Annotated in this window: 53 protein-coding genes, 1 tRNA gene and 3 pseudogenes (2 of these 57 running past the window's edge); 19 read left to right on the plus strand and 38 right to left on the minus strand. The window is 65.2% G+C overall.

The window, feature by feature from the left end; translation table 11 throughout:
* The 5 genes in view from cheB to AZOLI_RS26565 are tightly spaced (at most 40 nt apart) and all read right to left on the minus strand, a layout consistent with a single transcriptional unit that may run on beyond the window.
* Positions 1-788 carry the 5' portion of a chemotaxis-specific protein-glutamate methyltransferase CheB gene (gene cheB, locus AZOLI_RS26545; protein ID WP_162488471.1) on the minus strand. 322 nt of this gene lie to the left of the window's left edge, so the window shows 788 of its 1,110 coding nt (coding positions 1-788); the start codon lies at positions 786-788; its stop codon lies off the left edge, out of view.
* 19 nt (positions 789-807) lie between these two features.
* Complete coding sequence (locus AZOLI_RS26550; RefSeq protein WP_244442655.1) at positions 808-2,439, minus strand: chemotaxis protein CheW; 1,632 nt, start codon at positions 2,437-2,439, stop codon at positions 808-810.
* A gap of 5 nt (positions 2,440-2,444) precedes the next feature.
* Entirely contained in the window at positions 2,445-4,451 is a 2,007-nt protein-coding gene (locus AZOLI_RS26555) for a methyl-accepting chemotaxis protein (RefSeq protein WP_014189744.1), read from the minus strand.
* Positions 4,452-4,491: 40 nt separating this feature from the next.
* On the minus strand, positions 4,492-5,181 hold the full coding sequence (locus AZOLI_RS26560; protein ID WP_014189745.1) for a chemotaxis protein CheC: 690 nt from the start codon (positions 5,179-5,181) through the stop codon (positions 4,492-4,494).
* Positions 5,178-5,624 carry a response regulator transcription factor gene (locus tag AZOLI_RS26565; protein ID WP_343206332.1) on the minus strand — a complete coding sequence of 149 codons (447 nt, stop codon included), beginning with the start codon at positions 5,622-5,624 and terminating at the stop codon, positions 5,178-5,180. The genes AZOLI_RS26560 and AZOLI_RS26565 overlap by 4 nt, the downstream gene beginning before the upstream one ends.
* A 135-nt stretch (positions 5,625-5,759) precedes the next feature.
* Between AZOLI_RS26565 and AZOLI_RS26570 the strand changes: the two genes are divergently transcribed.
* Entirely contained in the window at positions 5,760-9,596 is a 3,837-nt protein-coding gene (locus AZOLI_RS26570; protein WP_014189747.1) for a tetratricopeptide repeat protein, read from the plus strand.
* On the opposite strand, the gene AZOLI_RS26575 is transcribed toward AZOLI_RS26570, so the two are convergent.
* The 4 genes from AZOLI_RS26575 to AZOLI_RS26590 form a co-directional block, all read right to left on the minus strand.
* Positions 9,568-10,359 (minus strand): MetQ/NlpA family ABC transporter substrate-binding protein, encoded by a 792-nt coding sequence (locus AZOLI_RS26575; protein ID WP_014189748.1) that lies wholly within the window; start codon positions 10,357-10,359, stop codon positions 9,568-9,570. The two genes, AZOLI_RS26570 and AZOLI_RS26575, sit on opposite strands and share 29 nt — an antisense overlap.
* Before the next feature lie 41 nt (positions 10,360-10,400).
* On the minus strand, positions 10,401-11,069 hold the full coding sequence (locus AZOLI_RS26580; RefSeq protein ID WP_014189749.1) for a methionine ABC transporter permease: 669 nt from the start codon (positions 11,067-11,069) through the stop codon (positions 10,401-10,403).
* Complete coding sequence (locus AZOLI_RS26585) at positions 11,047-12,099, minus strand: methionine ABC transporter ATP-binding protein (protein WP_044553233.1); 1,053 nt, start codon at positions 12,097-12,099, stop codon at positions 11,047-11,049. Before AZOLI_RS26585 ends, AZOLI_RS26580 begins: the two co-directional genes overlap by 23 nt.
* 196 nt (positions 12,100-12,295) lie before the next feature.
* A complete protein-coding gene (locus AZOLI_RS26590) occupies positions 12,296-12,493 on the minus strand; it encodes a hypothetical protein (RefSeq protein WP_014189751.1) in 198 nt (65 codons plus the stop codon).
* Positions 12,494-12,970: 477 nt separating this feature from the next.
* On the opposite strand from AZOLI_RS26590, the gene AZOLI_RS26595 reads away from it, so the two are divergent.
* The 5 genes from AZOLI_RS26595 (at position 12,971) to AZOLI_RS26615 (ending at position 16,842) form a co-directional block, all read left to right on the plus strand.
* A complete protein-coding gene (locus AZOLI_RS26595) occupies positions 12,971-13,666 on the plus strand; it encodes a glycoside hydrolase family 25 protein (RefSeq protein WP_244442656.1) in 696 nt (231 codons plus the stop codon).
* Between the two features lie 106 nt (positions 13,667-13,772).
* The gene (gene hisG, locus AZOLI_RS26600; protein ID WP_014189753.1) at positions 13,773-14,543 is read left to right on the plus strand and encodes an ATP phosphoribosyltransferase; all 771 of its coding nucleotides are present in this window, start codon (positions 13,773-13,775) and stop codon (positions 14,541-14,543) included.
* Positions 14,527-15,831: a histidinol dehydrogenase gene (hisD, locus tag AZOLI_RS26605; RefSeq protein ID WP_014189754.1), complete on the plus strand. Its 1,305-nt coding sequence runs from the start codon at positions 14,527-14,529 to the stop codon at positions 15,829-15,831. The genes hisG and hisD overlap by 17 nt, the downstream gene beginning before the upstream one ends.
* Before the next feature lie 35 nt (positions 15,832-15,866).
* Entirely contained in the window at positions 15,867-16,352 is a 486-nt protein-coding gene (locus AZOLI_RS26610; RefSeq protein WP_014189755.1) for a UPF0262 family protein, read from the plus strand.
* 16 nt (positions 16,353-16,368) lie between these two features.
* Positions 16,369-16,842 (plus strand): low molecular weight phosphatase family protein, encoded by a 474-nt coding sequence (locus AZOLI_RS26615; protein WP_014189756.1) that lies wholly within the window; start codon positions 16,369-16,371, stop codon positions 16,840-16,842.
* A gap of 121 nt (positions 16,843-16,963) precedes the next feature.
* On the opposite strand, the gene AZOLI_RS26620 is transcribed toward AZOLI_RS26615, so the two are convergent.
* Positions 16,964-18,097: a PepSY-associated TM helix domain-containing protein gene (locus tag AZOLI_RS26620; RefSeq protein ID WP_014189757.1), complete on the minus strand. Its 1,134-nt coding sequence runs from the start codon at positions 18,095-18,097 to the stop codon at positions 16,964-16,966.
* A 358-nt stretch (positions 18,098-18,455) separates the two neighbouring features.
* On the opposite strand from AZOLI_RS26620, the gene AZOLI_RS30555 reads away from it, so the two are divergent.
* The 7 genes from AZOLI_RS30555 (at position 18,456) to AZOLI_RS26655 (ending at position 24,896) form a co-directional block, all read left to right on the plus strand.
* Positions 18,456-20,852, plus strand: a complete 2,397-nt coding sequence (locus tag AZOLI_RS30555; RefSeq protein ID WP_014189759.1) for a hybrid sensor histidine kinase/response regulator — start codon at positions 18,456-18,458, stop codon at positions 20,850-20,852.
* Between the two features lie 112 nt (positions 20,853-20,964).
* Positions 20,965-22,119 (plus strand): lytic transglycosylase domain-containing protein, encoded by a 1,155-nt coding sequence (locus AZOLI_RS26630; protein ID WP_014189760.1) that lies wholly within the window; start codon positions 20,965-20,967, stop codon positions 22,117-22,119.
* A 169-nt stretch (positions 22,120-22,288) separates the two neighbouring features.
* Positions 22,289-22,507 carry a translation initiation factor IF-1 gene (gene infA, locus AZOLI_RS26635; protein WP_012977999.1) on the plus strand — a complete coding sequence of 73 codons (219 nt, stop codon included), beginning with the start codon at positions 22,289-22,291 and terminating at the stop codon, positions 22,505-22,507.
* A gap of 25 nt (positions 22,508-22,532) precedes the next feature.
* On the plus strand, positions 22,533-23,156 hold the full coding sequence (locus tag AZOLI_RS26640; RefSeq protein WP_014189761.1) for a Maf family protein: 624 nt from the start codon (positions 22,533-22,535) through the stop codon (positions 23,154-23,156).
* Positions 23,153-24,391, plus strand: a complete 1,239-nt coding sequence (locus tag AZOLI_RS26645; protein ID WP_014189762.1) for a ribonuclease E/G — start codon at positions 23,153-23,155, stop codon at positions 24,389-24,391. The genes AZOLI_RS26640 and AZOLI_RS26645 overlap by 4 nt, the downstream gene beginning before the upstream one ends.
* Before the next feature lie 59 nt (positions 24,392-24,450).
* Positions 24,451-24,702: a DNA gyrase inhibitor YacG gene (locus AZOLI_RS33860; RefSeq protein WP_014189763.1), complete on the plus strand. Its 252-nt coding sequence runs from the start codon at positions 24,451-24,453 to the stop codon at positions 24,700-24,702.
* Between the two features lie 118 nt (positions 24,703-24,820).
* Positions 24,821-24,896 (plus strand) — tRNA-Phe (locus AZOLI_RS26655).
* A 259-nt stretch (positions 24,897-25,155) separates the two neighbouring features.
* Here the strand turns inward: AZOLI_RS26655 and AZOLI_RS31835 are convergent.
* Entirely contained in the window at positions 25,156-25,932 is a 777-nt protein-coding gene (locus AZOLI_RS31835) for an NYN domain-containing protein (RefSeq protein WP_162488442.1), read from the minus strand.
* 435 nt (positions 25,933-26,367) lie between these two features.
* Here AZOLI_RS31835 and AZOLI_RS31840 point away from each other — a divergent pair.
* The 5 genes and pseudogenes from AZOLI_RS31840 (at position 26,368) to AZOLI_RS26685 (ending at position 29,844) form a co-directional block, all read left to right on the plus strand.
* A protein-coding gene (locus AZOLI_RS31840; protein WP_076611714.1) for an IS630-like element ISAli2 family transposase occupies positions 26,368-27,431 on the plus strand; the annotation gives its coding sequence in 2 pieces (ribosomal slippage) (positions 26,368-26,851 and positions 26,851-27,431; 1,065 coding nt in all).
* 13 nt (positions 27,432-27,444) lie between these two features.
* Positions 27,445-27,549: pseudogene (locus AZOLI_RS33865) on the plus strand (AAA family ATPase); the annotation flags it as partial.
* Between the two features lie 132 nt (positions 27,550-27,681).
* Positions 27,682-29,292 carry an ISL3 family transposase gene (locus AZOLI_RS26675; protein WP_162487961.1) on the plus strand — a complete coding sequence of 537 codons (1,611 nt, stop codon included), beginning with the start codon at positions 27,682-27,684 and terminating at the stop codon, positions 29,290-29,292.
* A 69-nt stretch (positions 29,293-29,361) separates the two neighbouring features.
* Positions 29,362-29,625: pseudogene (locus tag AZOLI_RS26680) on the plus strand (transposase domain-containing protein); the annotation flags it as partial.
* 6 nt (positions 29,626-29,631) lie between these two features.
* Positions 29,632-29,844: a hypothetical protein gene (locus AZOLI_RS26685; protein ID WP_014189768.1), complete on the plus strand. Its 213-nt coding sequence runs from the start codon at positions 29,632-29,634 to the stop codon at positions 29,842-29,844.
* A 397-nt stretch (positions 29,845-30,241) separates the two neighbouring features.
* Here the strand turns inward: AZOLI_RS26685 and AZOLI_RS26690 are convergent, their stop codons facing one another.
* The 14 genes from AZOLI_RS26690 to AZOLI_RS26745 form a co-directional block, all read right to left on the minus strand.
* Entirely contained in the window at positions 30,242-31,375 is a 1,134-nt protein-coding gene (locus tag AZOLI_RS26690; RefSeq protein ID WP_014189769.1) for a hypothetical protein, read from the minus strand.
* Between the two features lie 59 nt (positions 31,376-31,434).
* Entirely contained in the window at positions 31,435-32,886 is a 1,452-nt protein-coding gene (locus AZOLI_RS31845; protein ID WP_014189770.1) for a serine/threonine protein kinase, read from the minus strand.
* A 79-nt stretch (positions 32,887-32,965) separates the two neighbouring features.
* Positions 32,966-34,642 carry a protein kinase domain-containing protein gene (locus AZOLI_RS30560; RefSeq protein WP_048816576.1) on the minus strand — a complete coding sequence of 559 codons (1,677 nt, stop codon included), beginning with the start codon at positions 34,640-34,642 and terminating at the stop codon, positions 32,966-32,968.
* A 33-nt stretch (positions 34,643-34,675) separates the two neighbouring features.
* Entirely contained in the window at positions 34,676-35,986 is a 1,311-nt protein-coding gene (locus AZOLI_RS31850; protein WP_014189772.1) for a trypsin-like peptidase domain-containing protein, read from the minus strand.
* Positions 35,986-37,065, minus strand: coding sequence for a PP2C family protein-serine/threonine phosphatase (locus AZOLI_RS30565; protein ID WP_014189773.1), 1,080 nt, complete (start codon positions 37,063-37,065; stop codon positions 35,986-35,988). Before AZOLI_RS30565 ends, AZOLI_RS31850 begins: the two co-directional genes overlap by 1 nt.
* On the minus strand, positions 37,062-38,093 hold the full coding sequence (locus AZOLI_RS26710) for a PP2C family protein-serine/threonine phosphatase (protein ID WP_014189774.1): 1,032 nt from the start codon (positions 38,091-38,093) through the stop codon (positions 37,062-37,064). Before AZOLI_RS26710 ends, AZOLI_RS30565 begins: the two co-directional genes overlap by 4 nt.
* Complete coding sequence (locus AZOLI_RS33440; RefSeq protein ID WP_244442657.1) at positions 38,090-38,548, minus strand: FHA domain-containing protein; 459 nt, start codon at positions 38,546-38,548, stop codon at positions 38,090-38,092. Before AZOLI_RS33440 ends, AZOLI_RS26710 begins: the two co-directional genes overlap by 4 nt.
* A 150-nt stretch (positions 38,549-38,698) precedes the next feature.
* Positions 38,699-40,174 (minus strand): FHA domain-containing protein, encoded by a 1,476-nt coding sequence (locus tag AZOLI_RS30570; RefSeq protein WP_162488444.1) that lies wholly within the window; start codon positions 40,172-40,174, stop codon positions 38,699-38,701.
* Between the two features lie 528 nt (positions 40,175-40,702).
* On the minus strand, positions 40,703-41,461 hold the full coding sequence (locus AZOLI_RS30575) for an OmpA family protein (protein ID WP_014189778.1): 759 nt from the start codon (positions 41,459-41,461) through the stop codon (positions 40,703-40,705).
* 21 nt (positions 41,462-41,482) lie between these two features.
* Entirely contained in the window at positions 41,483-43,054 is a 1,572-nt protein-coding gene (locus AZOLI_RS26730; protein ID WP_162488445.1) for a DUF4384 domain-containing protein, read from the minus strand.
* A 2-nt stretch (positions 43,055-43,056) separates the two neighbouring features.
* Positions 43,057-43,440 (minus strand): hypothetical protein, encoded by a 384-nt coding sequence (locus AZOLI_RS31865; RefSeq protein ID WP_162488446.1) that lies wholly within the window; start codon positions 43,438-43,440, stop codon positions 43,057-43,059.
* Between the two features lie 15 nt (positions 43,441-43,455).
* Positions 43,456-44,298: a hypothetical protein gene (locus tag AZOLI_RS30580; protein ID WP_014189781.1), complete on the minus strand. Its 843-nt coding sequence runs from the start codon at positions 44,296-44,298 to the stop codon at positions 43,456-43,458.
* 9 nt (positions 44,299-44,307) lie between these two features.
* Positions 44,308-44,688, minus strand: a complete 381-nt coding sequence (locus tag AZOLI_RS32780) for a hypothetical protein (protein ID WP_162488447.1) — start codon at positions 44,686-44,688, stop codon at positions 44,308-44,310.
* Between the two features lie 71 nt (positions 44,689-44,759).
* Positions 44,760-45,053 (minus strand): hypothetical protein, encoded by a 294-nt coding sequence (locus tag AZOLI_RS26745; RefSeq protein WP_044553250.1) that lies wholly within the window; start codon positions 45,051-45,053, stop codon positions 44,760-44,762.
* A gap of 382 nt (positions 45,054-45,435) precedes the next feature.
* Here AZOLI_RS26745 and AZOLI_RS33870 point away from each other — a divergent pair, with 382 nt between their 5' ends.
* Positions 45,436-45,675: a transposase gene (locus AZOLI_RS33870; protein ID WP_162488448.1), complete on the plus strand. Its 240-nt coding sequence runs from the start codon at positions 45,436-45,438 to the stop codon at positions 45,673-45,675.
* A gap of 151 nt (positions 45,676-45,826) precedes the next feature.
* Here AZOLI_RS33870 and AZOLI_RS26755 read toward each other — a convergent pair whose 3' ends face one another.
* From AZOLI_RS26755 to AZOLI_RS26805, 13 genes and pseudogenes are all read right to left on the minus strand, one after another.
* On the minus strand, positions 45,827-46,951 hold the full coding sequence (locus AZOLI_RS26755; protein WP_162488449.1) for a tyrosine-type recombinase/integrase: 1,125 nt from the start codon (positions 46,949-46,951) through the stop codon (positions 45,827-45,829).
* 20 nt (positions 46,952-46,971) lie between these two features.
* Positions 46,972-47,136 (minus strand): Arm DNA-binding domain-containing protein, encoded by a 165-nt coding sequence (locus tag AZOLI_RS32785; RefSeq protein WP_162488450.1) that lies wholly within the window; start codon positions 47,134-47,136, stop codon positions 46,972-46,974.
* A 387-nt stretch (positions 47,137-47,523) separates the two neighbouring features.
* Positions 47,524-47,878 (minus strand): annotated as a pseudogene (locus AZOLI_RS32200) (transposase); the annotation flags it as partial.
* Positions 47,879-48,010: 132 nt separating this feature from the next.
* A complete protein-coding gene (hypA, locus tag AZOLI_RS26760) occupies positions 48,011-48,352 on the minus strand; it encodes a hydrogenase maturation nickel metallochaperone HypA (RefSeq protein ID WP_014189785.1) in 342 nt (113 codons plus the stop codon).
* Positions 48,353-48,378: 26 nt separating this feature from the next.
* Positions 48,379-49,458 carry a hydrogenase large subunit gene (locus tag AZOLI_RS26765; protein WP_014189786.1) on the minus strand — a complete coding sequence of 360 codons (1,080 nt, stop codon included), beginning with the start codon at positions 49,456-49,458 and terminating at the stop codon, positions 48,379-48,381.
* An 11-nt stretch (positions 49,459-49,469) separates the two neighbouring features.
* Entirely contained in the window at positions 49,470-49,961 is a 492-nt protein-coding gene (locus tag AZOLI_RS26770) for an NADH-quinone oxidoreductase subunit C (protein WP_014189787.1), read from the minus strand.
* Positions 49,951-50,424, minus strand: coding sequence for a 4Fe-4S dicluster domain-containing protein (locus AZOLI_RS26775; RefSeq protein ID WP_244442658.1), 474 nt, complete (start codon positions 50,422-50,424; stop codon positions 49,951-49,953). Before AZOLI_RS26775 ends, AZOLI_RS26770 begins: the two co-directional genes overlap by 11 nt.
* A gap of 78 nt (positions 50,425-50,502) precedes the next feature.
* Positions 50,503-51,411 (minus strand): respiratory chain complex I subunit 1 family protein, encoded by a 909-nt coding sequence (locus tag AZOLI_RS26780; RefSeq protein WP_014189789.1) that lies wholly within the window; start codon positions 51,409-51,411, stop codon positions 50,503-50,505.
* Positions 51,408-51,875 (minus strand): NADH-quinone oxidoreductase subunit B family protein, encoded by a 468-nt coding sequence (locus AZOLI_RS26785; RefSeq protein ID WP_014189790.1) that lies wholly within the window; start codon positions 51,873-51,875, stop codon positions 51,408-51,410. Before AZOLI_RS26785 ends, AZOLI_RS26780 begins: the two co-directional genes overlap by 4 nt.
* Complete coding sequence (locus tag AZOLI_RS26790; RefSeq protein WP_014189791.1) at positions 51,872-53,071, minus strand: proton-conducting transporter transmembrane domain-containing protein; 1,200 nt, start codon at positions 53,069-53,071, stop codon at positions 51,872-51,874. The genes AZOLI_RS26785 and AZOLI_RS26790 overlap by 4 nt, the downstream gene beginning before the upstream one ends.
* A 30-nt stretch (positions 53,072-53,101) precedes the next feature.
* A complete protein-coding gene (locus AZOLI_RS26795; protein ID WP_014189792.1) occupies positions 53,102-54,952 on the minus strand; it encodes an NADH-quinone oxidoreductase subunit 5 family protein in 1,851 nt (616 codons plus the stop codon).
* Between the two features lie 14 nt (positions 54,953-54,966).
* The gene (locus tag AZOLI_RS26800; protein ID WP_014189793.1) at positions 54,967-55,239 is read right to left on the minus strand and encodes a MoaD/ThiS family protein; all 273 of its coding nucleotides are present in this window, start codon (positions 55,237-55,239) and stop codon (positions 54,967-54,969) included.
* An 87-nt stretch (positions 55,240-55,326) separates the two neighbouring features.
* Positions 55,327-56,670: the 3' portion of an aldehyde ferredoxin oxidoreductase family protein gene (locus AZOLI_RS26805; protein ID WP_044553255.1), read on the minus strand. 462 nt of this gene lie beyond the right edge of the window; the window shows 1,344 of its 1,806 coding nt (coding positions 463-1,806); its start codon lies off the right edge, out of view; it ends in the stop codon at positions 55,327-55,329.

Here is a 56,670-nt window from a genome sequence, read left to right on the forward strand (position 1 = left end):
ACCGCCTGCAGCCGCCCGCCGCGCCGCGCCAGCTCCACATCCGCGCCGCCGCGGGCGATGCAGACCATCCCCGGCGCCAGCACCGTCGCCCGCTCCACCTCCAGCACGCGCAGGGCGCACAGCTCGTTCAGCCGCCGCGCCAGCGTCGCGGTGAAGGCGGCCGGCATATGCTGGGCCACCACCACCGGCCAGGGGAAGTCGGCCGGCAGCAGCGGCAGGATGTCCTCAAGCGTGCTGGGTCCGCCGGTGGACACGCCGACCAGAACCACCCCGTCCCCCTCCGCGCCCGCAGCGACCCTTGCCGCGGGCGGAGCCGGCAGCGGCGCCTCGGGCACGACGAAATCCTCCCCGGCGATGCGGGCGCGGGCCAGCCGCAGCCGCTCGCGCAGGCCATGCACCCGGCGCGGGCGCGACGACGCGGCGGCGCGCACCGTCTCCACCAGCCCTTCGCCGATGCGGCCGATGGCCCCGGCGGCCGGCTTCTGCACCGCGTCTACCGCTCCCAGCCGCAGCGCCTCCAGCGTCTCCTCCGCGCCGGCGCCGGTGAGGGCGGAGACCATGACCACCGGCTTGGGATGCTCCACCATGATGCGGGCGAGGCAGGTCAGCCCGTCCATGCCGGGCATGGTCACGTCGAGCGTCACCACGTCCGGATCGACGACCGGCAGGCGTGCCAGGGCCTCCTCCCCCGTCGCAGCGGTCTCCACCCGGAAACCGGCCTCGCCCAGCAGATCCGCGATGCGCCGGCGCATCAACGCGGAGTCGTCCACCACCAGAACCGTCAGCACGCCGTTCCCCATCGAGTCATCACCGATGGGTAACGAGCAGGCCGGCCAGCCGGTCCATGTCGAGCAGGCTTTCCGCATCCATCAGCAGAATCAGGCGCGCGGCGCCAGCCGTCTCCAGGGTGGCGACCCGGCGGATCAGCCGGCGCTGCGCCGCCGACACCGCCGGAGCCGGACCGATCCGCTCCGCCGGGATCGTCACCAGCCCGGACAGCCCGTCGACCAGCAGCCCGACCCGCGCGGCATCCGCCCCGTCATGGCCGACCACCACCACCCGGCCACGCGCGAGTCCGGGAGCGGCCCCGCCGCCCGCCGCCGGCAGATGCAGCAGCCGGCGCTGGTCGATCAGCGGCAGCACCTCGCCGCGCAGCGTCAGCACGCCGCTGACGAAGTCGGGGGCATTGGGCAGGGGCGTGATGCTGTCGGGCCGGCGCAGCACCTCGCGCACGGCGGCGACCGGCAGGCCGTATTCCGCCCCGGCGAGGCTGAAGACGACGAAACGCTCCGCCCTGCCCGCCATGCCGCCCGCATCCGCAGGCCGTGCCGGTTCCATGCCGTCGCTCCCCCCATCGACACCCGTCCCGGCACCGATCGCCGCGCCATGGCGGAACAGCCGCCCGGCCGACAGCACGGAGACCAGCCGCCGCCCGCCATCCGCCCGTGCGATGCCGTCCAAATCCTCGAATTCCGCTTCGCGGGCGAGAAAGGGCGGCACCGGGTCGATCTGCGCGGCGTCGAGCCGCAGGATCTCCCGCACCTCGTCCACCAGGACGCCGACCGGGGCCTGCCCCTGGCCGGGCCGCACCACCACAACCCGCCGTCCGAGCGCTTGTCCCCCGGCCGCCTGCTCCCCGGCCCCCTGCTCTCCAGCGCCGTCCAGCCCGAACAGCGCGCGCAGGCCCACCAGCGGCAGCAGCCGGTCGCGCACCGACATCACCCCCAGCAGATGCGCCCTGGACCGCGCCATGCGGGCGACCTCGCGCGGGGCCGGCAGCACTTCGCGCACGCGCTCCACCGGCAAGGCGAATTCCTGCCCGGCGACCTCGAAGACCAGCAGCGCCAGCCGGTCGATCACGCCCGCGGCCTTGGCGCCGGCACTCAGGTCATTGCCTGGGCCTGCGACTTGCCCGAGGCTGCCGACCGACCCGCCCGCGCCCGCCGTCCGGTCGCTCTCGCCCGGATCGCCGAACTGCCGGTCGATCAGCACGTCCGGCTTCAGGATGGTGGCCGGGCCGTCGCGCAGCAGGCCGTCCAGCATGGCGGGGTCGAGCCCGCCATCCTCGGCGGTCACCGGGTCGATGCGGTCGGGGTCGCTGCGCAGGATGCCGGCCATGGCGTCCACCCGCAGGCCGACCGGCTGGCCGCGATGCTCGACCAGCACCACGCGGGTCTCGCGCGTGGCGGGCGCCCCGCCCTCCCGGCCGAGCGCCGTTGCGAGGTCCAGCACCGGCACCGCATCGCCATGCCAATGCGCCAGCCCTTCCAGACCCGGCGGGCCCAGCGGGATGCGCACCAGCTCCGGCGGACGGATCACCGCCTGCACGGACGACATCGGCAGGGCGAGGCGCAGGTCGCCGACCGTCATGGTCACGAAGGCGAGGCTGCCCACCCCGCCGCCGTCGGTTGCCCCTCCGGACGCCCCCTTGCTCGCCACGGCGGTCAAACCGCGCCGAGCAGGCTGTCGGCCATCGCCGCGATCTCTTCGATTGCCGACGCCAGCTCCTCCGCCCCCTTGGCCTGTTCGCGGGCCGCCTTGGCCGCCTCGGTCGCGGAAAGATTGGCGGCGGCGGCGGCGGTTGCCACCTGTTCCACGCCGGTGCGGGTCTCGCGCAGCGCGATGGTGGTCTCCGCGGCGGCGTCCAGGATTTCGCGGCTGCCGGCGGTGACCACCCGCAACTCCTGCGCGCCGGCGGTCAGGGTGACGCCGAAAGCACGGTGGCGCGCGGTTTCCGCCAGCGCGGTGGCCGAGACGTCGTCGATGTCGCGGCGCACCCGCAGCATCTGGTCCTGGATGTCGCGGACGATGTCCTTGACCCGCTCCGCGCTCTCGGCGCTGTCGCCGGCCAGCTTGCGGATGTCGCCGCTGACCACGGTGAAGCCGCGGCCGAACTCGCCCGCCCGCGCCGCCTCGATGGAACCGCTGACCGCCAGCATGCCGGTCTGGATGGCGACGGTGGCGATGGCGTCCACCACCTTGTCGATGCGCCGGCCGATCCGCTCCAGCGCGTCCAGCCGCTCGCCGGCCCGGCGGGACGAGTCGATGGCCTCCAGCATGCCGTCGGCCAGCCGGCCGATGGTGTCGCGGGTCTCGCCCAGCAGGGCTTCCATCGAGGCGCAGCGCTCGACCGAATCCTGCGCCCGGTTGGCGGCGAGCGTCGCCGCCGCGTCGATCTCCGCGATGGCGGAGGCAAGCTGGTGGGTGGCGGCGCTCTGCGACTGGGCGCCGCCGGAGATCTGGCCGATCGCCGTCATGATCTGGGCGGCGGCGCGGTTGATCTCCTCGATGGCGGCGGACAGCTCCTCCGCGGCCGAGGCAAGCTCGTCGGCGGTGGCGGCGAGATCGGCGGTGCCCTCCAGATCCTCGGCCAGTTCCGACAGCTGGCCGGCGGCGCGCTGGCTCTGGTTCAGGGCGACGGCCTGCTCGCCTGCGGTCTTCAGCGCCTCCTCGGCGGCGGCGGACTGCTCCTCGGCGCTGGCGGCGATGGTTTCCGCCCCGCGCCGGGCTTCGCGCGCCGCCTGGTCGGCTTCCACCGCGGCGCGGATCGTCTCCTGCGCGCCCTGCACCAGCGCGGTCATGTCCGACCGCACGCCTTCCAGCTGCTGCACGATGGTACGCCCGCGCTCCACCTCCGCCTTCGCGGCGTCGGAGGAGGCGACGATGCCGGCGGCGATGGCGGCCACCGCCTCCTGGATTTCGCCGACCATCGCCTGGATGTCGTTGGCGCTGCGTTCGGACCGTTCGGCCAGCGCCTGCACCTCGTCGGCGACGACGGCGAAGCCCTTTCCGGCCTCCCCCGCCCGCGCCGCCTCGATGGCGGCGTTCAGCGCCAGCAGGTTGGTCTGGTCGGCGATGGCGGCGACGCTCTGCACGATGGCGCCGATCTCGCGCGCCTGGGCTTCCAGGTCGCGCACCAGCCGGACCGAAGCCTCCTGCCGCTCGGCGGCGCGGACGATGCCGTCGATGGAGGACAGGATCTGGCCGCTGACGTCCTTCAGCGTTCCCTGCAGCGCCTCGACCCGCAGCACCGCCTGCTCGGCGGTGGCGCGCGAGCGGGCCAGCAGGTCCGACGCGCGGCCGATCATGCGCTGCGACTGCTGGGTGGCGCCGGCCGATTCCTCGGCCCCGGCGGCGATCTGTTCCATCGCCCGGCGCAGCTCCTCGGCGGCGGAGGCCGCCTCGGTGACGCCGCTCGCCAGCTCGGTGGAGGCGGCGGCGATCCCGCTGGCGGCCTGCCGGCGGCGCGAGTCGGCACGCGCCCGGCGGCGTTGCGGCGTGTTCGGCACGGCACCGTCCGGCGACGGAGCGGTTTTCATGGTCGGGACGGCAGGCGCGGACGCTTCGGCGGCGGCTCCGGCCGCACCGCCATCCGGACCGGCATCGGTACCGCCGTCCTTGGTCCGGGCCGTGCGCGCCGTGTCCATCCTGGTCTTCTTGATGAGTGCCATGGTCCTTCCCCGCCTTTCCAGCCGATTCTTCTTGATGCTCTCAAGTCACCAGCCGCCCGATGTAGCGGCCGAGCGTGGCCTGCAGCTTGCCCGCCGAGCCCGAATCGAGCAGCAGAACCACCCGGCCCGCGACCCCGACACCGGCCGCGGCCCCGCCCCCGCCCACGCCCCCATGGCCGCCCGGCAGGCTGGTGTGCAGATCGATGTGGAAGAGCACCGCAGCCCCCCCGGACGCGGTTCCTCCGGCATCCGCCACCACGGCGCAGCCGCGCAGGACCTCCGCCCCGCTGCCGCGGACCACCACGGGCAGGCCGGTGTCCACCGGCTCGCCCAGCAGGTTGGCGACCAGCGCCAGCGCGCTGTTCAGCACGACATTGCCCAGCTCCGCCAGGACCTCGTCCTCAAGCGCGGGAACGTCGTCCGCCGGAACGTCCGGGGGCAGGGCCGCGCGCACCAGCGGCAGGCTGCCGGCCTGGGGAAACACCAGCAGGGCGTAGCCGGCGAACAGGCCGCCCAGCCTTTCCGACACGCCCACCAGCGGCGGCGCCAGCGCCCGGTCCAGCAGCCCGGCCACCTCGTCCGGCGGCACCATTTCCACCGACGGCACCGACAGAGTCACCAGACCGCCCAGCATGCGGCCGAGCGCGGTCGATGCCTTGCCGATCCCGATGTTGCCCAGTTCGGCCAGCGCGTCGCGCTCCAGCTCGCTCAACATCGGGGTGGCGGTCACTCCGGCGCGGCCTGGGCGGCGCGGCGCGGCGGCAGGGCGGCGGAATTCAGGAAGCGGGCGACCTGCTCCTCCTCCAGCGGCTTGGGCATGAAGGCGGCGCCGACCGCCCGGATGCCGGACACCACCGCGTCCTGCGCATTTGCGGTGATGATGGCGATATGGACGTCCGGGTGGCTCTGGCGCAGCTTGGCCGCGGTATCCACGCCATTGTCGCCGGGCATGTTGTAATCGATGATCGCAACATCCACAGGCGTATCCTGAAGCCTCTTGAAGAGTTCATCTCCGTTCGCCGCCTCGACGACCGACCAGTCCGGCTTGTTGCGCAAGACCATTGCCCGCACATGCATGCGCGAGAGCTTGCTGTCATCGACTATGATTGCAGTCTTACTCAAGATATAAGCCTTTTGGATAGAGCTCGACCGGCAGAGCCGAATTGTGCGCAAGTATACAGAATGGTTGTCGTCACGCCAGTCCCCTTGATCGCGGTGGGGAAATGGCGTCGGGATTTTGCGGGCGCGGCGGCTGGCCGACTCATGCTATCGAGACGGACCGCCTCCTTTCGATCCGGCCCCCCTTCCATGCCGCCATCCTCCGCCGCCGCCAAACTGGCCGCCCTCCTACGCGAGGCGCTGGCCCACCACCGCGCCGGCGACCTGGATGGGGCCGAGCGTGCCTACCGCGCGATGCTGGCGGCCGACCGGGGCAATCCCGATGCGCTGCACCTGCTGGGCGTGCTGCACCACCAGCGCAGGGAAGATGCCGAAGCGGTCGAACTGATCGGCCGGGCCATCGCGCGGCGGCCCCGGATGGCGGAGCAGCACGCCAATCTCGGCCTCGCCCTCCATGCGCAGGGCCGGCTGGGCGAGGCGGAGGCGGAGTACCGCCGGGCGCTCGCCCTGCGCGAGGCCTATCCGCAGGCGCACAACAGCCTGGGCAGCGCGCTGCAGGAGCAGGACCGGCTGGCAGAGGCCGCCGCCCATTACCGCCGCGCGCTCGACCTCGACGCCGGCTATGCCGAGGCCTGGGCCAATCTCGGCACGCTGCTGCGGGCGCGCGACGAGTATGGCGAGGCGGAAACGGCGCTGCGCCACGCCCTGCGGCTCGATCCCGGCCATGCCACCGCCCTGACCAATCTCGGCGTCGTGCTGAAGGAGACCGGCCGAACCGGAGAGGCCGAGGCCGCGCATCTGGAGGCGCTGCGCCTCACCCCCGGCGATGCCGAGATCATGGTGAATCTCGCCCTGCTGCGCGAGGCCCAGGGCCGCGGCGGAGAGGCGGAGGCGCTGTACGGCCAAGCGCTCGCCCTGTCTCCCGGCTTCGCGCTGGCGCGCTGGAACCTCGCCCTGCGGATGCTTGGGCAAGGACGGCTGGCGGAGGGGTGGGACGAGTATGAGGCGCGCTTCGCCTCCCGCCGCGTCTCGGCCGGGCGCAGCTTCACGCTGCCGCCCTGGAACGGTGCCATGGACGGTGGCGCGGGCGGGCGGCTGCTGGTCTGGCGCGAACAGGGGCTGGGCGACGAGCTGATGTTCGGCACCGCCCTGCCCGACCTCGCCGCCGGGATCGGGCCGGAAAACCTGGTGGTGGAGGTCGATGCCCGGCTGACCGGGCTGGTCGGCCGCGCCCTGCCCGGTGTGACCGTGCGGGCGCAGACCGCCGATCCCACCGATGCCGACGCCCATCTGGCGATGGGGTCGCTGCCGCGGCTGCTGCGGCCGACGCTGTCCGCCTTTCCCGACCGGCTGTCCTGGCTGGCGCCCGACCCGGCCCGACTGGCGGACTGGCGGGACCGGTTGGCGGCGCTGGGGCCGGGCCTGCGCGTCGGCATCTGCTGGGGCAGCCAGAACATGTTGGGGGAGCGCAAGGGGTCCTACACGACGCTCGCCGACTGGGCGCCGCTGCTGACCCTGCCCGGCCTGATCCCGGTCACCCTGCAATATGACGGGCGCGAGGCGGAGATCGCCTCGACCGAAGCGCGTCTGGGCCTGCGCATCCACCGCTGGCCGGACACCGACCTGAAGAACGACCTGGAGGGGGTGGCGGCGCTGATCGCCGGGCTCGACCTCGTGGTGACGGTGGCGAGCTCGGTGGGCGAGATGGCGGGCGCCCTCGGCGTGCCGGTCTGGCGTTTCGGCCCGGCCGGCGACTGGACGGCGCTGGGCAGCGCGGTGCGGCCCTGGTTCCCCTCGATGCGGCTGTGGCGCCCGCGGCCCGGCGAAAGGCTGGCGGATGTGCTGGCGCATATGGCGGCGGAGTTGCGCCGACTGCTGCCCGCCCTGCCCATCGCCGACTGGCTGGCACAGGCGCAAGACCTGCACGAGTCCGGCCGCTGGCCGGAGGCGGAGAAGGCCTATCGGCGTATCCTCGACCAGGGCGGCGAGGTGCCGGCGGCGCTGGAAGGCTATGGCCTGCTCGGCCATCAGGCCGGCCGACCCGACATCGCCGTCACCCTGCTGACCCGCGCCATCGCAGTGGAGCCGACCGCCGGCCGCCACAAGCGCCGCGCCCTCGCCCACCAGGAGATGGGGGCGATGGCCGAGGCCGAGGCCGACTGGCAGGCCGCCGCCGCGCTCGCCCCCGACGATGTGGAGGCGCTCGGCAATCTCGGCGCCCTGCGCCTGACCCGCGGCGCCGGCAGGGACGCGGCGGAGGCGACCGACGCGGCGCGGCGCCTCGCCCCCTTCCATGCCGGGCTGTGGGCCAATGCCGGGCTGGCCCGGCAGGCGATGGACGGCGACGGCGTGCCATTCTTCCGGCGGGCGCTCGCCCTCGATCCCGCATTGGCGGAGGCCTGGACCGCCCTGTCGGCCGACGCCCTGCGCGACGCCGCGCAAGCCGTCGAGGCGGAGCGTGCGGCGGGGCGGGCCTTGCGCCTGCGGCCCGGCGACCCGTCGGCGACCGGCAATCTCGGGCTGGCGGCGCTGGCGCTCGACCGCCCGGCCGAGGCGGTGGCGCATCTGCGTCTGGCGCTCCAGGGCCGTCCGGGCGATCCCGGCACGCTCGGCAACCTCGCTTTGGCGCTGGAACGGGCGGGCGACGGCGGCGCGGCGGGGCTGGCGTGGTGGCGGGCGATCCTGCTGGCGCCCGGCACCGGGGCCGGCTGGGCCGGGCTGGCCGACCTGCGCCAGCGCCAGAGCCGGTTGGATGCCGCGCTGAAGGGCTGGGGCCGGGCGCTGGCGCTGGAGCCGCGACGGGCGGAGTGGCGCTACAATCTGGGCAACGCCCTGCACGCCGCCGGACATCCCGCGGATGCCGACGCGGCCTATCGGCAGGCGGTGGAGGACGACCCGAGCCTGACGCTCGCCGCCTTCAACCGCGGCTATGCGGCGCTGGCGCGGGGGGAACTCGATGCCGGCTGGACCGGGCTGGAGGCCCGCTTCGCTGCCGGACAGGCCTTGCCCGACCGCCGCTTCCGCATTCCCGCCTGGGACGGCAGCAATCCGGCGGGAAAGACGGTGCTGGTCTGGCGCGAGCAGGGGGTGGGCGACGAGCTGATGTTCAGCGCCTGCTACGCCGACCTGATCGCGCGCGCCGGCAAGGTGATCGTGGAATGCGAGCCGCGGCTGGTGGATCTCTTCGCGCGCTCCTTCCCGCAGGCGCTGGTGCGCGCGGCGACGGCGGATCCCGTGGACGCGGATTTCCACGTCCCGGCGGGGTCGCTGCCCTTGCGGCTGGGCTGGGGGTTGGGCGGCTTTCCGGCGCGGGACGGTTGGCTGCGCGCGGACGAGGCGGCGGTGGGGCGGTGGCGGGGGTGGTTGGGGGAGTTTGGCGGTGGCGACGGCCCTCTCCCTAACCCTCCCCCGCCTTCGGCGGGAGAGGGGACTGCCGCCGCTTCGCGATCAGGTCCCGCAGAAAATACCCCGGAAAGCATCCTGCCCCCTCTCCCGCGAAGCGGGGGAGGGATGGGGAGGGGGCAACCGCTACAAGGGTTTAACCCAGCCCTCACCGTCGGCCTCTGCTGGCGCAGCGGCCTGCGCAACGCCTTGCGCGATGCCAACTACGCGCCGCTGATCGACTGGGCGCCGATCCTCACCCTGCCCGGCCTGCGCCTGATCAACCTTCAATATGACGACTGCGATGCCGAACTCGCCGACGCCGAAAATCGCTTCGGCATCGCCATCCACCGCCCGCCGCTCGACCTGAAAAACGACCTGGACGGGGCGGCCGCCCTGACCGCGGCTCTGGACCTCGTGATCTCCGCCGGAACGTCGGTGGCGGAGATGGCGGGCGCGCTGGGAGTGCCGGTCTGGCGGATCGGGCCGGCGGGGGACTGGACGGCGCTGGGCACCGCTTGCCGGCCCTGGTATCCGTCCATGCGTCTGTTCGGGCCGCGACCGGGCGAGACGCTCGGCGACGCGCTGGGCGCCGCCGGGCGTGCCCTCAGCAGTCTCAGAACGCGGGAACCACGGCGTTCTTGAACTTGGTGAGGATGAACTCCTTCACCTCGGGGCTGTTGTAGGACTTCACCAGCTTGGCGACCCAGGGCTTGTCCTTGTCGGCCTTGCGGACGGCGATGACGTTGGCATAGGGGCTGTCGGCCGACTCGCGGGCAATGGCGTCCTTGACCGGGTCGATGCCGGCCTCCAGCGCGAAGTTGGTGTTGATCGCGGCGGCGGTCACGTCGTCGAGCGAGCGCGGCAGCTGGGCGGCGTCCAGTTCGACGATCTCCAGCTTCTTCGGGTTCTCGACGATGTCGATGGGCGAGGCCTTGAGGTTGCCGCCGTCCTTCAGCTTGATCAGCCCCTTGGCCTGCAGCAGCAGAAGGACGCGGCCGCCGTTGGTCGGGTCGTTGGGGATGGCGAACTTGGCACCGGTCGGCAGTTCCTCCAGGCTCTTCACCTTCTTGGAATAGATGCCGATGGGATAGACCACCGTCTTGCCGACGCTGACCAGATCGAAGCCGCGGTCCTTCACCTGATTGTCCAGATAGGGCTGGTGCTGGAAGCTGTTGGCGTCCAGATCGCCGCCGGCCAGCGCCTGGTTCGGGATGACGTAGTCGGTGAATTCCAGGATCTGGATGTCCAGCCCGTCCTTGGCGGCGATGGGCTTCACCGCTTCCAGGATCTGGGCATGCGGACCGGCGGTGACGCCGACCTTGATGGTCTCGGCAGAAGCACCGAAGGCGATGGCCATGGTGGCGGCGCCGGCCAACAGGGAAGCCAGCGAACGGAAGCGCAGCATCTCGAACACTCCTCGGGGTTTTAGAGTCGGGATTTCTTGGGTCAGGATTTCAGATTGCGTTTGTTGACGCGGCGGGCAATCAGGTCGCCCGTCGACTGGACGATCTGCACCAGCACGATCAGCACGATGACCACCGCCAGCATCACCTCCGGCAGGAAGCGCTGATAGCCGTAGCGGATGCCGAGGTCGCCCAGGCCACCGCCGCCGACCGCACCGACCATGGCGGAATAGCCGATCAGGCTGACCGCCGACAGGGTCAGGCCGGCGACGATGCCCGGCAGGGCTTCCGGCAGCAGGACCTTGGTTATGATCTGGAAGGGCGTGGCGCCCATCGCCTGCGCCGCCTCGACCAGTCCGCGGTCGACCTCGCGCACCGCATTCTCCACCACGCGGGCGATGAAGGGGGCGGCGGCGACGGTCAGCGGCACGATGGCGGCGTTGGTGCCGATGGAGGTGCCGGCGATCAGCCGGGTGAAGGGGATGATCGCCACCACCAGGATGATGAAGGGGGTGGAGCGGGTCATGTTGACCACCGCCCCCATCACCTTGTTGAAGGCGAAATTCTGCAGCAGCTCGCCCCGCCCGGTGACGGCCAGCATCACGCCGATGGGAAGCCCGATCAGCGTCCCGATGGCGCCCGACACCGCCACCATGTGCAGCGTGTCGATCAGCCCCTTGATCAGCAGGTCAATGATTTGCGGGGAGAGCATGGCCCAACACCTCGACGCCCAGATTGTTCTCTTTCACCAGTGCGATGGCGGCATCGACCTTGGCCGCGTCGCCCAGCGCCTCCACCACCAGCGTGCCGAAGGGCGCGCCCTGGATCTCGTCGATCTGGCCGTGCCAGATGTTCAGGTCCAGGTTCAGCCGGCGGCTGATGGCGCTGATGACCGGGGTGGTCGCCTTCTCGCCGGTGAAGGTGATGCGCAGCACCGGATTGCTCCCCAAGCCGGGCTGGGGCGCCAGCCGGTCGCGCAGGCTGTCGGGAATCCCGCGGTTGATGACGGGATCGACGAAGCTGCGGGTGGTGGGGTGCTTCGGATGGGCGAAGATGTCGAACACCGGCCCCTGTTCGATCACCCGGCCGCCCTCCATCACCGCCACCTTGTGGCAGATCTCCTTGATGACGGCGATCTCGTGGGTGATCAGCACGATGGTCAGGCCGAGCCGCCGGTTGATGTCGCCCAGCAGATGCAGGATCTGCGTCGTCGTCTCCGGGTCGAGCGCGGAGGTCGCCTCGTCCGACAAAAGCACCTTCGGCTTGCTGGCCAGCGCGCGGGCGATGCCGACGCGCTGCTTCTGCCCGCCCGACAGTTCCGCCGGATAGCGGTCGCGCTTGTCGGCCAGCCCGACGAGGTCGAGCAGCGGCTCCACCGTCCGGCCGATCTCCGCCCTGGCCATGCCGGCCAGCTCCAGCGGCAGCGCCACATTGTCGAAGACGGTGCGCGAGGACAGCAGGTTGAAGTGCTGGAAGATCATGCCGATGGAATGACGGGCCCGGCGCAGCTCCGCCGCCGACAGGGTGGTCATCTCCACCCCGTCCACCGTGACGCTGCCCGACGTCGGGCTTTCCAGCAGGTTGACGGTGCGCAGCAGGGTCGATTTGCCGGCACCCGACCGGCCGATGATGCCGAAGATCTCGCCGCGGTCGACCGTGATGTCGACATCGGCGAGCGCCTGCACCGAAGCGCCGCCGCCGCGGGCCGGGTAGGTCTTGTGAATGTTTGTTAGCGTTATCATCGTTCTTCGAAGTCTGGCTGGCGGAGTTGCCCGGCCCCGCCCCGCTCAGTGGAAGAGCAGGAACAGGACCGGGTCCGGCGCATCGTGGTCATGGTCGAAATCGCGGAGCCTCAAAGTGCCGCAGTTCGGTCTCGCAATACAGCGGTATGGTTCCGCCGCACCGGTCTGGCTTCCATGCGGTCCGCGCAGGCTGAACTCAGCGCCTGCGGTCAGGCAGCCGGTTCAGATGCTGGTGAGCGGCGCGCTGCGCCTGTCCGACATTGCGGAAGACACGGCGGTCGAGATCGCGGAAGGCCCAATCGGACACAAAGAAGGTGAAGCCGCCGCGCTCGGCGACGACGATGCCGGCGGACCGGCCCTGTACTTCGATGGCATAGGCGTTGGCGTGGGACATGGCGACGGACTCCCCCTGGCGCGGCGTGCCCTCGACGGCTGCGGGGCGGCGCGGCGCAATTGCGTTCAGGACTGGCGGATGTGCGGAATGGGCGCTGTGTCCAGGGGCCGCGGGATCAGCGGCAACACAGGCCCGGGCGCATCATGCAGGCCGGGAAGGCGGTCCGACGCAGGGATGGGGGAGCGGAAACTCGCGAGGTCATTCCGGTCTCTCCTTCTTGAAGAGGTCCACGACCGGTATCGTGGCGCTTTAGCGTTTGGTGACGCGGCGCAAGCTGCAGAAGTCAAATTGCCGCGGGATGCCCCGGCGGGGCGTCCGATGCCGATATCTCTATCCTATCGGTCTGATTTAAACAAGGCCTATATCGCGACTTGTGTGGTTTTTTATATATAACGTGACGATTTTGTTGTTTTGGGTGGACCGCGCGCGGACGCGCATAGCTTCCTAATGCGCGATTGACTCGATATGATTACAACCTTGATCGTTTTCTCCATCGCCCATCACCGGCGATTGATTTCATTGGAGGCGATAATGACGGTTCAGGGTTTCAACGGCGTCGTCGATGTCTCCCATCACAACAGCGTAAGCAGCTTCTCCACCGTCAAGAGCGACGGTATCGTCGCCGTCATTCACAAGGCGACGGAAGGGTCCACCTACCAGGATCCGCAATATCCCAGCCGTCGGACCGCCGCGAAATCGGCTGGTCTGTTATGGGGATCCTATCACTTCGCCACGGCGTCGGATGTGCAGTCCCAGCTTGACAATTACCTTGGCTATGCCGATCCATCCGCCAATGACCTGATCTGCATCGATTACGAATCAAGCAGCTCCGGCACCATGTCGCTCGCCCAGCTCGAAGACTTCGTCACCCGGATTCACCAGAAGCTCGGACGATATCCTGTCGTTTACGGCGGCAGTCTTCTGCGTGAAAATCTGCAGGGCGTAACATCGACGGTTCTTTCGTCCTGCCCGTTGTGGTTCGCGCGCTACTCCAGCCAGCCGAGCGCCCTTCCCTCCGCCTGGTCGAACTGGACCCTGTGGCAATACACCGACGGCCAGAGCGGACCGGAGCCCCACACGGTGAACGGCATCGGAAACTGCGACCGCGACACCTTCAACGGCACCGCCGCCGAACTGCAGGCGCAGTGGCCCCTCACCTCCCCGACATCGTAACCGGATCGCTCAAGCCGTCGCCGCCCGTCCCCCGGACCACCACGACGCCATGGCTGGATGCCATGGACAGGTGACGGGCGCGCGGAATGTGCTATCTATCGCCTCGATGGTTCATCCGGGGCCCCCATTCCGCCCCGGCGAGCGAAGCGAGGAGAGTGTTTTGTCCGCCGATCCCAGTCTCCAAGGGGTGACGGCCGCCACGGTGGCCGCACCGGTCGACGACCAGCTGGTGCTGGCCCTGCCCAAGGGCCGCATCCTGAAGGAGCTGCGCCCGCTGCTGTCCCATGCCGGCATCCATCCGGAGCCGGCCTTCGACGACGACAAGAGCCGGCTTCTGCGCTTCGCCACCAATGTGCCGAATCTCAGCATCATCCGTGTCCGCTCCTTCGATGTGGCGACCTTCGTCGCCTTCGGCGCCGCCCATCTGGGCGTGGCGGGCAACGACGTGCTGATGGAATTCGACTATCCGGAGATCTACGCGCCGCTCGACCTCGGCATCGGCGCCTGCCGCCTGTCGGTCGCCGAGCCGGTGGAGATGATGGAGGGCGACGATCCGTCGCGCTGGAGCCATGTCCGCGTCGCCACCAAATACCCGGAGGTGACGAAGCGCCACTTCGCCGCCCGCGGCGTCCAGGCCGAATGCGTCAAGCTGAACGGCGCGATGGAGCTGGCGCCGACGCTGGGCCTGTGCCGCCGCATCGTCGATCTGGTCTCCACCGGCTCGACGCTGAAGGCCAACGGGCTGGTGGAGGTGGAGCATATCGCCGACGTCACCTCGCGCCTGATCGTCAACCGCGCCGCCTTCAAGACGCGGACGGCCGAGATTTCTCAGTGGATCGACAAGTTCCGGGAGGCGGTGAATGCCCGTCAGGCTTGATATTCGCAACGCGGACTTCGCCGCCGGGTTCGAGGCGCTGCTGCATGCCAAGCGCGAGGCCAGCGAGGATGTCCAGACGCTGGTCGCCGGCGTGATCGAGCAGGTGCGCACGCGCGGCGACGCGGCGCTCATCGACTACACCGCCCGCTGGGACCGTCAGACCCTGACCGCCGACACCCTGCGCATCGGCCAGGACGAGATCGACGCCGCCACGGCCAAATGCTCGGCCGAAACGCTGGAGGCGCTGGACCTCGCCGCCGCGCGGATCGAGGAGTTCCACCGCCGCCAGATTCCGGAGGTCACCGACTACCGCGACGCCGCCGGAGTGCGGCTGGGTGCGCGCTGGACACCGGTCGGCGCCGTCGGCCTTTATGTGCCGGGCGGCACCGCGTCCTATCCGTCCTCGGTGCTGATGAACGCCCTGCCCGCCAAGGTGGCCGGCGTTGAGCGTGTCGTCATGGTGGTGCCGACACCGGACGGGGCGATCAACCCGCTGGTTCTGGCCGCCGCCAAGCGCTGCGGCATCGACGAGATCTATCGCATCGGTGGGGCGCAGGCGGTTGCGGCTCTGGCCCACGGCACGGCGACGATCCGGCCGGTCGACAAGATCGTCGGTCCCGGCAATGCCTTCGTCGCCGCGGCCAAGCGGCAAGTCTACGGGCTGGTCGGCATCGACAGCATCGCCGGCCCGTCGGAAATCCTGGTGGTGGCCGATGGCCGGAACGATCCGGCCTGGATCGCCATGGACCTGCTGTCGCAGGCCGAACACGACACCTCGGCCCAGTCGATCCTGATCACCGACGACGCCGCCTTCGCCGATGCGGTGGCGGCGGCGGTCGACAAGCATCTGGAGACGCTGCCGCGCACGGCGATCGCCGGCGAAAGCTGGCGCGAGCATGGCGCCATCGTGCTGGTCGGCGACCTGACGGCCGACGCGCCGGCCCTGGTAGACCGGCTGGCGCCGGAGCATCTGGAACTGGCGGTGGAGGATCCGGACGCGCTGGCGGCGAGGATCCGCAATGCCGGCGCCATCTTCCTCGGCCGCTACACGCCGGAGGCCATCGGCGACTATGTGGCCGGGCCGAACCATGTGCTGCCAACGGCGCGCAGCGCCCGCTTCTCCTCCGGCCTCAACGTGCTGGACTTCATGAAGCGGACGACCTTCGTCGCCTGCGACGCCGACAGCCTCAGGGCCATCGGCCCGGCGGCGGTGACGCTGGCGATGGCCGAGGGGCTGGAGGCGCATGCGCGCTCGGTCGCCCAGCGGCTGCCGGGTTACAAAGACTAAAGGCGATAAATCCGGGATTGCGGGGGAGGCGGGGCGTGACGACGGCGAAAAGCAAGCGGCGCATCACCCATGTGACGCTCGACGAGCGGAGTGTCGTCCGCCACAAGCCAGAGGTGGAGCATGAGCGCGCCGTCGCCATCTTCGACCTGCTGGAGGACAACGAGTTCTGTCCCTGCGAGTTCGCGGAGGATGGGCCGTACCACCTGCACCTGTCCATCGAGGACAACCGCCTGGTCTTCGACATCCGGCGCGAGGACAACAGCGAACTCGACCGGCTGATGCTTCCGATCACCGGCTTCCGGTCGATCGTCCGCGATTACTTCCTGATCTGCGAGAGCTATTACGCCGCCATCAAGCGGTCGACGCCCTCGCAGATCGAAGCCATCGACATGGGCCGCCGCGGCCTGCACAATGAGGGGTCCGAGATGCTGCGCGAACGGCTGTCCGGCAAGGTGGAGATGGACCTGCAGACCGCGCGCCGGCTGTTCACGCTGATCTGCGTCCTGCACATTCGCGGCTGACGGGCACGGGCGGCGCATGGCCATGGCGGCGATTCCGGTCCTCACCCCCCTGCCGGTGACGAGCGTCCTGTTCGCCTGCACCTACAACATGATCCGTTCGCCGATGGCGGCGGCGATGATGCGCCATTACCACGGCACGCGCGTCTATGTGGATTCGGTCGGCGTCCGCGAGGGCGACGAGGTCGATCCCTTCGCCGTCGCGGTGATGGAGGAGATCGGCATCGACATCTCCAAGCACCGCTGCCGCACCTTCGAGGATCTGGAGGACACCAATTTCGACCTGATCGTCTCGCTGTCGCCGGAGGCCCAGCACCGCGCCATCGAGATGACGCGCACCATGGCCTGCGACGTGGAGTTCTGGAACACCTTCGACCCCACCCTGGTCGACGGCACCCGCGACGCCATGCTGGAAGCCTACCGGCAGGTCCGCGACGGCCTGCTGGCCAAGGTGAAGCAGCGCTTCACGCTGACCCGCGGGCCGACGGTGTAAATTTCCAGCGGTCATTGACGATGACCCCTGGTATCCGTGCCGACCGGCACGGCGGCGGCCCATGCCGCCGAAGCCTTTGATCCTGACAGGTCAGGATCAAAAGCCGCCGGTATAACGGTCGTCAGCCGGCTCGCACCGGCCGCGTCCGCTTCTTTTGCCGCCAGCGCACCACCCCGGTAGCCAGAAGCAGCGCGGGTAGCAGGCCTCCCGCCGCCACCAGGATGCGGCAGCACAGGCCGAAGCATTCGCCGTTGTGCAGCGGATGCTGCCAGCCGAAGAAGGCATCGCCGAAGGTCCAGCGGGTGGGGTCGCGCAGCTCCAGGATCGTGCCGTCGCCGCCATTCACCCAGACGCTGGTCTTCGGAAAGCGCCAGCCCGGCTCGCCGGCCTGGAACAGGCGGATATGATAGGCACCGCCCGCTTGCGCCGGCACCTCGACCCAGCGCGGCTCGGCCTGCGGGAAGCGGGCGAGCGCCGCGGCCAGGGCGGCGTCCGCCCCCACCTCCCGCCCTTCCCTGCCCGAGGCGATGGCGGGCGCTGGGGTCAGCGGCGACAGCCTCTCGACCATCGGCTTCACCCAGTCCGGCTGTTCCATGACCAGCCCGGTGACGATCAGCGGCAGCAGGACGGCGAGACCATAGACGCCTGTCAGCACATGGATGTCGAACACCTGCCGGACGAAGCCCGAGCGGATGCGGGGCAACAGGGCCCGCCCCCTTTTCCCGGCGGCCGGCCACCACAGATAGACCCCGCTGGCCAGGATCAGCAGACTGGCGATGCCGCCCGCCGTCAGCACCATCCGCCCGGTGTCGCCGGCCAGCAGCAGGTAATGCAGATCGTAGGTCCAGGTCATGGCGGTCCGCCCCCAGAAGCGGGAGGACAGCACCTCCCCGCTGTACGGGTTCACCGCCACCATCAGGGGGGCGAAGGACTTGCTCGCCGTCTCCTCCGGCTTCATGTAGCGCGCCATGATCGGATGGTCGGGGCCGTGGGGAAGCTCCAGCCGCCAGCCGCCTGTCCGCTGCGGATGAGCCTCGCGCAGTGCCTGAACCACCAGGTCGAGCGGCACCGGATCCATCCGCCCATCCATTTGCCCGGCCGGTATCACCAGTTCCGGCGTGAGCATGCGGTCGATGTCGACATAGAAGACCAGCAGACTGCCCGTCAGCGCTGTCAGGGCCAGCAGCCCTCCCACCACGAGCCCCAGCGACAGGTGCAGGGTCAGCACGATCCGCCGGATCCGTTGTCTGGCCATGCCGGAACCTCGGCCGGCCGGCCTCGCCGGGACAGTGACGCAATCGCTGTTGGGGTGCATCGGGCGGGTCTCCTGACGGACGTCTGGCGCTGGTTGTGCGGCGCGGGATGATCGGTGCAGTGGGCGAACCATCCCGGAAGACCCGCCGGCCGGCCTTGACGGCCGTCAAATGCCGGCACACGGCCAAACAGACACACGGCATGGTCGGTAACAATTTCGGTATTTTACAACTTTCTGCGCTGCGGCCTGTTCCCATTACCTCCCTCGCAATGCTATTGAGCTGTGTCATCGCAACGCACTGCGTGCCGGCCTAGGCTCGGGTGTGTCGACGCCCGTTCCCGCGGAGAGCCCCTGATCCATGCCCGCCGGTCTGTTGTCCCGCTTCCTCCATGCCTTCAGTCCGCGCAGCCTGCGCGCACGCCTGATGGGCGTCGTGCTGGCTTCGCTGGCCTTGCCGCTGGCGGGCGCACTCTATCTGGCCGACCAGCAGCTCGACGACCGCATCGATGCGGCGCGCGAACTGGCCCTGCACCTCGCCGACGACGGGGTGGAACGCCAGCGCGACCTGATCGGGGAGGCGCGCAACCTGCTCGGCGTGCTGTCGCTGGTTCCGGCGATCCGCAACGCCACGCCGACCGACACCGATGCCTGCGTCGCCACCCTGGCGCCGATGCCGCGCCAGCACCGCTGGACCACCGGCGTCTGGCTGACCGACGCCGACGGCAACATCATCTGCGACACCACCGGCCCCGGATCCGGCATCTCGCTCAGGGAACGCGAGTATTTCCAGCGGGTCCTCGACACGAAGAACTGGGTGGTCAGCGAATTCATCATCGGCAAACGCTCGCTGAAGCCGCTGATCATCGTCGCCGGCCCGATCATGGAGAATGGACGGATCGTCCGCGTGATCGGCGTGGCGGTCGACCTCACCTGGCTGACCGATCTGGTGAAGGTGCTGAAGCAGCCGGACGCCCGCGTCATGGTTCTGGACCGTCACGGCGTGATCGTGGCCCGCCAGCCGGACCCGGAAGGCTGGCTGAACCGCAACGTCTTCCACATGCAGCATGTCCAGCAAATGCTGCGCGAACGCAACGGCGCCTTCGATTCCGAAAGCGCCGACGGCCGCGGCCGGCTGTGGGCCTTCCGCCATTCCGGCGAGACCGACACCGTCTTCGCCGTCGGCATGCCGACCGCCCCGATCGTCGCAGAGGCCCGGCGCGACCTGTGGCAGAGCCTGGGCCTGCTTGCCATCGCAGGGCTGGTCAGCGTCATCGCACTGTGGGTGCTGCTGCGCGCCTCCGTCCTGCGCTGGGTGTGGGAGTTGGGAAGCGCGGCCACCCGCATCGGCGACGGCGGCGGCGGCACCATGATCGAAGCCGACCGCGCCCCGCACGAATTCCGCGTCGTCTCCCACGCCTTCAACAACATGTCGCGTCGCCTGAAGCAGCGCGAACAGGAGCTGCGCTCCGCCATGGAGGAGGCGCGGGCCGGCAGCCGCGCCAAGGAGGAATTCCTCGCCACCATGAGCCACGAGATCCGCACGCCGATGAACGGCGTGATCGGATTCGCGGAAATGCTGCTGGAAACGCCGCTGACGACCGAACAGCGGCGCTACGCCTCGCAGGTGCGCGACGCCGGCCGGTCGCTGCTGACCGTCATCAACGACGTGCTCGACCTGTCGAAGCTGGAGGCCGGGCGGCTCGATCTGGTCAGCGTGCCGTTCCGGCTGGACGATCTGGCCGACCGTTGCGTCGCCATCGTCCGGCTTGCCGCCGAACAGAAGGGGCTGGAGATTCAGACCACGATCTCCGCCACCGCCCGCGGCTTCGTCATGGGCGATCCCGACCGGCTGCGCCAGATCCTGCTGAACCTGCTGGGCAACGCGGTGAAATTCACCGACCGCGGTTCCGTCCGGCTGACGGTGAAGGCGGTGGAGGATGACGGCGGCAGGTCGGGGGGCAGCAGGTCCGGAGGCCGTCCGGGCGGCAGCCGCATCTGCACCTTCACCGTCACCGACACCGGGATCGGCATCGCCGCCGACCGGCAGCGCGACCTGTTCCAGCGCTTCACCCAGCTGGAGCGCGGGCGCGGCGGCACCGGGCTGGGACTCGCCATCTGCCGCCGGCTGGTGGAGCTGATGGGCGGCGAGATCGGCATGGACAGCAAGGTGGGCGCCGGCAGCACCTTCTGGTTCTCGCTGCCGCTGCTGCCCGCCGGCAGTGCCGCGGTCCAGCCCGACAGCGCCACCGTCTCCAGCATCGAGCCGGGCTGCACGGGCGTGCGCATCCTGCTGGCCGAGGATCTGGCGATGAACCGCGATCTGGCCATGACGATGCTGACCAAGGCCGGGCATCATGTCGACGCGGTGGTGGACGGCGCCGCCGCCGTCGCAGCCGTACAGGAACAGACCTACGACATCGTGCTGATGGACGTGCAGATGCCGGTGATGGACGGGCTGGAAGCCACCCGCCGCATCCGCGCCCTGCCCGCTCCTGTCGGCAAGATCCCGATCCTGGCCCTGACCGCCGGCGTGATGCAGGTGGAGGTCGAGCGCTGCCTGCAGGCGGGCATGAACGCGCATCTGGCCAAGCCGCTGGAGAAGTCGAAGCTTCTGGCCGCCATCGGCCGCTGGGCCCGCCCCGATGACGGCCACAATGACAAGCCCGGCGACAGGTCCGGCTTCGTCGGTTCCGATCATGGGCGGGATGGGAGCGGTCCCGATGCCCAACGCCCGCAGTTGATCGCACACAGCTGACGAGTCGGTGTTATAGTGCCTGCACCGTCCCGGCCGCGCTCACGCTCGTGATGCACGGCCGGGCGGGCCTCGACCCCGGCAGGCCCTGCCGGCCCGCAGCGAAGTGTGTGCCATGAAGGTTGCGCAGCCCCCTCTCGCCCCCGTTCCGGAGCGCAAGCCCGACGCCCTTCCGCCCTCGGCCGATGGCGCCGGTGCCGAGCGGTCCTTCCGCGACACGCTGGTCCAGACCTCGCAAGGCCGTTCGGGGAGCAATCCGGTCGGCCGGCTCGCCAACGGCCAGAAGGCGCCGCCCCTGCCATCCGGAAAACCGGCGGCCCCGGTCCTGCTGGAGGATGGCACCCAGGTTCCCCTTCCGGCGGCGAAGCCGGTGACACCCATCCGGCTGGCCGACGGCACCGCCGTACCGGTTCCCGCCGCCAAGCCCGCCGCCCCCATCCTGCTGGCCGACACCGCCCCGGCGCCCGAGGCGGCGGCACCGCGCGCGCCACTTCCGGGACTGAAGCCGGCGCTTCCCGCCCCGGTGCCGAGCTCCGCCAAGGTTGCGGACGCCGTGGAGGCGATGACCTCCGACAACCCGACCGCCGCGCGGGTGCTGGTTGCCTCGCAGCAGGTCGCCGGTCTGTCCGGCCACAGCTTCACCGCCATCCTGGCCCAGGCCACCCAGGAAAGTGGGCTGGATGCCGGTGCCAAGAACAGCCGCAGTTCCGCCGCCGGGCCGTTCCAGTTCCTGGAATCCACCTGGCTCGACCTGTTCCGCCGCCATGGCGCCGCCTATGGGCAGGGCGACCTCGCCTCGCATATCCAGGTCCGCAACGGCGTGTCCAGCGTCAAGGACCCGGCGATCCGCCGCCAGATCCTGGAGCTGCGCCACGATGTCGACCTGTCTGCCGGCATGGCCGCCCGCTATCTGGCCGAGGGGCGCGACGCGCTGGAGAAGCGGCTGGGCCGCCGGGCCAGCGAATCGGAGAGCCGCATGGCCTATGTCCTGGGCTCCGGCGGGGCGGCGAAGCTGATCCGTGCCGCCGAATCGACGCCCGGCGCCGTCGCCGCCGACCTGCTGCCCAGCGCCGCGAAGGCGAATCACAACCTGTTCCACGACCGGTCCAGCGGCCGCGCCCTGAGCGCGGCGGAAACCGTGAGCCGCCTGACGCGGCGCATGGAGATCGACCAGCGCGAGATGTTCGCGGCCATCGGCCAGGCGCTGGAACGGCCGCGCCGCCTGGACGAGGGCAGCGCATCGCCGCTCAACCCCCATCGGTCGGTCTGACCGAAGGGCCAGCGGAACCGGTGCCGCAGGGCCGTCCGGCCCGCAACGCGGGGCTGCCCCGCGCGGCGGGGCTGCGGCCGAACGCATCGACGATGGGAATCCCACTTGACCCGGCGGCTTTGGAAGGTCAGTTATTGCCGCGAAACTTTTAGGACGGACATAAGGGCCTATGGCAAAGGAAGATCTGATCGAGTTTTCCGGGACCGTCGTCGAATTGCTTCCGAACGCGATGTTCCGGGTGAAGCTCGACAACGATCATGAGGTTCTCGCGCACACCTCGGGCAAGATGCGTAAGAACCGGATTCGCGTCCTGGCCGGCGACCGCGTCAATGTTGAAATGACGCCGTACGACCTGACCAAGGGCCGCATCACCTTCCGGTTCAAGTAGCATCCTTGCTGCATCGCGGTTCCCCGTGACGATCCCGTCCAAGGCGCCCCGGCTGGTCCTGGCTTCGGCCTCGCCCCGCCGGCTCGACCTGTTGCGCCAGATCGGCATCGTGCCCGACGCGGTCGACCCCGCCGATCTCGACGAAACGCCGCTGCGCGACGAACTCCCGCCCCAGCACGCCCTGCGTCTGGCGGCGGAGAAGGCGTCGTGCGTCGCCGCGCGCCATCCCGATTCGTGGATTCTCGCCGCCGACACCGTGGTCGCCTGCGGCCGCCGCATCCTGCCCAAGACCGAGCGGGAGGAGGAGGCGCGACGCTGCCTGTCCCTGCTGTCCGGCCGCCGGCACCGGGTGCTGGGCGGCATCGTCCTGCTGGTCCCCGACGCAAGCGGAGAGGGCCACCGCAGGATCGACCGGCTGGTCCGCACCGACGTCACCTTCAAGGTGCTCGACCGGACGGAAACCGACGCCTACATCGCGTCCGGCGAATGGAAGGGCAAGGCCGGCGGCTATGCCATCCAGGGCCGGGCAGGTGCGCTGGTGCGCTGGATCGGCGGTTCCTACAGCAATGTCGTCGGGCTGTCGCTCCACGAGGTCGCCGGCATGCTGCACGGCGCCGGCTTCCCTCCCCCCGCCCCTCCTGAACGATGAACAGGCTTGAGCTGCTGGTCGACCGCGACGGTCCGCTGACGCGGGCGGCGGTGCTGGCCGACGGCCGCCTGACCGACCTGCACATCGACCATGCCGACCACCCGTCGCTGCTGGGCGCCATCGTCCTCGGCCGGGTGGAGCGGATCGCCACCGGACTGAACGGCGCCTTCATCGAGTTGGGAGGCGGCCTGTCCGGCCTGCTGCCGGCCGCCGACGTGCGCCGCCCCATCCTCGACGACGACTCCTCCCCATCACGCTCCCAACCCCGTCCGGGATCGAAGCCGGCCGCCATCGGCGCGCTGCTGCGCGCCGGCCAGCCGGTGGTGCTGCAGGTGAAGGCCGACGCCGCGGGGGCCAAGGGGCCGTCGCTGACGATGGACGTCACCCTGCCCGGCCGCTTCCTGGTGCATGCGCCGCTCGGCCGCGACATCGCGGTGTCGAAGCGCCTGGGTTCCGGCCCGGAACGCGCGGCGCTCGCCCGCCGGATCGAGGGGCTGGTCACCGGCGCCGGCTGGATCGTCCGCGCCGGGGCGGCCCAGGTATCCGACGAGTTGCTGGCGGCCGAATCGGAGGCGCTGCACCTGCAGTGGCGCACCATCCGCGACGACGCCCGCGCCGGCTCCGCACCGCGCCTGCTGCACCCGGGCCCCGACGCCCCCACCCGCGCCCTGATCGAGCAGGGAGCCGCGGCACCCGACACCATCATCGTCGACGACCCGGCCCCGGCCGGCGGCATCGCCGTCGGCGAGGGTCCACTGCTGTCGGGCCTGCGCAATTGGTGCGACCGCCACGCCCCCGACCTGCTGCCCCGCTTGACCGCCCACAGGGCTCCACAACGACTGTTCGACCTGCGCGACCTCGACAGCGCCATCGCCGACCTGCTCGACACACGGGTGCCGTTGCCGCTCGGCGGTTCGCTGGTGATCGAGCGGACGGAGGCGCTGACGGTGGTGGACGTCAATGCCGGGGAGCGCGGCAACCCGGTGGACGTCAACATCGACGCCGCGGCGGAGATCGCCCGCCAGCTTCGCCTGCGCAATGTCGGCGGCATCGTGGTGGTGGATTTCGTCAACATGCGCGGCCGCGGCGACGCCGAGCGCGTGCTGGCCGCCTTGTCGCATGCGGTGGAAAGCGACCCGGTGCAGACCCAAGTTTATGGCATGTCGAAGCTGGGCCTGGTCGAACTGACCCGCGCCCGCCGCGGCACGCCGCTGGCAGCCCTGCTGCGGCCCTAGACGATTACAGAAGACGCTTACAGAAGACGATTGCAGAAGTCGGTTACGGAGACCTTCCCTTGTCCGATCCCCAATTCCCCGGCGCCGGGCAGCGCGCCCATTCCCATGCGCAGTCCCACGCAGGTGCCAAGGCGGGAGCCGGCACCCAATGCCCGATCTGCGGCCGCCCGACCGAACCGGCCACCCGCCCCTTCTGTTCCAAGCGCTGTGCCGACATCGACCTGTCGCGCTGGCTGGGCGAAGGCTACCGCATTCCGGGCCCGGACTCCCCGGCTCCGACCCGGGATTCTGACCCTGACGAGGGGCCGTAAGGGGATCGAAATTTTTTGTGAATTTTTCTCTGGACAGCCTGTCCGAACCTCTCTAAAAAGCGCCCCACACGACGCGCCGCACCGACCGAAACGGTCACCCACCAAGCGGCGCCGAGATGCCCAGGTAGCTCAGTTGGTAGAGCAGGGGACTGAAAATCCCCGTGTCGGCGGTTCGACTCCGTCCCTGGGCACCATTCTCTTCAAGCACTTAGAGAGTGGTGTCAGATCGGTCCACCAAAGCCGGTAAGCAGACGGTAAGCAGCAGACATCTTACCGATCCAAGGTCCGGGACCGATCCCAGCATCATGCAAGATCAGCTTACCAAACCCGAAAGATGGTTTGACGTGCCCCGACCAACCGTCTGATCTGTCCCCATCAAATTCCTTAAATAAATTCCAAGCAACCCAGTGTTGCCACAAAATAACTTGCAAATCGTATTCGCTTTTTCAGCCCTTAAAACAGTTCCTTCACTGCTTCTGCAACGCTCGTTTTTCCAATAACCTGAGCAACAGAAACAGAAGTTTTACGAAGTCGAATGGCTGCGTCCAGCCCTTTGGGACCACGGACTTCAAAAACCGGCATCGATGACGACACTTCGAAGAGTTTCCCTTTGAACGAAACCCCTGAACTTTTGAGAGCAGCACCAAACTTGGACAAATGCACCCAGCCACCGCTGTCGGGGGTGCAGCGCCGAAACGCATCGACGAACCGGGCCTCCTTGGCCGCGGCTCCGTGCAGCGGCGCTGACGGAGCAGACGAATGAGAGGGAAGCGCGGCCAACGGATTTGAGGTGACCGCGACGACGGCCGGGGGAGCGGCCAGCAAACAGGTGTCCGCAAACTGTGCCAGCCGCCGCCCATAGGATTCGCCGATGGCGGGAATGATGACATGAACCGCGACACCGGAATCCCGCAGGGCTCTGACTGTGGCTGTGAAGCCGTCGTCGCCGGTCACAAGGACGAAGCCGTCGACGGTGCCAGCCTCCCGAATGCGTCCGGCATCGAATGCCAGAAGAAAGTCCGCAGCGTTCTTCCCGCGCGCTTCGGTCCCGGCATCGACCAGCTGGACTCCGTCAATGGCGCCCCATCCCCCCTTATCGCCGCAGGCATAGGCACGGGCGAACCATGAACAGCCAAGCCGGGGAAGCAGCCTCTGAACCACCGGCCAGATCGAAACCGGAACATTTTCAGCGTCGATCAACACGGCAAGACGCGTGGGATCGCCACTCACCGAACTGGACTCGTCGGTGGGTGTGCGTCCAACACAACACATCGTGAAATCCGAGTTGGCTGCAATGGACGCGGTCTCCCGTCCCTGTCGGTCTCAAGAGGATGACGGCAAGGATAGCGGGGCTGACGATGGCCGCAAGCTTGCCGTGATCCTGCGGCCTCTCGCCCCATCCGGCAATCGGCAACACCCGCACGGCTTCGGTGTCGAACGGGAAGTCTGGCCCCCGGAAGCGGGTGAGACACCGCGCAAGAGCGAGAGGTTGGCCGGTTCGCCGTGACGGGTGAAGGGCTGCGGGAGAGGCTCGAGGCGGCCCGTCGCGGAGATCCGCGATGTCATACCGCATCCAGAAATTTCTGACTCGGGTTGTGTCGCAGGGGATTGAGGCTGCGGCTTTGGTGTGATTCGCTGTCCGCTCTATTCAGCGGGGGAGCGGGAATGCCAGCGATAGCGATCCGACAGGACATCTCGGTCTGCGAGTTGCGCCGGCAGGCCCGATTGGAGGAGGACGGGCGGGTGGCGGCGCGTCTTCTGGCGATCGCCGCCGTGCTGGACGGTCACAGCCGGGCCCACGCCGCGCGCTTGGGCGGGATGGACCGGCAGACCTTGCGCGATTGGGTGCATCGTTTCAACGCCGAGGGCGTGTCCGGCCTGCGCGACCGTTCGCGTAGCGGCCGGCCCCGCCTGCTGGCCGATGAACTGCGCCCGGAGCTGGCGACGCTGATCGCCGCAGGTCCCGACCTGGAGCGCGACGGCGTGGTCGAGTATCGGCTGACCCACATCCAAGACTTGGCCAAGCGCCACTTCGGTGCCGACTACAGCCGGGGCGGCATGCACAACGTGCTCCAGCAGATGGGGCTGTCCTGGCAGACCCCGCGCCCGATCCACCCCAAGACCGATCCCGCGGCCCAGGAGGCATTTAAAAAAACTTCCCCGACCAACTCGCCGCCATCGCCAAGCGCCACCCCGGCAAGCGGCTGGAGGTCTGGTTCCAGGATGAAGCCCGGGTCGGTCAGAAGGGGACCCTGACCCGGCTGTGGGCGCCGCGCGCCATCCGGGTGCGTGCCGTGCGCGATCATCGCTTCAAGTCGGCCTACATCTTCGGCGCCGTGTGCCCGCAGCGCGACACCGGCGTCGCCTTGGTGATGACGCGCGTCAGCACCGAGGCGATGACGCTGATGCTCGCCGAGATCAGCCAAGCCGTGCCGCACGAGGGGCACGCCGTCGTTCTGCTGGACGGAGCCGGCTGGCACATCGCCAATGAGTTGGAGGTGCCGGCCAACCTGACCTTGCTGCCGCTGCCGCCCTACAGCCCCGAACTCAATGCCATCGAGCGCCTCTGGCAGGTGATGCGGGAAACCGTCCTCTCGCACCGCCTGTTCACCGACACAAAGCACATTATCGACGCCTGTGGCCGCGCCTGGAACTCCCTCATCAACAAGCCAGGCCGCATTCAATCAACCTGTGGTTATCCGTGGGCCACACAGGTCAAAACTTCATGAACTTGGTATCAGACCGGACAACAACCGCAGCCGACCGATCACCGCCCCGCCGCCGGCACCACGGCGCCGAGGCCGGCCACCAAAAACGAGGAGCGCCGACACCGAAGCCAATCCATAGCCCATCAATCCATCTGGGGATTTTTCGACCGACCGTTCTGGGAAACTTCTGGGTCCATCCGCATTCCCGATGCAGATCGAAGCGAGGATGAGCACATAGAGGGAACGATTTTCCTCCAGAGCCCCGGTTTCCTTGTCCAAATCACTGCTTTCGTTGCTCCCAACCGGCCTTGTCGTCGATCAGGTTTCCGTCGACGCTGATCGGGTGGCGATCACGGCCCACATGCGGGCCACAAGGGCGGCCTGTCCGCTGTGCCATTGCCCCTCCGCACGCGTCCACAGTCGGTACTCCCGACATCTGGGCGACCTGCCGTGGCAGGGCCGGGTTGGCGACCTCCACCTGCAGGTTCGCCGCTTCCGGTGTGCGGTGGCGGACTGTCCCCGCCGCATCTTCGCCGAGCCGCTGCCCACGGTGGCGGCCCCTCGGGTCCGGCGCACCCGGCGGCTTGCCGAGGCGCAGCGCGCCATTGCACTGAGTGCCGGCGGAAATCCCGGCGCCCGGCTGTCCACACGGCTCGCCATGCCGGTCAGTGGCGACACGCTGCTGCGCCTGATCCGCGCGGTGCCCGTGGTGCCGGCCCCACCGCCTCAAATCGTCGGGATCGATGACTGGGCTTGGCGCCGGGGTAAGCGCTACGGCACCATCATCGTCGATCTCGAACGCAACCGCCCCATCGACCTCCTGCCCGACCGTCAGGCCGACACCGTTGCCGCATGGCTGAAAGCCCATCCTGGTGTCGAGATCGTCGCCCGTGACCGTGCTGGCGCCTACGCCGATGGCGTCCGTCAGGGCGCGCCCTCCGCTACCCAGGTCGCGGATCGCTGGCACCTCCTGCACAATGTGACCGACACCTTGCGGGAGGTCCTCACCGGCCATCACCGCGACCTCCGAGCCGCCGCCAAGCTGGCTGTCGCTCCGCTGGGCAAAACCGAGCAGGACCCGCACCTGCTGCTGTCGGATGAGGTTTCCAGTCCACCGACCCGGCGAGAGCAGCGGAGCGCTGCCCTTCATGCCGCCCGCCATGCCCGCCATGACGAGGTCGTCGCGCTGAAAACCCGCGGGTGGTCGCAAACGCGTATCGCTGAAACGCTCCACCTCGATCGCAAAACGGTGCGGGTGTGGCTGCGGTCCGGGCAGCCGCCGGCATGGCGTCAGCCGGCCAAGGGGAGCCGGCTTGATCCGTTCCTCGATCACCTGCAGCAGCGCTGGGATGACGGCTGCCACAACGCCGCTCAGCTCTGCCGGGAGATCAAATCCCTCGGCTTTACCGGTCAGCGGACACTGGTTCGGGACTGGGCACGGCCTCTGCGACAGGCCGTAGGAAGTGCAGCATCCATGGCATTGGCATCATGGCCGGCACCGTCGCGCCGACGGGCAGCATGGCTGGTGATTGCCGACGAGCATGAGGTCGACCCGACCGAACAGGCCTTCGTCTCGGCCCTGATCGCCCGATCGCCGGAACTGGCACGGACCATCACCGTGGCCCGTGCCTTTCGGGCGATGGTCCGGGGACAACGAGCCGGAGAGTTGGACAACTGGCTGTTGACGGCGGACGGCACCCCCTTGGCGGGCTTTGCCAATGGTTTGAAGAGCGACCTTGCCGCTGTACGGGCGGCTCTGTCGCTGCCGTGGAGCACCGGGCCGGTGGAGGGGCAGATCAGCAGGCTGAAGACGATCAAGCGCATGATGAACGGCCGCGGCGGCTTCGATTTGCTGCGTCATCGCGTGCTTGAGGCTGCCTGAATGCACAAGCCTAGGCTGCTACCCTGCACCGGGAATGCGGATGGGCCAAACTTCATTCGGCCTTTACACTGCCTGACGAACAATGCCGCCGAACGAGCGTTGCGCGGCATCGCTCTGGGCAGACGGGCATGGCTATTCTGCGGCTCGGATCGCGGCGGGCAACGCGCTGCCGCCATGTACAGCTTGATCGTGAGCGCCAAGATGAACGACATCGATCCCCAGGCGTGGCTGGCCGACGTCCTGGCCCGCATCAACGATCTGCCGCAGACCAAGCTGCACGAGTTGCTGCCCTGGGAATGGAAGCGGCTGCACGAGACGACCACGGCGACCTGAGGAACCATGGCCAGAACCCGCAACCTCGTGACCATCGAGCGCGTCGCCGAGATCCTCGGCGAGGACGTCGAATGGCTGATCGACATCGCCATCGAGCTGGAGCCGGAGGACGGTTGCCTGACCGTGTTCGGCCCAGCCGAGCAGTGCTTCTATGCCTTCACCGAGGATGGCGTCGAGAACCTCAAGGAACTGATCCAAATCCACCGAACGGGCCACTGACCGCTTCGATTTGCATCCGCGTCACTCACCGGATGCGTACTTCGGATTCTCTGTTGAACGGGGTATACCAAGGTGAGGCGCCCGATCGACGCCGATCGGAACCCCACCTCCGCAGAGTTTTTCTCAACTATTTCATGTGGTTGTGGTGGGGGCGATTTGGGGTCCTGGTTGGGCGCTGGTTCACAATCAGTTCACTTCCAGTAAACCGCGTCTGCTTCAACGGAGAAATTCAGCGTGGAAATCCTCCAGCCACAGAGAGTCAGGTCAGTCGCGCCTGTATTATAGGATCGGAACCGGAATATCCGAGGACTTGGGGGCCGGGATCCGTCAGGCACATGATAAAGCACCTGACGGATCAATATATTGTATTTACGCTAATATTTTAGTGTGTTTTATTCTATTCTCCGATCTTTTCGATAACATACCCCTTAATCAGTGCGTTTAAGGCATCCTTTGAGAAGAATATTGTCTTATTATTCTTTCTATATTCCATCTCGTCACATATCGCTCGCATGATTTCGAGGCCGGCGATCAACTGGTTTGCCGTGTATATATTTGTCCTGATATTATTAATATTCTGCTCAATTTTATCGCGATAAGCAGAGTTACCGATGCCTCTCAGGTCGACATCGAACAGGTGATCCGGATCGGTGGTTGCTTTCTTGTAGAGTTTATCAAAATCAGAAGCGTAGATTCGCTGATGGTAGGGGTTGAAGTCGGTCTGGCTGGGAAGCGAGCCGTCCGGGCGCACCAGCGTGGATGTGGCGAATACGATGCCGCCGGCCAGATAAATGCGATTTAAATTCTGCAAGCCGGGCCGCCTCGAAATGGCATCGCGAATCTGCGGTACCAGATAGGACTCCTTCAGCCTTGCCGCCGTTTCAACGAAGCTCCTGTCACCACGCTCCTCATCGATCTTTTTGGCGAAAGTCTTGACCCCGAATGGAAGCTCGATGGTCGCAATGTCCTCGATCGGCCCACGCTGATCCGAATGGGCAATCTTGACGTTGCCACTGCCAATATCAATAGAGACCACGAACGGGCGGCGCTCTTTGTAGATCACCGTTCCATTAAAGATAAGCTTTGCTTCTGTAATCGGAGATATTACATCTATATTCATTTTGGTTTTCATTAGAATTGCGTATTCAATCTGCGGCTTGTGCTTTAGATTTCCGACACCGCTGCTCGCATAAATGTAAATCTTATCAGAAGGTACCTTGAACTGGCTGTTAAGGTCCAGGATCATCTGACTGACTGCGTTGGCAACATCTTCCGTCGCAGATTCATTGATTGCCGAGACGTTTCGGGGCGGGATCGACCCGAGATCCTCAAGGCCGCTGTTGCCGTCAGCGCTCCGGATAAATTGCCAAGCTGCGGCCTTGATACCGGACGACCCGACCTCGATGGCGCCAACAAGCTCCGGCTGGTTTGCAGCATAGGTTGGGTGCAACGTCATGCCGATGAAAATGGCGGTGACGGAAAGATAGATCGCGAATAAGCTGGATGGTCCTTTTCGTAAAGTCAACATCATACAACCTCCTTCTGAAGAGAAAGTTAATAAACAAATCTATATACAATTTTCCCACCATCCTAAATCGGGCATTCTTTATTATTCTCATATTTCTGAGTTAGATCTCTTCGAGCCAGATCAGCTTGCTTGTCTCCTTTCAAGGCCGCGGCGGTGTAGCAACTATAAGATGCATAGCCATTACTGATCCCAATTTGATCTATTCCGCTGCTTTCATCCTCGCGGGGATCGTACAATTTGCCGAGCCATCTCAGTGCCAGAACGTTTCCACGTTTGGCCGCTGCTCTGAATAAAATCAGCGCTGTTTGAGGAGTTTTTGCCCCATAGCATGTAATCCCCATCCCCAAGAGCTTATCAGGATTTCCTTCCTTTAAAAGGGTATCGATCTCCTTGCACGGTGAAAGTTTTTCCGGCGGCTCAGGCTGAGGCTTCGGCTCAGGCGGTGGCGACGGCGGCTTCGGCTCAGGAGGAGAGGTGTCGTGCTTAAACAGTAACAATATCGAACCCCACCAATCCTGGATGCTGTCTGTATTGTTCTGTTTGGCCACATAAGCGGTGAGGCTTAGGATAAGGACTACTGTAGGAATCACGATCCACGTTCCGAATCTGGCCGTTTTCTTCTCAAACAGTGCGGCACGCCACTGATCGACGTTCTGGGGACGGTCTTTGGTCCGCAAATTAAGCGCCCAGTCGATCGCCCTCAGGAAGCTTTTCCGATAGCCGCGCCGAGCGGCTTTTACCGCGGGGGGCAGCGGATCGGCGCCATCTTCTTGGACCCCGTGTAGGCGATCATGGGCGGAAACCGGAGCGCGCCCAGTCACCGCAAGATACAGTACAGCTCCCAGACCATAAATATCGGTGGCCGGGGCGCGTACCCCCTGTGTGGTATACACCTCGGGCGGGCTATAGCCATCCGTGCAGGTTTGCGCACTTGATGCGCCCTCCGCGGCCTCTTGATTGGCGAGATCGTCTCGTACCGATCCGAAGTCGATCAGCACCATGGTGCCGTTTGGCCTCACCAGGATGTTGCGTGCTGAAATGTCACGGTGCAGCAACCCCATCCGGTGCATTTCCGCCAAACCGTCCAAGGCCGTGCCAAACAGTCGCAGCAGCTCGGCTTCGTCTGGACGGTTTTGCAGATTGTCCAGATAACTCTCAAAAGTAATCCCCTCCTCGAACCGCATCACCATGTAAGCGGTGCCATTCTCCTCGAAATAGGCATACACGCGCACGATGCTCGGATGATCGAAGCGGGCCAGGAACTGCGCTTCCTTGATGAAGCGCTTACGGAACTTGTCGAAAAGGTTGCTGTCGCTTCGGGACAGCGCCGTCACTCCCACGGACTGCATGCGGGCAGCGAGGCCCTGAGGCATGAATTCCTTAATTGCGAACCGCTTATCCAAATTCTGGTCATAGGCGAGATATGTTATACCAAACCCGCCGCGTCCCAGCGTCTGTAAGATCCGGTATTCCCGCAACCGTGTCCCTGGCGGAAGCTCGATCGATTCGCTCATCCCCGTATCCTCAGAATGCTCTCATTGCTCTTTCTCGAGGAATGATATCCTTCATGATGATTCCTGAAGCGTAGATCTGTCATGGTTGCTGCGCTCCGAACCGATTCGGCCCCGGTGTGCCACGCTGAAAGCCACACGCCATCAACAGCAGAGGTAAACCGAAAACCGGAATGGCGCTCAATAAAGCCCACCAGCCGGATCGATCGATGTCATGGAATCTCTTTGAGAAAATGGCAACACTGGTCCAGATCAGAACAAAGAACTGAACCAGGAAAATTATCTCCTTATCATTTTCACTAATATGATTGATGTCTGCCATTATGTTAGACAATAAAAACGCCACAATATAAAATAACGTATATATCCATACATACCTCCTCGGCAATCGGCCCTGAAAATTGAATACAGCAGAAAATATATTTAATCGCGATCCGCTTTTTTCTTCTATATTCTTGACACTTTTATTGAGATATTTTGATCCAAGCCGTACCCTCCACTCATCTATGCTCTGAGGGCGATCCTTGGATTTCAAGCTCAAGGCCCAATCGATGGCAGATAGGAATTCGACACTATAGCCGTTGATCCGCTGCTGCTGGAGCGGTACGAGAATGTCGGGATCGTTATTTGCGATTGCATTGGTCCGGTCCGGCGCCGGTGGTGGCGGTACGCCAACGGCAACCCGGTAAATGACCGCTGCCAGGCTGTAGATATCGGTTGACCGGATGCGCCGGCCCCGAATCGTATAAATTTCGGGCGGGCTATAGCCGTCTAGATAGGTTTGGGCAGACCGCGCAAAATTATTGTTGCCAATCGGGACGTCCATGGCTTGGCGCAGAGAGCCGAAATCGATCAGGACGGCGTCGCCGTTCCTGCGGACGATGATGTTGTTGGTAGAAATATCCCGATGCAGCAATCCAACCTGATGCATCGCGGACAATCCATCCAAGATGCTCAGAAAAATTGTCCTGATTCCACTTTCGGTAAGCCGGCCGCCTTGGCGAATCAAATGGCGTTCCAAGGTCTCCCCGTCCTCGAACTGCATGACGGTATAGGTGGTTCCATTCGCCTCAAAGTTGGACAGGACGCGGACGATGTTGGGATGATTGAAGCCTGCAAGCCCGCGGGCCTCCCGCATGAAATGGTCGCGATACCTATCGAACAGTTCCTGCTTCGAAGGCATGGATGGAACCACATCGGAACCATTGATCCGGACGGCGAGGTCCTGGGGCATGAACTCCTTGATGGCGACCAGCGTGTTCAGTCGGGTATCGCGGCAACGATAGGTGATCCCGAACCCGCCTTGGCCGAGCACATCCTCGATCCGGTAGTCCCGCAGCCAGGTTCCGATAGGAAGGGCGTCCCGGCTCGCGCCGGAATTGGACGACCTCGTGCCTTCCTCATAGGACACGGTCAGCTTGGTCTCGCCGAATTCCAAGACTGTTCCGTGGGGCACGACGATGGGAACAAAAGGCTCCAGGAAGCCGTGATGCTGAATATAGACACCGTTCACGGCATTGAGGTCCTCTACCGTCAGTTCATTTCCGGAAACGACGAAACGCGCGTGCTGGCGCGACACCGTATCGTCATCGATCACGATGCTGGAGAGAGAATTGTCACGTCCCAGAGTAACGGAGCCACCGTTACTCTGCAAAAGCGACTCTTCAAGGATGATCTCGATCGGCCGCCCCGATCCGTCCGCCCCCGACAGGGAAAAAATCCCTTGATAGCCCGGCGTCCTTTGTTCATCCCCGCTCATGGCGAATGCTCTCCTCGACCGTCCCATGTCCCATCAGATCCGTAGAACCTTTAATCGAGTCTCTCCCAACTCGATTTCAGCGCCGGCAGAAAGTGGCTTTGGTACCAATGGATCGATGGGCCTCCCGCCATCGATAGAAACTTTATTGGTGGATTTGAGGTCCTCGATATGAAGAATTCCGTTCACGATCGTAAATCGGGCATGCTGTCCCGATACCGTGTCGTCGTTGATCACTTTCTCAGCGACCTGTTCATTGCTTCCCACGATCAGTCCATTTGAGCTTTCTTTTAAGAGCGCCTCATCAATGACGAAGTGCACAGGTTGCCCGTTGCCGTCCGTTCCCCTGATCTGCCAGCGTGGTGAGGGATCGTCGTTTCCCCGCTGATCCTTCCTGGGCGGACAAGTGCCTGATGGACGAGGTTGTCTCCGCATCCACTGACTGTATGTTTCTGTTATTAGTTGTGGCCGGCGGACAAAGGCGATGGTCGCGGCGGCCAACGCTGCGGTGGACAATACGGTGACCAGCCAAATGACGATACTGTTGGGTGCCGCCGCCGGCACACAGGAAGACGACTGCGCTTCGAAGGAGAGGTTTGATCTCTTCAGTAAGTCCGCCAAACTTCCGGCATGGGAGGCAAAGTATATTCCGTTTGGTTGAAGAAAAGTTCCATCTGGCAAACGCTCAGGTCTTGGCAACGCGGTATTGATACCGACGACCCTCCCGCAGTCGTCGAGCAATGGACCACCACTGTTGCCCCGATTGATGTTGGCGGTGTGTTGCACCAGACGCAGGGTTGATCCCGATGATGTATCCCAGCGCCCTGTCTCCACCCGACTTATGATCCCCTCCGTAAGCGTTGGATTCGACAAACCGCTTCCGCCAATCCCTGTATCTCCTGCTACCGGGAAGCCGAAAGCATGGACCCGTGCACCCTTCTCCGGTTCTTCCATGGCCAAAGGTAGTGGGTGGAGAAGAGTATTGTTAAGGCGCAGTAGCGCCAGATCAAGCTCCAGATCCAGCGCAATCAGTTCTGTTGATAAGAGATCAACACGATCTTGGGTACTTCCCTGTTGAACGAACATTTTTACATGGCATTTTTCTTTGGAGTTGCAACCAACCACATGGCGATTGGTTGCGATATATCCGCCATTGCTGACAACGAATCCTGTACCGAATGCTTTTTGTTGATTATCAGAATAGCGCACCAAGCGGACAACGCTTTGTTCGACCGATTTAACGTCGAACGCACGCACCGCCCCAGAAACCAATGCGCAGGTGCAGAACGCCGCCGCCGCAAAAGCGCCACACACTCTGAAAGTCCGATTAATTTTGAGCTCAGTCATTATCTTGTTCCCTGCGCCTCAGGCGTAGTGTTAGCTCCAGGAACCGATGGCACTTCTCTCTGTCCGGTGCCGGTCGTCTGAGCCCCCGAAGTTGGAGGGACACCGGATTGTGAGACTGCCGTATTATTATTATTGCCTTGCCTCGCAGCCGGCGCCCCGTGATCCGCCTGATTGGCGGGCGGCTCATTCGTTATGATCAACTTGCCAAGCAAAAAGCCTCCGATGAAGCCGATCAGCAGCGCCACGATGATTGCAAGAGTCACGTGCAGCGTGTGCTTCTGAACAGCGATCTTGGTCGCATGGGGCAATCCGGGCAGGACGACTCTGAGCGGACCCGTCAGTTGATCTTCCCGCTGGCTGGGCCAGCGCACGACGATGGCGGTGACATTGTCCGCTGCCGTCCCACCGCGAACCACCGCCTCGTCCACCCAGCGCTGAAGAGACCGATCAAGCCCCTTTTCCCAAAGCACGCCGGCCATTTCCTTTGGCGTCACCCATTCCCAGAAGCCATCGGAGCACAGGATGAAGCCGTCCCCCGGCCCCATCATTGCCGAGCCGAAGGTTGGATTGGGCGCCTCGTCACCACCGAGAGACCGATTCAGACGGTTGCGATCCAGATGATGAAGCATGTCTTCTTCATTGATTTCCTCCAAGTCGAACAGCATCTGGACGACGGAATGATCACGGGTCCGGTGAAGCAACTGCTGATCGTGGAAGTGATAGAGGCGGCTGTCGCCGATATGGCACCAATCCGCCTGTGTGCCGCGAATGAGGAGAAGAACAACGGTCGAGCGCGGGCTTATGCCGCTTTCCTGGCCAAGTCGCAGAATGTCTTTCTGCGCTTTAGCGCAGATGGAAAGGAAGAAGGATCTTGCATCCTCCGGAACCCCTTCCGACCATTGTGTCTGTGCAGCCTCGACAATGATCCGCGAGGCGAGTTGCCCCCCCTCGTGCCCGCCCATGCCGTCGGCAAGAACGGCGAGCAACGCCGACGCCTGCTGGTCGTGAAAAATGGCATGGGCATCCTGCTGAATCGAACGGCTGCCCTGATGACTGCATTTTGCCGAGTGAAGCATCATGGCTTCGCAGCTTCGCTTTTCTGCACACCAGCCGGGGGAATCACGGCGGATGGCGTCGATTGCGCGGAATAAGTCAATCCCCCGGTCAACAGGATGGCGGCGACGAGGCCTGCGGAACAGAGGAAGACAAGCGAGAGGAACAGGGCCGTCATCCTCATGATCGCGGTCACGCGGTCTTTCAGGCGCCTGTTGGACGCCGCCGGCGCTTCAAGCGACCGAAGGGGCGGCACTACCGGCATTTCCAGAAGAATCGGCATTGAATCCGGGCGATCGGCGGCAAGGACGATGACCGTCGTGTTGTCCTGCCCTTCCAACTGAAGGGCGTCGACCGAGTTGAGAATCTGCTGGACCAACCGCCCTGCGGGCTGCGGGCCTCCCTCCAGCAGGACGGAAAGCTCGTGGCTGGAAAGACTGAGGAGACCATCGCTTGCGAGGATCAGGCGGTCGTCTTCCTGGATAGGGTCACCGCGGTGAGGGCCATCGACCAACGGTATCGGATCGCCGGTTAACGCCGAGGTGATCGTATGACGGTCAGAATGTGCCAGCGCCTCTTCTACGGAAATCTCCCCACGTTCCGCGGCCCGGTCCAACTCGGGAGCCAGCGAGTGGTCTTCATTGAGCCGACATAAATGGCCGTTTCTCGACCGCAGCAGCAGGGAGTCGCCGACGCTGATCCAGGTTACCATGGTCGAACGGGCTGCCACGGCAATCAGCGTGCATCCCATCCCCTCCTTCAGCGGGTCCACGGTACGGTCCAGGGCGAGCGCGTCATTGGCGGCCGCGAGGGCGATGACGAGGCGTTCGTCATCGCTTCCGGTCTGCTGCTGGAAAGCCGAAGCGAACACGCTCACCGCCCGCCGGCTTGCATGATCGCCGGCAGCCGCGCCACCCACACCGTCCGCCAGTACGGCCAGCACCCCATGCAAGCCGGTGTGCGGGTCTTCCATCGGAACCAGCTGGAAACTGTCTTCCTGACGCCGACGGGCACCTTGAATCTGCCCGCCGGCGTGCTGGATGACCAAGTTCATCGGTCTTGCCAGTCGAAATCAGGTCCGCAGAATGGGACGAACCGGAGCACCGTCTTGCTGCCGAGACCGATGAATTCACCGCCATGCAATTCGACGGGGGTCAGAACGGGTTGATCACCAACATAGGTCAGGTTGGCCCCTTCACCATGCCGCAGGTAGAATTTGCGGCCACGAGGATCGTAGGTCAGTTGAGCGTGCTGCTGCCGGGAAATCTCGTTGTCGCCCAGATCCAGTCTGACTCGCTGGCCTTCGGCCCGGCCGATGCTGTTCATGCCGTACCCCAGCGGGCGCGACGTGCCGCGTCCGGGTCCTTCAACAATGACCAGCCATCCCACCACCGGCTCGTCCGGTGCGGTCTGGCGTGCGGGCGATACCGCTGGCCCGTCGCCAGAAGGAGGATCGCTGCGGTTGGGGTTGAAGAAGCCTGTTGCTCCGCCAGCCGCCTTGTTTCCCACGGGGGACGTCTCGGCTCGTTTCGAAGCGGGGGTGGGGCGTGGCGCCTGCGCCCCCGGGGCCTCAGGCTTGTCAGGTTCTTCGCGATTGATGATTCGGGTAGTCAAGTATCGTCTCCGTAAAGCTGAAGAATCAACGAGAGCTGGAAATATTCAGGTCGACATCTCGCCCTTCGCCTCCTGGTTCAGAACCAAGCGCATGCGGACCTCGCCCAATTCGATGACGTCGCCCGACGACAAAGTTCGCTGTTTGATTTCCTGATTGTTGACCAGGGTGCTGTTGCTGGAATTGAGGTCGGTGATCATGAAGCCGCCATCTCGCTGCCAATGCAGCGCCGCGTGGTAGGTTGACACGGTGTCGTTGGTGAAGGTGATGTCGTTCTCCGCCCCCCGCCCGAGCCGGATGGCTTGGGCGCGCAACGGGATGCGCCGTCCTTCGGCGTCGAGAAACTCGAGCCAGCCGACGATCGCGGCCGGATTCTCATCCCTTGTGTTCTTCCCGTTCGTTTTGAGATGGCCTGAGGCGAACCATGCCAGCGCGCCAGCGAGAAGGACGAAGACGGCGGCCAGCGTCCAGGACAACAGCGGGTTATCGAGAAGCCAAGCTTCCGCGGCGGCCCACCCGGACAGTGGTGCCGGTTGCGGCGTCAGCTGCGGCAACGGAGGCTGCTGGGGTTGCGATTGAGCTTGCTGCGGCGGATGCGACGGGGGGGCATCCGGTAGAATCACATCGACCGCCTGAACCATCGGAGTCGGGGCATCGGTCGTCAGAGCGATCTTCAACGAATGGGGGCCGTGGAAATCGGCCGTATCGATCGATATCTGGCCACCGTTGTCGAGGTAATCGAAAAAATTGTTGACGATGTCGTCGGGCAGCTTCTTGGAGCTGATCTTGGCCTCCCGATAGGGGCCATGCGTTTCGCGAGCCAGACGATAGAGGTTTTGCAGGGGCGGCTTTTCACCTTCCTTCTCGGCATAGGCGAGGCCGAAAATGATGACGTCAGCCTTCCGCGCGGCGACTATGGCGTCCTCCAACTTATAGGCGGTGTCCTTCAGATTGCCGTCGGAGAGTACGATCAGCGCTTTGCGGCCCGCCGGGGCTTTTTCGAGCATTGCCACGCCGTCCAGCACGGCCCGGATCAATTCACTGGCCTGGCCGTTGGGTTGGAGTTTCGCTGCCCCGTCGAGAAGGACCTCCTTTTTCGCGCCGACAGGGGCCAGGATCTTCAACCCGCTCGCGAAGCTGGCGATGCCGATGTCGTGATGAGATTTGGCTTTCTCGATCAGGCTTTTTATCAGGGCGCGCTGGTTGTCGATGGTCGCCTTGCGCTCGCTGGAATTTCTTGAATCCACCAGAAAAAGGATCGTGGAGCGCAGGTTGGACGCATAGGGAAAGGGCGTGATCGCCGAAACGACCAGCTTTGATCCGGATATATCGGCATTCAGCGCGGTGACCGCTTTCGGTTCCCACAGCCGGACATCGCATTTCACGGAATTGCTTTTTGCTGAACACCGCAAGTCGACGTCGTTCTGCTGTGCCAAGGCGGGAGCTCCGGCAGCGATGGCAATCAACAGCATCACAGCAATTTCAGCGATCGCAATTCTACGCAGAAAACTCAGCCAGATCATGTGGGCACATTCCTTTGGATGAATAACTGTGTATTCAAACTATCTTTGATCGATCATGACTCATCGAACATCGACGTTCAAGAGTTGAGGCGTGCAAAAAAACATCAGAAGAATCGTAGGAACGCCAAAAATCTTTCTTTAGTGGTGTTATTTTAAATCTAACAACTATTAGGATAGAATTGCAACGATAACCTATTGGGAATGATGGAATTAAAATTGAGTCCTGGCATAAAATTACATAAATGAGCGACATATCCGCCTTCAAGCAATACAAATCATGACTTATTGTAAAGATCAGAAGATCCTCTTTTGCCATATTTATCAAGTATACTTGCGGCACCGAATAGGCATAGAGCACGCTTTCACCACCGTGTCTGGCACGGCACCGCCGGAAGATTTCGGTGGATAGCGAGAGACTCTCAATGCATTGCATTATTTGGTGTGCCGGGGCAGCCCGCGCCCCGGCAGGTCAAACGTATCCGCGCCAACCGGCGCGGACCCGTCGTACGTCCCCCATAACCCCAGCCATTATTTTCTCAGGACGACCTGTACACGCCGGTTGCGGGGATCGAACTCGCTGACGCCAGGAAGCGGTTGCCGCGATCCGTACCCCTCGACGGCGATCCTCGTCGGATCAATGCTGTAAGCGGCGACGATCTGGTTGCGTACCTCTATCGCCCGCTGGAGCGACAACGGGTCGTTGATCGCATCGCTTCCCGATCGGTCGGCATGGCCGCTGAGCGTGATGGCCAGCGCCGGCTGGAGGCGAAGGGCTCCCCCGATGACATTGACCGTCTCTCTGGCTGCATTGTTGAGAGCTGCCGAATTCGTGGAAAAATTGATCAGGTAGGCGACCGCAACCTTTCCCGATTCCGCTTTCCCCGCCCCGATCTTCGGCGACGGCAGAGACGGTGAAGGCAAAGACGGCGACGGCTGCGGTGCTGTCGGCGATGGCTTCGATGCCGGCCGGAATTCAACCGAATAGGGAATCGTGCCGCTGACCGCCGTGTCGGAAATGTCCGGTTCGCCCACCGGAGCGGAAAACATCTGCGTCCGGCCCACGAGATCGGGAGATCGCGCCTGGGTGCCGGGGGTCGAGGCCGGCGCCTCCAGGAGCTGAAGGAACTCTTCGGATGACAGCCGTCCGGTGACGACATAAACGACATCCGGCCCCGGATTATCCTGCGCGGCGATGCCGGGAACGCTCGTTAGGGTGCAGAGCGTGAGAAGAAAGCCGGCCAGGGCACGTCTGATGTCGGTGGGTTCACGATGATCCGACCAAGTCATGGCACTCTTCTCCCCCAGCGGTCAATGGACTGTATAAGACAGTTTATCCGAGGCGATTGGTCCGGCACCGGCAGCGCCGATCGACGCGGCAATCGCATCCACCGACGTCACACCCGGAATCGGCATCAGATCCTGATGGGCCAATATCGCCGCATGCCCATCATCGAACCCCCGTTCGTTGGCGAAGCAGGCGACCTCCTCTATCCCAGGCCGGCGCAGTTTGATGTCGAAACCGACGTCATCTCCACGGACAGGCGGGATGGTCAAAGCGGTACCGGACGATACGAAGGACGCCGTCTGGAATCGATTGGGATAAAGACGGACGGTTGCGCCAGCACTGTCCGTGTAAAAGCAACGGAGATGGGCGCTGCGCGACAAGGTAACGATGAACGCCGTGCGATCCCCCGTCTTGAAATCCGCACCGACCTTGGCCGCCGGTCCAGCCGCGGCCAGGGCGCCGGTGCTTCGAACATTGACCGTCAGTTCCCTCGCCGGCCGTGTCGCGGCCAGCATTTGCGACGACGCGCCGGGACCAAAGCCCCCCCCCGGCAATGGTAGGGCGTTGGCTCCCTGGCTGAGCTTCATGAAAGTTTCGAATGTCGGCCGGCCGCTTGCCACGAGATTGTTGTCGGCCTGGAAACGGGCCAGCGTCGCGCGCAGCGCATCCGGGTCGTTCGCCCCGCCACCCGTCAGATACCCACGCTGCTCCAGGGATTGACGGATGTACTGGAGCCGCTCGGTTTCAGAGACACCATCGTACCAAGCGCGCAACTGCTCCTGGACGAGTTTATTGCCGTTGTCGATCTGCAGGCAATCCCAGTAGGGAAGCTTGAAGAGCTTACCGACCAGTTCGATACTGCCCAGTTCTATCAGGGTGCGCGCCGCCTGCCCGATGGTTTCCTGCTTGTCGACGCTGAGATTGAAGCGCACACCCGCCTTCAGGATGCGCGCGCCGGCCTCACCCGACTTTCCCTCGCTGGCGATGACCGCGGTGTTGTTGGAGGTGACGCCGGGGATGACGGTCTGACCATCCATCAGGGCCACATGCAGGTCGACCGCGATCGAACCGATGCGCCGGTCGGCCGCCGCCCCAAGCTGGAACAGTTCCTGCGAGATATCGAAGCCGCGACGCCCCGCGGCTATGTTGGTGTCCGCTTGAGAAATGCTGCCGCCGATCACATATTCTGCCCGCTCGATCACAGGCTTAGCCTCATAGGTCACCCAGTCGGTGCCCGCGGCTTCCGTAGCGCCCGGGCGGGTGCGCGATACGTAAAGAAAAGCCTGACTCGATTCCGACATGGTGGACAGGGCCGAAATCAGCATATCGACCCCTCCGACCGCGACATTGCCTGTACGGTCCGGCAGCAGGGTGCTGGTGACCACGACGTGACGGATGCCGTGTTCCCCAAGCTTGCGGTCCATACAACGCAAACCGTCGGTGAAACCCGTGATGGTCCGGGTCGGCTGAGTCGCCGGTTGGGCGATGATCGTGGCGTGTTCTGGATTCGGCAAGGCGCAGGCCGACACCGCGAGCACCGATCCGAGCGCGATGCGACAAGCCATCCGGTTGGACTTTTTCGGTTCGTCCTTCATCGTCAATTCCCCTTGCCTGTACTTTTCAGTATTTGCTGAAGCAGGATCAGCATCGGGTCGGGACGCAGACTCAGCGCTTTCGCGATATCAGGATTTGCCTTGAGCAGTTGCGTCTCGGCAGGCGTGGGCGTTTGATGCCCCAATGCAACGGTGCCTGAAGGAGGCAGAGCGACGGCCTCGTCGATCTGGCGCAGAACCTCTCGAAGAAGCTCCGGGTCCTTTTGTTCCAGTTCTCTCAGAACAGGATTGGTGAAAATGCGCGCATCCCTGAATGTTTCGCCCAGCGCCAGGTTTTTAACCTGAGACCAGGCTGTAAACGACGTGAATGCCATCGCAAGACCCATAGACATGGCGCCAACGATGACGATTCTCAGCGATGCTGACACGGTCACGCTCCTGATTTATCGATTCATGATTTGGCGAATGGCGGTCATGTACAGACCAAAGCAATTTTCAAGAATGCCGGGGGACCGGATGACCCTCGCCTTGTCGTAGGGACGCACAATGACTTCCAAAAGACCGCATTTACTGAGGCCGTCCAGAGTCTTGCGGCAAGTCTCGGCCGACATCACATCGACCAGGAAACGCGCCATGTCCGATTGGCTGAGTTCGAACCCCCCCTGGGACAAAGCCATGCTGATCTTGGCAATCACCGCCTCCGGAAACAGGCCGCCCCGCAGCGCATCCGTCCGCCCGCCACTCTTGCCTTCATGTTCCGAACTGGCAAGGATGTTGGTAATCCGGAGATTGTGCAACTTGATCAACTCGAGAAAATAATCGTGCTGATCGGCGCCCAGCGCTCGCAAGACGAAAAGAAATTCAGAGATCAAAATCACATGCTCTCTATATTTGTCGATCGTTTCGTCGAACCACTCCTTATTCGGCGTATGCCGCGCCAAGATCTCGAAGAATTCTGTGCGAGCCTGCCGCAACCCTATATCGAGAGCGACGTCCAGTTTGGCATTGCTCCAATCATAGTTCAGCGGATCCGAAGGAGTCGCTGCCTCGCCCATCGCCAACCGCTCCCCGCACCAGAAATAGAATTTTCCAGGCCCTCCCGGCAAAGAAGGGGCTGAAGGTGGCGCGCACAACACGCCATCCTCCATCAGGCTTACACCATACTCTCTTTTCAGGTCACGATAATCCTCGTAAATCTGCGATAAATTGCAGGAACCTTTATCAGACATACGATTTTTGCGCAACATCGCATTTTTTTTCTGATAAAGGTTGAATTTCATTATCATGGATGCCGCCTATCGCGTGCACGAGGCGATGATGTTTTCCTTTGCGTAAACGTTGAGTTCGCGCAGATTGACCGCCTCATTGCCTTCGACCACCCCGATGTTCTGGGTGCATTCCCGGCTCTGGCCGCTGACGACCTGGACCTCCCGCTTTCCGGTCCGCGACGTGCTCTCGACGAAGACATTGTTGGATCCGGGCGTGAGACCGGCCTTCTTGACCGCGTTCGTGCGCAAAGCCTCGCTTTCCATCCGGTTCATTTTGACCATATCTTCGGGAGCGACATTCGTCCTGGCGTTGAATGGCTTGGCTTGAGCCCAGGCGGAAAGCGGCGATACGACGGCAGCGGACACGACGAGGGTGACGGTGAACAGTGGGGCTATGATGCGTTTCATTTCGGTCTCCGAGTCTGACGGGGGGACGAATGGGGGGTTGGCCGGCGTATGACGCCGGCCAACCGGGGAACTTACTTGCCAACCAAAGAACCGATGTTCTGGCTGACCCCGTTGAGATTCCCCTTTACCGAAACAATGGAGTCGCGCATAGTCACCGTCTGTTTGAGGTTCCCCTTGACGCCGACATCGCCGACGGCACTGCCGACATTGTGGTCGACAGAGTTGAGGTTGCCTTCCACAGTGGTCCTGGCATCGCGCATGTTGACGGTGTGAGTGGCATTGCCACCGATTTCGATGCGACCGGCCGAAGCCAGGCTGGTGGACAGGAGCAGGCCGGTGAGCGCCATTGCAGTCAGCTTCATCATGATCTTTGATCTCCTGTTTGTGTCCGACGCGATTTGCGGCGGCTGCAAACCCTTGATGCACTGATCCGGACGAAGACACACCATTCAAACGAATGGAATACTTCCCTATATTTGTGTACCCTCTCCAAACATTTTGCAGCCAGGCTTGGAAAATGTGAAGCAGCACCCATTATCTTGCCCCGGTTGGGTGGTTCTTGCGCAGTTTGCGTGGATCACGCCGCCAGGAGGGTTCGTCTGCGGAGCAAATCCAGGCTGGCTCTGCCATACATCTGACGCTTAAGAAGCTTGAGGCGTACTCCTGCGCCGAGGACCGCCTTGTGAACGGGGTCTGGAAGGTGAATCATCGGGCCTTGTCCCTATGGCTATCCCTATGGCAGTCCCTATGGCTATCCAGCGCGTCGAGGTGATTACGGGTGCGGAGCAGCGGCGGCAGTTCAGCGAGGAGGAGAAGCAGCGGCTGGTGGAGGAAGCGTTCCAGCCGGGGGTGAAGGCGACGGCGGTCGCCCGGCAGTTGGGCGTTGACGTTAGCCTGCCCCTCCGTGCCAATGAAGGTGAGACACCAGCCCCCCTGAAGTTTAAGCTCGAGGGCGTAGGAAACTCATTTCGTTGTCATGCCCAATAAGACGCCCCTGCCAGCCACTGGAGCTGGCGCTGTCCCTTAGATCGGTGAGAAGTCGCGGGTTGTTGCTGTGCCTGCGGCAGCCTCCCCGGAACTGTCCCCCCGTCCGAAACGCTCACACCATCATCCATTAGGCTGTCCCCATCACCTTGAATCACGTGGCTTTCTCGCCCCGCAATCGAAACGTCTCCTGGATGTGAAGCCCGATGACGTCGGCCGCTTGGCGAAGCGGCGATGCCACGAGATGGGCGTAGCGTTGCGTTGTCACCGGCTGGGTGTGCCCAAGCAACGCGCCGATGACCGGCAGGGACAGCCCTTTCGCCGCTCCAACGGACGCGAAGGAGTGGCGCAGGTCATGCAACCGAACATCGCTCAGCCCCGGCGGCAGCGCAATACCGGCGATCGCAGCAGCGTCCTGGCATTCGGCAACACTCGGCGTCCGCTCCAGACGGTCACGCAACCCCGCGATGATTGTCGTGATCGGGTCGGATGGATCGGCGCTCCACAAGCGGACGGTGGCCGCTTCCCGAATGCGATGCCAGGGTTTGCGAAGGTTGACCAGCGCCGCTGCCGGATCGGCGCCCGGAAACACCCACCCCGAGGTCCGCGGCAACGCCGTCAAGACCCCGACCGCCAGGGCGTTGAGGTGAATGGTTTTCGCACCGGTCTTGCTGTCCGGCAGGCGCGCCCTTCCCGCGACGAGATCGACATAATCCCAGCGAAGCGTCTGGATCTCGGAAAGCCGGGCTCCTGTGAACAGCAGGAGACGGACGATGCCGATGATCGATGTCGGTTCGGCACCCGAACGCTCCGCATCGTCGAGCGTCTGGCCAAGAGCGGCAAATTCCTTGTCCGACAGAAAGCGCTCCATCCGCCGTTCCGGATACCGCTCCACATGCCGACAGGGATTGCTGCCATCGGGGCGCAGGCCCCATTTCTCGGCGAGATTGAACATTTTGGACAGCAATGCCAGCACCCGGTTGGCGGCACCGGGCGTGCCGTGCATGCCGTGATGAAGAGAGGCGACATCCGCCCGGGTTTTGTCGGCGACCCTCTTGCGTCCGATTTGGGCACGGACGTGAAGACGGAGATTGTCCTGATCCTTGCGGGCGCTGCTGGCCTTTTTCTTCGACGCGGCATGCTGCTGGAGATAGCGGTCGGCAAGGTCGTTCATCGTCGACGCGGCGTTGCCGGCCTTCACATCTGCGACCGGGTCTTCCCCACGCTGAACGGCCGCCAGCACCTGCAACGCCGCTCGACGCCCTTGCTCCGGCGTCATCGGGCCATGGGTGCCCAGCGTCAGGCGGCGTGAATCTTTTCCGTCCCTCGGTACTGAACCACATACGTCTTGCGCCCAGAGGGCTTGATACGCAGACCGAACCCGGACAACTCGTCGTCCCAGACGACCGTTTCCTTCGTATCCGGCTTGATGCCGTCGATCACACGTTTGGTAAGCTTCGGCATCGGCGCTTCTCCCGCGGATCAGAGCCATGACGCGCTCAGCACAGAAGCTCGGTAAGCGAGCGGTAAGCACCAGAAAGAGTATTTTGGTACGGGATATCGGCCAATGGCGCAGACGGATATGTTAAGTTTCAATCGCTTATCGCATGAAAGCGCAATGCTGGATACCCTGGCGTAGCCGGATACCCTAGACTGAAAATCCCCGTGTCGGCGGTTCGACTCCGTCCCTGGGCACCATTCCCTTTCAAGCACTTAGAGAGTGGTGTGTGATCGGCTTACCAAGTGCGGTAAGCAGCAGACATCTCACCAATCCAAGGACCGGGACCGATCCCCAGCGGCATTGTTGCATAAATCGGACTCCGGGCAAACTGCCCGCTATCTCCCGGATTTCAGGCGGGCACTGCGTCGGGCCAACGTCGTGTAATCGGGAACTGGCAACTCCATGCCGAGGACCTGGACAATGGAGCGCAGCAGTCCCTCCATCTGCCGCCAGGGGCGCCAAAGGCCAAGCGCAGCGTGACCCCGGTCTCATGACCCCGGCCTCTATGGCGATGTCCGAGCAGGCTGCTGGACGGCCTCTCCGGCCGGTGACGGCGGGTGCCCTTCCCGCGAGAGCCTCGGGTGTCACCCAGTTCGTCAGGCTCCCGCGTTGCCGAAGGGCCCGGTTGTACTCTCCCCAGTTCTCGACCATGTACTTGGCCTTCGGGATCCGATGACGGCGCGGTTCATTGTGCTTATACGGCATGCGGGTACTCGGCGGCGGAGCCCACCTCTTTACCGGCTGCGCCGACGTCCCGCACCACGAACCGGATTGATGCGTGTTGCGCAAGGCATCGCCAGCGATAGGGAGGGGCCGCACCTGCGCTGCCCGGCCGCGTCACGCGCCGTCGAAGGAGACCACCCGCAACTCCCGCCCCTCCAGCACCGCCCTGGCGTGGCTGCCGCAGGCAGGACAGGGAGCGATCGGCGAATCCGGCCGGTACTCGGCCCGGCAGTCGGCGCAGCGGACTTTCAACGGGATCCGGTTGATCACCAGTTCGGCACCCTCCGCAACCGTGCCTTTCGACAGGAGGGGAAAGCAGAACTGCAGCGCCTGGGGATCGACGGCCGAAGCCTCGCCGATGTCCACGGTCACGCGCGAAACGTGCCTGACCCCTTCGAGACCGGCGCAATCAGTCACCAGGGCGATGATGCTCTCGCTCAACGACAGCTCGTGCATGGCCTCGCCTCCCGCTTCCGGCGACCTCAGCGGTCCGTGCAGGAGATGCAGGGATCGACCGACGCCTGGATGATCGACAGGTCCGCAAGGGGCTGCCCGATCACCATCGCCTCGATGGCCGGGATGTTGACGAAGGACGGCGTGCGGATCTTGACGCGCGCCGGGGTGCTCCCGCCCTCCGATGCGACGTAGTAGAAGGCCTCGCCGCGGGGCGCCTCCGTGCGCATCGTCGCCTCGCCGACCGGAATGGTCGGCAGCCCGTCGACCGCCTTGAGGGGACCCGCCGGCATGGTCAGCAGCGCTTCGCGGATCAGCCGCACGCTTTCCAGCATCTCCAGCGCCCGCACCACCACGCGCGCCAGCACGTCGCCCTCGGGACGGACGATGCTGTTGAACCCGAGTTCGCCGTAGGTCAGGTAGGGTTCGTCCTTGCGCACGTCGATGTCGAGGCCGGAGGCGCGGGCCACCGGGCCGACGACCGCCCATTCGACGGCCTTTTCCCTGCTCAGCGGGCCGACGTTGCGGGTGCGGGCCAGCGCGGTGGGATTCTCGGTGAAGGTCGGCACGACCACCTCGGTCAGGACCTTGGTCAGATGGTCCAGCATCGGCAGGTAATCGGCCGGGTTGGGGATGTCGCGGTGGACGCCGCCGATGCAGTTCATCCCGTAATTCACCCGGTTGCCGCTGATCGCCTCCAGCGTGTCCATCACCAGTTCACGCAGGTTGAACACCTCCATGAACAGCGAATGGAAGCCGATGTCCTCGGCACCGACGCCGGCCCACAGCAGGTGGGAATGGAGACGCTCCAGTTCGGCGATGATCAGGCGGATGTGCGCCGCGCGCCTGGGCAGTTCGAGGTCCGCGATCTTCTCGACCGCAAGGCAGAAGGTCATGGCATGGGTGTTGGAACAGATTCCGCAGACACGCTCGATCAGCGTGATGACCTCGACCCAGTTCCGTTTCTGCGCCAGCAGCTCAATGCCGCGGAAGCTGAAGCCGACCTCCACATTGACGGATTCGATGACCTCCGCCTTGCACTGGACGTTGACCTTGAAGGGTTCTTCCAGGGCGGGGTGATAGGGGCCGAGCGGAAAGGTGTATGGCATGACCGGAACTCCTATTTGCCGCGCGCAAGCGGGGATGTGGGGGATTTCGCCATGACCGCCGGGGTGGACATGGCTTCGCGCAGCATCCCGGGCTCGAACCCCTCGGGGCGCAGCAGCGGCACCGGATTGGGGTGGCCGGGGAATTCGACAGCGAACAGGTCGTTGATCTCCCGTTCGGCCCAGGAAGCCGCGCGCACAGACGGCGACAGCGACGCCAGCATCCCGTTGCGGGTGCGCGTCTTGAAATTGATGACCTGCTTCTCGTCCGTGTAATGATAGATCATCACCGTTTCGCCGCCCTGTCCCAGCGGGATGGCGGTGACGGTGCCCATGCGGATGCCGAGCGATTCCATGGCGGCGGCCATCGCCTCCACGTCCAGCAACGGCCCCTCCACCCACAGCGCGCCGGTGCGCGCCGCCACCGACACGACGCCGGGAATGGCCTTCATCCGGCCGATCAGATCACTGTCGATCAGATCAGCACCCGTCAGATCAGCGACCATGGCCGGAGCCCTCCTTTGCCGGTGCGCCGGCGCCCTCGGGGACGAAGGCGTCGCGCAGCTTCGCGCTTGCCGCCCAGCGGCGGCAGTCCGGGCAATAGCCCTTCTCCTTTTCGGACCAGGCACCATCCATGGCGGATTCCGGCAGCGGAATGTGGGCGCTGCCGCAGCGCGTGCAGGCCTGAAGCCGGATGACGCTTTCCAGCCTCATCCCGTCGCCGGTCCCGCTGTTCATCGCGTCCGGAACGGCGGAGAGGAGCTTGATCGCCCTGGTCGGGCAATTCTGCTCGCACAGCCCGCAGAACGAACACTGGCCGATGTAGAAGTGCCAGGACACTGAAGCGCCGGGCACCTCGGTGAAGGTGATGGCCTTCGGCGCGCAGACGAAGGCGCAGGTGCCGCAGGCGGTGCAGCGGCCGGCGTCATGGCCGAGAGCGCCGCGGTAGACGGCGGGCACGGGCGGCATGTCCGCCGGGTCCCGGGTCCGCGATGGCCGGAGCAGGTTGCTCAAGACGGTTTTCAGCATGCCCATGGCGGAAATCCTTTACCAGACCAGCGTCGCGGCCATGGTGACGGCCGAGGCGAGCCCGCCCCAGACCCAGTAGAGGCGGAAGGCCTGCGTCACCCGCAGCCGTGCCGTGGATGTCGCCAGCAGCGTGAGCAGGCCCAGCAGCACGAAGCCGACGGCCAGATAGATCGCGCCGTTCAGCAGCGGCCAGGGCGTCGCCGGCACGAAGACCACGGCGAACAGCTCGGTCAGCAGGACGATCTCGATGGCGTGCGACAGCTTGAACAGCGCCAGCGGCGGGCCGCTGTATTCGATATGGCTGTCGGCGACGATCTCATGCTCGGCGTTGGCGATGGAGAAGGGGTTGAGCTTCATCCGCGCCGGAAGCGCCATCAGGAAAGTCAGCGCGGCGACGACATGGACGACGCTGTAGGGCGCCGCCTGCAGCGCCTGCATCTGGAAGCCGCCGGCATGCTGGGCCATTGCGATGATGGAGACCAGGAACGGCAGGTTGTAGGCCAGCGACAGGATCGCCTCGCGCATCGCCGCGACCTGTCCGTAGATCGACCGGCTGACATAGCCCGCCAGCACCTCGCACAGGATCGGAACCTCCATGAGATAGAGCAGCAGCACCACGTCGCCCGGCAGCGACGGGATGGGGTTGCCCGGCAGCGGCACGATGGCGAGCGCCGCCGTCACCGAAGCCAGCGACACCAACGGCAGCGCCAGGAAGATGCCCCGGCCGACACCCTTTGGAATCACCGTTTCCTTGCCCAGCAGCTTCATGAAATCGAAGAAGGGCTGGAAGAAGGGAGGGCCCTGGCGGCCCTGCAGCCGCGCCACCAGCTTGCGCATGAACCAGAGTTCGAGCCAGCCGAGCGGGGCCGCGCAGAGCAGGCCGGGCCAAACGCCGAAGGCCAGCAGATATCTCCATGCCTCGCTCATGACGCCCTCCGGAACTGGCTCTTGGTTGCGCCGTCCTCCAGCAGCTTTGCGGCGCGGGCGATACCGTCCAGGATGGCCTGAGGCCGCGGCGGACAGCCGGGCACCCAGACGTCGACCGGGACGATGGTCTCCAGCGACTCGCTCAGCACCAGCGGGCTGCCGGCGAAGACGTTTCCGGTCGCCGGACAGGACCCCAGCGCCACCACCGCCTTCGGGCTGGGCACCTGATCGTAGATGTCGAGGATGGCCTTGCGCGAGCGCAGGGTCAGCGTGCCGGAGATCAGCACGATGTCGGCGTGCTTGGGTGTGCCGTGCAGTTCGATGCCCAGCTGTTCGGCGTCGTAGCGCGGGCTCAGCAGGGGGGTGATCTCGATGTCGCAGCCGTTGCAGGACCCGGCGTTCAGACGGCAGATCCAGGGCGACTTGCGCCGCGCGATCGAGATGACGCGCTCGAAGAGGTTCATTTCACACTCCCGGTCAGGACCGCCGCCACATGCGGATGGGCATTCACGCCCGAGTGCAGCAGGTCGGGGTGCAGCAGATTGGGAACGAGGCCGAAGGCCACCGGGGCGATCGCGAAGACCAGCAGGACCGCCGCGGCCATGCGCGGCAGCGCCCGGCCGCTGTCCGCCACGCCCAGCGGGCCGAGCCACACGCGATGGATGGCGCGGATGTAGCAGAGCAGCCCCATGGCCGAGGCGGCGTACAGCGCGGCGACCAGCATCGGGCCACCCAGCTCCAGGCCGGCCAGATACAGGCGCCAGTGCCCGACGAAGCCGATGGTCGGCGGAATGCCGATGAAGCCCAGCGCCCCCAGCATGAAGGACGCGCTGGCGACCGGCAGCACCGAGGACAGCCCCCGCGTCTCCAGCGTCACCGGCCGGCCCAGATGCCATTCCGCCGCGCCGACCGCACCGAACAGCACGATCTTGCCCAGGGCATGGCCGAAGATGCCCAGCCACGCTCCCGCCAGCCCATCCGCGCCTCCGGCCGTCAGCCCCAGCAGCAGGTAGCCCATGTCGTCGATCGACGAGAAGGCCAGCATCGGCTTCAGTTCGGTCTGCGCCAGGGCGAGCAGGGCGGCGCCCAGCAGGGACACCATCGCCAGGACCACCCACAGGGTGGAATAGGCTTCGAACATCCAGGGCGCCGTGTCGCGCAGAGCCAGCAGTTCGCAGAAGCTGCCGACATCCACCACCGCGATGATCAGGGCCGTGGTCATCGCCGACGAGGCGCGCGCCACCGCCGGCAGCCAGAAATAGACCGGCACCAGCCCGAGCTTCAGGGCGAAGCCGATCGTCAGCAGCGCCACGGCCAGCTTGTCGAAGGGTGCGGCGGGCTGGACCGTGCCGAGGCCGGTCAAGGCCAGCGCGGTCGTGGTCGCAATGAACGCCAGGACGACCGCCGTCAGGTATTTGCGCGCGGCGGCGACGGCCTCGGGCGTGCCCTTGCTCCAGACCATGCCGACGGCCACCAGTTCGGCCGCGCCGGAGAGCAGGGTGGCGAGCCAGGAATGTCCAGCCAGACGGGCTGCGACGGCGAGCGCGACAGTGGCGGCGGCAAAGCACCACCAGGACCGGCCGCCCTGTGGAATCGCCCTGGCGTACAATCCGACGCCCAGCGCAATCCCGGCGAAAAGCGGTATCAGCACCGTGTTCATGGATAACTCCATCGAGGATCGCGACGGCGCTCAGACCAGCCAGACGGCAACCGTCACCACCGTGGCGACGAAACCGATGGGGATGAGCGGACGGTCTTCCAGCATGGTGCGCGCGATGCCCTGGGCATGGCCGGCCACTTGGTTCAGACTGTCCCAGATCCTGCGGTAGACGGGGTCGGGATCGAGCGAATAGACGGGATGGAAGGCGTGTTCGGCCAGCTCGGCGAAATCGACCGCACCGGGCCGGTCGCCGGCCGGCAGCGGCTCGCCGCCGGAATAGACCGAGACCAGACCGGGAGCCGGCGCCTGGGCCAGCCGGTAGACCAGCAGTCCCAGCATGGCCGATGCCAGCACCACCGCGCCACCGACGGTCATCGCGATGCTGCCGCGGTCGGTCAGGATGCCGAGCCAGCTCATCTGCACCTGCCAGTCGAAGCCCAGCGACTGCACGGCGGGGGCGATGATCGGCACCATCAGCAGCTGCGGCGCCAGCCCGAAGACCAGGCACATCACCGCCATGGAGCCCATGCCCGCCAGCATGCTGGGCGAGGCTTCGTGGATGTGCTTGCCGAGCAGCGCCTTGGACGGCACGCCGTAGAAGGCGTTGACGGTGGCCTTCAGGAAGGAGAAGGCGGTCAGGATGCTGCCGATCCAGCCGATCAGAACGACGATCAGCAACCCCTTGTCGAGCGCCGCGCTGAAGACCAGCCATTTGGCGACGAAGCCGTTGGTCAGCGGCACGCCGGCGATGGAGGCGGCGGCGACGATCCACACCTTCGCCGTTCCCGGCATCGCGGTGGCGAGCCCGCCGAGCTGGCGCAGGTCGCGCGTTCCACAGGCGTGCTGGATGGCGCCGGCGCAGACGAACAGGGTGCCCTTGAACAGCGCATGGCTGAAGCAATAGAACAGCGCCGCCGCCATCCCGAGATCGGTGCCGAGCGCCAGCCCGACGACGATGTAGCCGAGCTGGCTGACCGTGTGGAAAGCGAGCAACCGCTTCAGGTCGGTCTGCGCCATGGCGAAGATGACGCCGACCAGGATGGTGACGCAGCCGACCGCCAGCAGCGGCACTTCCAGCGCCGCATGCCACTGGCCGTCGCCCACCACATACATGCGGGCGATCAGGTAGACGCCGGCCTTGACGTAGCAGGCGGAATGCAGCAGCGCCGACACCGGCGTCGGGGCGTTCATCGCCTCCGGGATCCAGGTGTGCAACGGAAACATCACCGACTTGGCCATCGACGCGACGATGAACAGCGCCGCGACGCCCGAGGTGAAGGCGGTGGCGACGGCCGGATCGGTCCAGTCGAAGCTGCCGGCGCGGGAATAGACCAGCACGATGCCGATCAGGAAGCCGTAGCCCGCCAGATGGGTGATGACCAGCACCTTGCGGGCGCCGTCGGTCGCCACCTTCTCGCGGTACCAGAAGCCGACCAGGCTGTAGGAGCACAGCCCGATCACCTCCCAGGCCATGTAGGCGCCCAGCATGTCGGCCGCACTCGCCAGCACCAGCAGCCCGGCGATGAAGACCAGCATGATGGCGTAGAAGCGCGTGGTGCCCTGCTCCTCATGCTCCATGTAGCGGACGGAGAACAGCAGGATGGCGGCGCCGATGCCGGTTCCCATCACCATGAACAGGACGCTCAGCCCGTCGATGCGCAGACCGATGGAAAGAGGCCCGTCCCAGGGGGCGAGAAGTGCCGCCTGCATCACGGCGCCGTCCATGCTGGCGGGCACCAGCGTCAGCGACGCGATGAAGGAGGCGAAGACCGCCGCGGTCGCCAGCACGCCCTTGCCGACGGGTGTCAGCAGCCGGGCGAGCAGAAGTTGCAGGACGAAGCCGCCAAGCAGCAGAAGGATGGGAAGTTTTATGGCTAGCATGACCCATCTCTTTCTCATCCCCCGGCAAGCGGGGGAAAAATGAAGATGTCGGATTCAAGCGTGAGGGGGGTGTCGAGCCCTTGAAGGCTGCGCACGTCGCGGCCGTCGACGAGGATGATCGAGAAGCCGGCAAGCTCCCCGTCCTTCATGACCCAGCGGGCGAATTCCGGTCCATACTTGGCCACCAGATCGCGCATGAGGTCACGGACGGTCGCAGCCGGCTGCGTCCACTCTTCCTTGGATGTCTTGGTCGCGTTGCGCAGCAGGGCGAAGTAGGAAACTCTCATGGAGCACGCATCCTTGCACGCCGCCCGGCGCTGCCGGCGGCCGTCACGCCGCCGCGAAGCATGCTCCGCGGCGGTGGCGGGGCCGGCTCAGGAGAGCGACAGCGCGTTCAGCTTTTCCTTGGTCGGAACGCCCTCGGCATCCCAGCCGCGCACGGTGTAGTAGACCGGCAGCATTTCCAGCAGGCGGCTGACCGCCCCCTTCGACGCACCGGTCTTGAGCGGCTCGTTGAGCAGGCGCGGCGGCAGCGTGTCGTCGGCTGCGGTCAGGCCGGCCTTCAGGTTCCACAACCGCTCCAGGTTCCAGATCCGCTCGCCGGCTTCGATGAAGCTGTCGCCGGTGTAGGCGAAGCCGGTCAGCGCCGTCATCAGCTCGGCATATTCGGGAGCGCCCATGCCGAAGGTGGTGAACAGGCAGGAGCCGGTGGAATCGATCGACGCCGCCAGGTTCTGGAACAGAGCCACCAGTTCCGGCTTGCCGTCGATGCTGTCCTTGTCGACCTTGAACGGCACGCCCAGCACTTCCGGGCTGATGGTGTAGCCGCGGACATGGCAGCCGCCGCGGTTGTTGGTGGCGTAATTCAGACCGATGCCCTGCACCGCACGCGGATCGTAGGCCGGAATCTCCTGCTTCTTGACGGTCATCGACAGTTCCGGATGACCGTAGAGGCTCGCCATCCGGTAGGAGCCCAGCGCCAGCTTCCTGCCGAAGCCCTCGCCCAGCCCGGTCAGCCGCACCGCCTCGACCATCGCGTCGACATTGCCGAAGTCGAGTTCCAGCCCTTCGGTGTCCTCCAGCGTGATGATGCCGCGGTTGAACAGCTCCATCGCGCAAGCGACGGTGCTGGACATCGAGATGGTGTCGAGGCCGTATTCGTTGCAGTAATAGTTGGCCTTGATCACCGCGTCGAGATTGTCGATCCGGCAATCCGGCCCGAAGCCCCAGGCGGTCTCGTATTCCGGTCCCTCGCCCTCGCCCTTGTATTTGGGGTTGCTGACCTTGGTGGCGCGGCCGCAGGAGATGATGCAGGAGAAGCAGCCCTTCGGCCGCTGCAGCTGGTTGGCCGCCAGCGTTTCGCCGCCCACCTTGTCGGCCGTCTCGAAATGACCGTCCTGGAAATTGGCGGTCGGCAGGCCGCCGATCGAGTTGAGGATATTGACCAGCACGTTGGTGCCGTAGAGCCGCAGGCCGGTGCCGCCGACCGGATGCTCCTTGACCATGGTGCTGGCCTTGACGACGGCGTCCACGAAGCCCGTCTTGTCGGCGACGGTGACGGCACCCGTGCCGCGCACCACCACCGCTTTCAGGTTCTTCGATCCCATCACCGCGCCGACGCCGGTGCGGCCGGCGGCGCGCTGCATGTCGTTCATGATGGCGGCGATGTAGGACAGCTTCTCGCCCGCCGGGCCGATGCAGGCGATCTTGGCGTCGGG

The sequence above is a fragment of the Azospirillum lipoferum 4B genome, assembly GCF_000283655.1.
Taxonomy (GTDB): Bacteria; Pseudomonadota; Alphaproteobacteria; order Azospirillales; family Azospirillaceae; genus Azospirillum; species Azospirillum lipoferum_C.

What these genes read in the sequence shown, in the direction of transcription:
- AZOLI_RS26555 (WP_014189744.1), bottom strand. Translation starts at nt 4,451, where the DNA reads ATGGCACTCATCAAGAAGACCAGGATGGACACGGCGCGCACGGCCCGG.
- AZOLI_RS26570 (WP_014189747.1), top strand. Translation starts at nt 5,760, where the DNA reads ATGCCGCCATCCTCCGCCGCCGCCAAACTGGCCGCCCTCCTACGCGAG.
- AZOLI_RS26575 (WP_014189748.1), bottom strand. Translation starts at nt 10,359, where the DNA reads ATGCTGCGCTTCCGTTCGCTGGCTTCCCTGTTGGCCGGCGCCGCCACC.
- AZOLI_RS26580 (WP_014189749.1), bottom strand. Translation starts at nt 11,069, where the DNA reads ATGCTCTCCCCGCAAATCATTGACCTGCTGATCAAGGGGCTGATCGAC.
- AZOLI_RS26585 (WP_044553233.1), bottom strand. Translation starts at nt 12,099, where the DNA reads ATGATAACGCTAACAAACATTCACAAGACCTACCCGGCCCGCGGCGGC.
- AZOLI_RS26590 (WP_014189751.1), bottom strand. Translation starts at nt 12,493, where the DNA reads ATGTCCCACGCCAACGCCTATGCCATCGAAGTACAGGGCCGGTCCGCC.
- hisG (WP_014189753.1), top strand. Translation starts at nt 13,773, where the DNA reads ATGGTTCATCCGGGGCCCCCATTCCGCCCCGGCGAGCGAAGCGAGGAG.
- hisD (WP_014189754.1), top strand. Translation starts at nt 14,527, where the DNA reads ATGCCCGTCAGGCTTGATATTCGCAACGCGGACTTCGCCGCCGGGTTC.
- AZOLI_RS26615 (WP_014189756.1), top strand. Translation starts at nt 16,369, where the DNA reads ATGGCCATGGCGGCGATTCCGGTCCTCACCCCCCTGCCGGTGACGAGC.
- AZOLI_RS26620 (WP_014189757.1), bottom strand. Translation starts at nt 18,097, where the DNA reads ATGGCCAGACAACGGATCCGGCGGATCGTGCTGACCCTGCACCTGTCG.
- AZOLI_RS30555 (WP_014189759.1), top strand. Translation starts at nt 18,456, where the DNA reads ATGCCCGCCGGTCTGTTGTCCCGCTTCCTCCATGCCTTCAGTCCGCGC.
- AZOLI_RS26630 (WP_014189760.1), top strand. Translation starts at nt 20,965, where the DNA reads ATGAAGGTTGCGCAGCCCCCTCTCGCCCCCGTTCCGGAGCGCAAGCCC.
- infA (WP_012977999.1), top strand. Translation starts at nt 22,289, where the DNA reads ATGGCAAAGGAAGATCTGATCGAGTTTTCCGGGACCGTCGTCGAATTG.
- AZOLI_RS26645 (WP_014189762.1), top strand. Translation starts at nt 23,153, where the DNA reads ATGAACAGGCTTGAGCTGCTGGTCGACCGCGACGGTCCGCTGACGCGG.
- AZOLI_RS26685 (WP_014189768.1), top strand. Translation starts at nt 29,632, where the DNA reads ATGGCCAGAACCCGCAACCTCGTGACCATCGAGCGCGTCGCCGAGATC.
- AZOLI_RS26690 (WP_014189769.1), bottom strand. Translation starts at nt 31,375, where the DNA reads ATGATGTTGACTTTACGAAAAGGACCATCCAGCTTATTCGCGATCTAT.
- AZOLI_RS31845 (WP_014189770.1), bottom strand. Translation starts at nt 32,886, where the DNA reads ATGAGCGAATCGATCGAGCTTCCGCCAGGGACACGGTTGCGGGAATAC.
- AZOLI_RS30560 (WP_048816576.1), bottom strand. Translation starts at nt 34,642, where the DNA reads ATGAGCGGGGATGAACAAAGGACGCCGGGCTATCAAGGGATTTTTTCC.
- AZOLI_RS31850 (WP_014189772.1), bottom strand. Translation starts at nt 35,986, where the DNA reads ATGACTGAGCTCAAAATTAATCGGACTTTCAGAGTGTGTGGCGCTTTT.
- AZOLI_RS30565 (WP_014189773.1), bottom strand. Translation starts at nt 37,065, where the DNA reads ATGATGCTTCACTCGGCAAAATGCAGTCATCAGGGCAGCCGTTCGATT.
- AZOLI_RS26710 (WP_014189774.1), bottom strand. Translation starts at nt 38,093, where the DNA reads ATGAACTTGGTCATCCAGCACGCCGGCGGGCAGATTCAAGGTGCCCGT.
- AZOLI_RS30570 (WP_162488444.1), bottom strand. Translation starts at nt 40,174, where the DNA reads ATGATCTGGCTGAGTTTTCTGCGTAGAATTGCGATCGCTGAAATTGCT.
- AZOLI_RS30575 (WP_014189778.1), bottom strand. Translation starts at nt 41,461, where the DNA reads ATGACTTGGTCGGATCATCGTGAACCCACCGACATCAGACGTGCCCTG.
- AZOLI_RS26730 (WP_162488445.1), bottom strand. Translation starts at nt 43,054, where the DNA reads ATGAAGGACGAACCGAAAAAGTCCAACCGGATGGCTTGTCGCATCGCG.
- AZOLI_RS30580 (WP_014189781.1), bottom strand. Translation starts at nt 44,298, where the DNA reads ATGATAATGAAATTCAACCTTTATCAGAAAAAAAATGCGATGTTGCGC.
- AZOLI_RS32780 (WP_162488447.1), bottom strand. Translation starts at nt 44,688, where the DNA reads ATGAAACGCATCATAGCCCCACTGTTCACCGTCACCCTCGTCGTGTCC.
- AZOLI_RS26745 (WP_044553250.1), bottom strand. Translation starts at nt 45,053, where the DNA reads ATGATGAAGCTGACTGCAATGGCGCTCACCGGCCTGCTCCTGTCCACC.
- AZOLI_RS33870 (WP_162488448.1), top strand. Translation starts at nt 45,436, where the DNA reads ATGGCTATCCAGCGCGTCGAGGTGATTACGGGTGCGGAGCAGCGGCGG.
- AZOLI_RS26755 (WP_162488449.1), bottom strand. Translation starts at nt 46,951, where the DNA reads ATGACGCCGGAGCAAGGGCGTCGAGCGGCGTTGCAGGTGCTGGCGGCC.
- AZOLI_RS32785 (WP_162488450.1), bottom strand. Translation starts at nt 47,136, where the DNA reads ATGCCGAAGCTTACCAAACGTGTGATCGACGGCATCAAGCCGGATACG.
- hypA (WP_014189785.1), bottom strand. Translation starts at nt 48,352, where the DNA reads ATGCACGAGCTGTCGTTGAGCGAGAGCATCATCGCCCTGGTGACTGAT.
- AZOLI_RS26765 (WP_014189786.1), bottom strand. Translation starts at nt 49,458, where the DNA reads ATGCCATACACCTTTCCGCTCGGCCCCTATCACCCCGCCCTGGAAGAA.
- AZOLI_RS26770 (WP_014189787.1), bottom strand. Translation starts at nt 49,961, where the DNA reads ATGGTCGCTGATCTGACGGGTGCTGATCTGATCGACAGTGATCTGATC.
- AZOLI_RS26775 (WP_244442658.1), bottom strand. Translation starts at nt 50,424, where the DNA reads ATGCCGCCCGTGCCCGCCGTCTACCGCGGCGCTCTCGGCCATGACGCC.
- AZOLI_RS26780 (WP_014189789.1), bottom strand. Translation starts at nt 51,411, where the DNA reads ATGAGCGAGGCATGGAGATATCTGCTGGCCTTCGGCGTTTGGCCCGGC.
- AZOLI_RS26785 (WP_014189790.1), bottom strand. Translation starts at nt 51,875, where the DNA reads ATGAACCTCTTCGAGCGCGTCATCTCGATCGCGCGGCGCAAGTCGCCC.
- AZOLI_RS26790 (WP_014189791.1), bottom strand. Translation starts at nt 53,071, where the DNA reads ATGAACACGGTGCTGATACCGCTTTTCGCCGGGATTGCGCTGGGCGTC.
- AZOLI_RS26795 (WP_014189792.1), bottom strand. Translation starts at nt 54,952, where the DNA reads ATGCTAGCCATAAAACTTCCCATCCTTCTGCTGCTTGGCGGCTTCGTC.
- AZOLI_RS26800 (WP_014189793.1), bottom strand. Translation starts at nt 55,239, where the DNA reads ATGAGAGTTTCCTACTTCGCCCTGCTGCGCAACGCGACCAAGACATCC.